Origin of the sequence: Streptomyces cyanogenus (genome assembly GCF_017526105.1) — a bacterium.
GTDB lineage: Bacteria > Actinomycetota > Actinomycetes > Streptomycetales > Streptomycetaceae > Streptomyces > Streptomyces cyanogenus.
The window spans coordinates 5,088,359-5,145,501 of the sequence record NZ_CP071839.1 but is presented as its reverse complement, the minus strand read 5'-3'; the positions used below and the strand labels follow the sequence as shown (position 1 = coordinate 5,145,501).

General features: G+C 71.4%; 52 protein-coding genes, 1 pseudogene and 1 riboswitch (2 of these 54 running past the window's edge). Of the genes and pseudogenes, 22 read left to right on the top strand and 31 right to left on the bottom strand.

The window, feature by feature from the left end; all coding sequences use genetic code 11:
* The 9 genes in view from S1361_RS23210 to S1361_RS23170 are tightly spaced (at most 6 nt apart) and all read right to left on the bottom strand, a layout consistent with a single transcriptional unit that may run on beyond the window.
* Positions 1-230, bottom strand: the start of a protein-coding gene (locus tag S1361_RS23210) for an NADH-quinone oxidoreductase subunit M (RefSeq protein ID WP_208033726.1). Its footprint begins 1,345 nt before the window's first position; 230 of the gene's 1,575 nt are visible here — the first part of the coding sequence; the start codon lies at positions 228-230; its stop codon lies beyond the left edge, outside the window.
* A gap of 6 nt (positions 231-236) precedes the next feature.
* Entirely contained in the window at positions 237-2,231 is a 1,995-nt protein-coding gene (locus tag S1361_RS23205) for an NADH-quinone oxidoreductase subunit 5 family protein (RefSeq protein ID WP_208033725.1), read from the bottom strand.
* Entirely contained in the window at positions 2,228-2,602 is a 375-nt protein-coding gene (gene nuoK / locus S1361_RS23200; RefSeq protein ID WP_208033724.1) for an NADH-quinone oxidoreductase subunit NuoK, read from the bottom strand. Before nuoK (S1361_RS23200) ends, S1361_RS23205 begins: the two co-directional genes overlap by 4 nt.
* Positions 2,602-3,204, bottom strand: a complete 603-nt coding sequence (locus tag S1361_RS23195; RefSeq protein WP_208033723.1) for an NADH-quinone oxidoreductase subunit J family protein — start codon at positions 3,202-3,204, stop codon at positions 2,602-2,604. The genes nuoK (S1361_RS23200) and S1361_RS23195 overlap by 1 nt, the downstream gene beginning before the upstream one ends.
* On the bottom strand, positions 3,201-3,785 hold the full coding sequence (locus S1361_RS23190; RefSeq protein WP_208033722.1) for a NuoI/complex I 23 kDa subunit family protein: 585 nt from the start codon (positions 3,783-3,785) through the stop codon (positions 3,201-3,203). The genes S1361_RS23195 and S1361_RS23190 overlap by 4 nt, the downstream gene beginning before the upstream one ends.
* Positions 3,786-3,787: 2 nt before the next feature.
* On the bottom strand, positions 3,788-4,756 hold the full coding sequence (locus tag S1361_RS23185; protein ID WP_208033721.1) for a complex I subunit 1/NuoH family protein: 969 nt from the start codon (positions 4,754-4,756) through the stop codon (positions 3,788-3,790).
* Positions 4,753-6,210, bottom strand: coding sequence for an NADH-quinone oxidoreductase subunit C (locus tag S1361_RS23180; RefSeq protein ID WP_208033720.1), 1,458 nt, complete (start codon positions 6,208-6,210; stop codon positions 4,753-4,755). The genes S1361_RS23185 and S1361_RS23180 overlap by 4 nt, the downstream gene beginning before the upstream one ends.
* On the bottom strand, positions 6,207-6,830 hold the full coding sequence (locus tag S1361_RS23175) for an NADH-quinone oxidoreductase subunit B (RefSeq protein ID WP_208033719.1): 624 nt from the start codon (positions 6,828-6,830) through the stop codon (positions 6,207-6,209). Before S1361_RS23175 ends, S1361_RS23180 begins: the two co-directional genes overlap by 4 nt.
* Positions 6,821-7,240 (bottom strand): NADH-quinone oxidoreductase subunit A, encoded by a 420-nt coding sequence (locus S1361_RS23170; RefSeq protein WP_208033718.1) that lies wholly within the window; start codon positions 7,238-7,240, stop codon positions 6,821-6,823. Before S1361_RS23170 ends, S1361_RS23175 begins: the two co-directional genes overlap by 10 nt.
* Positions 7,241-7,470: 230 nt before the next feature.
* Between S1361_RS23170 and S1361_RS23165 the strand changes: the two genes are divergently transcribed.
* From S1361_RS23165 to S1361_RS23145, 5 genes are all read left to right on the top strand, one after another.
* Positions 7,471-8,679, top strand: a complete 1,209-nt coding sequence (locus tag S1361_RS23165; protein ID WP_208033717.1) for a sensor histidine kinase — start codon at positions 7,471-7,473, stop codon at positions 8,677-8,679.
* Between the two features lie 178 nt (positions 8,680-8,857).
* Positions 8,858-10,183, top strand: coding sequence for a sensor histidine kinase (locus S1361_RS23160; RefSeq protein WP_208033716.1), 1,326 nt, complete (start codon positions 8,858-8,860; stop codon positions 10,181-10,183).
* A gap of 134 nt (positions 10,184-10,317) precedes the next feature.
* Positions 10,318-10,989, top strand: coding sequence for a response regulator transcription factor (locus S1361_RS23155; protein WP_208033715.1), 672 nt, complete (start codon positions 10,318-10,320; stop codon positions 10,987-10,989).
* Between the two features lie 276 nt (positions 10,990-11,265).
* Entirely contained in the window at positions 11,266-13,194 is a 1,929-nt protein-coding gene (locus S1361_RS23150; protein ID WP_208033714.1) for a 2-oxoacid:acceptor oxidoreductase subunit alpha, read from the top strand.
* On the top strand, positions 13,187-14,248 hold the full coding sequence (locus S1361_RS23145; protein WP_208033713.1) for a 2-oxoacid:ferredoxin oxidoreductase subunit beta: 1,062 nt from the start codon (positions 13,187-13,189) through the stop codon (positions 14,246-14,248). Before S1361_RS23150 ends, S1361_RS23145 begins: the two co-directional genes overlap by 8 nt.
* A gap of 139 nt (positions 14,249-14,387) precedes the next feature.
* Here the strand turns inward: S1361_RS23145 and S1361_RS23140 are convergent.
* Positions 14,388-14,768, bottom strand: a pseudogene (locus tag S1361_RS23140) (winged helix-turn-helix transcriptional regulator); the annotation flags it as partial.
* Between the two features lie 90 nt (positions 14,769-14,858).
* On the opposite strand from S1361_RS23140, the gene S1361_RS23135 reads away from it, so the two are divergent.
* The 3 genes from S1361_RS23135 to S1361_RS23125 all read left to right on the top strand — a co-directional run bounded on the left by S1361_RS23135 (position 14,859) and on the right by S1361_RS23125 (position 17,403).
* Positions 14,859-15,713, top strand: coding sequence for an SDR family oxidoreductase (locus S1361_RS23135; RefSeq protein ID WP_208033711.1), 855 nt, complete (start codon positions 14,859-14,861; stop codon positions 15,711-15,713).
* Positions 15,714-15,832: 119 nt separating this feature from the next.
* Positions 15,833-16,789: an EamA family transporter RarD gene (gene rarD / locus S1361_RS23130; protein ID WP_208033710.1), complete on the top strand. Its 957-nt coding sequence runs from the start codon at positions 15,833-15,835 to the stop codon at positions 16,787-16,789.
* A 146-nt stretch (positions 16,790-16,935) separates the two neighbouring features.
* Positions 16,936-17,403, top strand: a complete 468-nt coding sequence (locus S1361_RS23125) for a VOC family protein (protein WP_208033709.1) — start codon at positions 16,936-16,938, stop codon at positions 17,401-17,403.
* Between the two features lie 24 nt (positions 17,404-17,427).
* Here S1361_RS23125 and S1361_RS23120 read toward each other — a convergent pair whose 3' ends face one another.
* On the bottom strand, positions 17,428-18,534 hold the full coding sequence (locus S1361_RS23120; RefSeq protein ID WP_243769270.1) for a hypothetical protein: 1,107 nt from the start codon (positions 18,532-18,534) through the stop codon (positions 17,428-17,430).
* Between the two features lie 200 nt (positions 18,535-18,734).
* Here S1361_RS23120 and S1361_RS23115 point away from each other — a divergent pair, with 200 nt between their 5' ends.
* Entirely contained in the window at positions 18,735-19,322 is a 588-nt protein-coding gene (locus S1361_RS23115; protein WP_208033708.1) for a flavodoxin family protein, read from the top strand.
* A gap of 7 nt (positions 19,323-19,329) precedes the next feature.
* On the opposite strand, the gene S1361_RS23110 is transcribed toward S1361_RS23115, so the two are convergent.
* The 4 genes from S1361_RS23110 to S1361_RS23095 form a co-directional block, all read right to left on the bottom strand.
* Positions 19,330-20,214 carry an ABC transporter permease gene (locus S1361_RS23110; protein ID WP_208033707.1) on the bottom strand — a complete coding sequence of 295 codons (885 nt, stop codon included), beginning with the start codon at positions 20,212-20,214 and terminating at the stop codon, positions 19,330-19,332.
* Positions 20,201-21,199, bottom strand: a complete 999-nt coding sequence (locus tag S1361_RS23105) for an ABC transporter ATP-binding protein (protein WP_208033706.1) — start codon at positions 21,197-21,199, stop codon at positions 20,201-20,203. Before S1361_RS23105 ends, S1361_RS23110 begins: the two co-directional genes overlap by 14 nt.
* Positions 21,200-21,239: 40 nt before the next feature.
* On the bottom strand, positions 21,240-22,451 hold the full coding sequence (locus S1361_RS23100; RefSeq protein WP_208033705.1) for a LolA family protein: 1,212 nt from the start codon (positions 22,449-22,451) through the stop codon (positions 21,240-21,242).
* Positions 22,452-22,705: 254 nt separating this feature from the next.
* Positions 22,706-23,716: a polyprenyl synthetase family protein gene (locus tag S1361_RS23095; protein ID WP_208033704.1), complete on the bottom strand. Its 1,011-nt coding sequence runs from the start codon at positions 23,714-23,716 to the stop codon at positions 22,706-22,708.
* Positions 23,717-24,303: 587 nt separating this feature from the next.
* Positions 24,304-24,482: riboswitch (cyclic di-AMP (ydaO/yuaA leader) on the top strand.
* 5 nt (positions 24,483-24,487) lie between these two features.
* Between S1361_RS23095 and S1361_RS23090 the strand changes: the two genes are divergently transcribed.
* Complete coding sequence (locus S1361_RS23090) at positions 24,488-24,976, top strand: transglycosylase SLT domain-containing protein (RefSeq protein ID WP_208033703.1); 489 nt, start codon at positions 24,488-24,490, stop codon at positions 24,974-24,976.
* A gap of 44 nt (positions 24,977-25,020) precedes the next feature.
* Here S1361_RS23090 and S1361_RS23085 read toward each other — a convergent pair whose 3' ends face one another.
* Positions 25,021-25,833, bottom strand: coding sequence for an HAD family hydrolase (locus S1361_RS23085; RefSeq protein WP_208033702.1), 813 nt, complete (start codon positions 25,831-25,833; stop codon positions 25,021-25,023).
* Positions 25,834-26,262: 429 nt separating this feature from the next.
* Between S1361_RS23085 and fahA the strand changes: the two genes are divergently transcribed.
* From fahA to S1361_RS23035, 10 genes are all read left to right on the top strand, one after another.
* Positions 26,263-27,480 (top strand): fumarylacetoacetase, encoded by a 1,218-nt coding sequence (gene fahA / locus S1361_RS23080; protein ID WP_208033701.1) that lies wholly within the window; start codon positions 26,263-26,265, stop codon positions 27,478-27,480.
* Between the two features lie 140 nt (positions 27,481-27,620).
* On the top strand, positions 27,621-28,463 hold the full coding sequence (locus tag S1361_RS23075) for a hypothetical protein (RefSeq protein ID WP_208033700.1): 843 nt from the start codon (positions 27,621-27,623) through the stop codon (positions 28,461-28,463).
* Positions 28,460-28,837: a GntR family transcriptional regulator gene (locus S1361_RS23070; RefSeq protein ID WP_208033699.1), complete on the top strand. Its 378-nt coding sequence runs from the start codon at positions 28,460-28,462 to the stop codon at positions 28,835-28,837. Before S1361_RS23075 ends, S1361_RS23070 begins: the two co-directional genes overlap by 4 nt.
* Before the next feature lie 294 nt (positions 28,838-29,131).
* On the top strand, positions 29,132-30,070 hold the full coding sequence (locus S1361_RS23065; protein WP_208033698.1) for a M56 family metallopeptidase: 939 nt from the start codon (positions 29,132-29,134) through the stop codon (positions 30,068-30,070).
* A gap of 133 nt (positions 30,071-30,203) precedes the next feature.
* Positions 30,204-30,992, top strand: coding sequence for a GntR family transcriptional regulator (locus S1361_RS23060; RefSeq protein ID WP_208033697.1), 789 nt, complete (start codon positions 30,204-30,206; stop codon positions 30,990-30,992).
* A gap of 33 nt (positions 30,993-31,025) precedes the next feature.
* Positions 31,026-31,253 carry a 4Fe-4S dicluster domain-containing protein gene (locus tag S1361_RS23055; RefSeq protein WP_030347217.1) on the top strand — a complete coding sequence of 76 codons (228 nt, stop codon included), beginning with the start codon at positions 31,026-31,028 and terminating at the stop codon, positions 31,251-31,253.
* A gap of 14 nt (positions 31,254-31,267) precedes the next feature.
* Positions 31,268-32,611, top strand: a complete 1,344-nt coding sequence (locus S1361_RS23050) for an ABC transporter substrate-binding protein (protein WP_208033696.1) — start codon at positions 31,268-31,270, stop codon at positions 32,609-32,611.
* Positions 32,608-33,522, top strand: a complete 915-nt coding sequence (locus S1361_RS23045; protein ID WP_243769269.1) for an ABC transporter permease — start codon at positions 32,608-32,610, stop codon at positions 33,520-33,522. Before S1361_RS23050 ends, S1361_RS23045 begins: the two co-directional genes overlap by 4 nt.
* Complete coding sequence (locus S1361_RS23040) at positions 33,506-34,294, top strand: ABC transporter ATP-binding protein (protein ID WP_208033695.1); 789 nt, start codon at positions 33,506-33,508, stop codon at positions 34,292-34,294. The genes S1361_RS23045 and S1361_RS23040 overlap by 17 nt, the downstream gene beginning before the upstream one ends.
* A 35-nt stretch (positions 34,295-34,329) precedes the next feature.
* Entirely contained in the window at positions 34,330-37,077 is a 2,748-nt protein-coding gene (locus S1361_RS23035; RefSeq protein WP_208036728.1) for a fumarate reductase/succinate dehydrogenase flavoprotein subunit, read from the top strand.
* A 28-nt stretch (positions 37,078-37,105) separates the two neighbouring features.
* Here the strand turns inward: S1361_RS23035 and recQ are convergent, their stop codons facing one another.
* Entirely contained in the window at positions 37,106-39,106 is a 2,001-nt protein-coding gene (gene recQ, locus S1361_RS23030; RefSeq protein WP_208033694.1) for a DNA helicase RecQ, read from the bottom strand.
* A gap of 214 nt (positions 39,107-39,320) precedes the next feature.
* Between recQ and S1361_RS23025 the strand changes: the two genes are divergently transcribed.
* Positions 39,321-39,923 carry a Uma2 family endonuclease gene (locus tag S1361_RS23025; RefSeq protein ID WP_208033693.1) on the top strand — a complete coding sequence of 201 codons (603 nt, stop codon included), beginning with the start codon at positions 39,321-39,323 and terminating at the stop codon, positions 39,921-39,923.
* A gap of 72 nt (positions 39,924-39,995) precedes the next feature.
* On the opposite strand, the gene nuoN is transcribed toward S1361_RS23025, so the two are convergent.
* From nuoN to S1361_RS22955, 14 genes are read right to left on the bottom strand one after another with little or no spacing between them, the layout of a single operon-like run.
* Positions 39,996-41,645, bottom strand: a complete 1,650-nt coding sequence (gene nuoN / locus S1361_RS23020; protein WP_208033692.1) for an NADH-quinone oxidoreductase subunit NuoN — start codon at positions 41,643-41,645, stop codon at positions 39,996-39,998.
* Positions 41,642-43,213 (bottom strand): NADH-quinone oxidoreductase subunit M, encoded by a 1,572-nt coding sequence (locus S1361_RS23015; protein ID WP_208033691.1) that lies wholly within the window; start codon positions 43,211-43,213, stop codon positions 41,642-41,644. Before S1361_RS23015 ends, nuoN begins: the two co-directional genes overlap by 4 nt.
* 5 nt (positions 43,214-43,218) lie before the next feature.
* Positions 43,219-45,165: an NADH-quinone oxidoreductase subunit L gene (gene nuoL, locus S1361_RS23010; protein ID WP_208033690.1), complete on the bottom strand. Its 1,947-nt coding sequence runs from the start codon at positions 45,163-45,165 to the stop codon at positions 43,219-43,221.
* A 15-nt stretch (positions 45,166-45,180) separates the two neighbouring features.
* Complete coding sequence (gene nuoK / locus S1361_RS23005; RefSeq protein WP_023547474.1) at positions 45,181-45,480, bottom strand: NADH-quinone oxidoreductase subunit NuoK; 300 nt, start codon at positions 45,478-45,480, stop codon at positions 45,181-45,183.
* Positions 45,477-46,322 (bottom strand): NADH-quinone oxidoreductase subunit J, encoded by an 846-nt coding sequence (locus S1361_RS23000; RefSeq protein ID WP_208033689.1) that lies wholly within the window; start codon positions 46,320-46,322, stop codon positions 45,477-45,479. The genes nuoK (S1361_RS23005) and S1361_RS23000 overlap by 4 nt, the downstream gene beginning before the upstream one ends.
* Positions 46,319-46,969 (bottom strand): NADH-quinone oxidoreductase subunit NuoI, encoded by a 651-nt coding sequence (gene nuoI / locus S1361_RS22995; RefSeq protein WP_208033688.1) that lies wholly within the window; start codon positions 46,967-46,969, stop codon positions 46,319-46,321. Before nuoI ends, S1361_RS23000 begins: the two co-directional genes overlap by 4 nt.
* The gene (gene nuoH, locus S1361_RS22990; protein ID WP_208033687.1) at positions 46,962-48,326 is read right to left on the bottom strand and encodes an NADH-quinone oxidoreductase subunit NuoH; all 1,365 of its coding nucleotides are present in this window, start codon (positions 48,324-48,326) and stop codon (positions 46,962-46,964) included. Before nuoH ends, nuoI begins: the two co-directional genes overlap by 8 nt.
* A complete protein-coding gene (locus S1361_RS22985) occupies positions 48,323-50,827 on the bottom strand; it encodes an NADH-quinone oxidoreductase subunit G (RefSeq protein ID WP_208033686.1) in 2,505 nt (834 codons plus the stop codon). Before S1361_RS22985 ends, nuoH begins: the two co-directional genes overlap by 4 nt.
* Positions 50,824-52,170 (bottom strand): NADH-quinone oxidoreductase subunit NuoF, encoded by a 1,347-nt coding sequence (nuoF, locus tag S1361_RS22980; RefSeq protein ID WP_425087098.1) that lies wholly within the window; start codon positions 52,168-52,170, stop codon positions 50,824-50,826. Before nuoF ends, S1361_RS22985 begins: the two co-directional genes overlap by 4 nt.
* A complete protein-coding gene (nuoE, locus tag S1361_RS22975) occupies positions 52,170-53,036 on the bottom strand; it encodes an NADH-quinone oxidoreductase subunit NuoE (RefSeq protein ID WP_208033684.1) in 867 nt (288 codons plus the stop codon). The genes nuoF and nuoE overlap by 1 nt, the downstream gene beginning before the upstream one ends.
* A complete protein-coding gene (locus tag S1361_RS22970; RefSeq protein ID WP_208033683.1) occupies positions 53,033-54,373 on the bottom strand; it encodes an NADH-quinone oxidoreductase subunit D in 1,341 nt (446 codons plus the stop codon). Before S1361_RS22970 ends, nuoE begins: the two co-directional genes overlap by 4 nt.
* Entirely contained in the window at positions 54,370-55,143 is a 774-nt protein-coding gene (locus S1361_RS22965) for an NADH-quinone oxidoreductase subunit C (protein WP_208033682.1), read from the bottom strand. The genes S1361_RS22970 and S1361_RS22965 overlap by 4 nt, the downstream gene beginning before the upstream one ends.
* Complete coding sequence (locus tag S1361_RS22960) at positions 55,140-55,694, bottom strand: NuoB/complex I 20 kDa subunit family protein (protein ID WP_007383964.1); 555 nt, start codon at positions 55,692-55,694, stop codon at positions 55,140-55,142. The genes S1361_RS22965 and S1361_RS22960 overlap by 4 nt, the downstream gene beginning before the upstream one ends.
* Before the next feature lie 15 nt (positions 55,695-55,709).
* A complete protein-coding gene (locus S1361_RS22955; RefSeq protein ID WP_003992243.1) occupies positions 55,710-56,069 on the bottom strand; it encodes an NADH-quinone oxidoreductase subunit A in 360 nt (119 codons plus the stop codon).
* A 745-nt stretch (positions 56,070-56,814) separates the two neighbouring features.
* Between S1361_RS22955 and S1361_RS22950 the strand changes: the two genes are divergently transcribed.
* Positions 56,815-57,143 carry the 5' portion of a C40 family peptidase gene (locus S1361_RS22950; protein ID WP_208033681.1) on the top strand. The gene runs 490 nt beyond the window's last position, so only the first 329 of its 819 coding nucleotides appear in the window; the start codon lies at positions 56,815-56,817; the stop codon falls past the right edge of the window.

The window sequence follows — 57,143 nt, the reverse complement described above, 5'->3', positions numbered from 1 at the left end:
GTGGCCTGCATCTTCGACGGATGGTCGTGGTCGAAGCCGAGCGCGAGGACGATCGCGGCGACGAGGACCACGCCGGTGACGGTCACGCCGTGCCGGAGGACGGCCAGCTCGGGTGACTTCCCCTTCAGTCCGGGCGGGGCGGGCAGGAGAGCGGCGGCGGCGCCGAGGAGCGGGCCGACGACGACGAACGCCAGAAGGAACTGCATCACGGACTCGTTGATATCGATCACGCCTGCTCACGCTCCCGTGGCGACGAGGAGGACGGCGACCGCCAGGACGACGGTGCCGGCGAGCAGCGCGCTCACATAGGTCTGGACATTGCCGGTCTGGGCGCGCCGTACGGCGGCCCCGAGCAGCCGGGGCAGGGCGGCGGCACCGTGGACGTAGGTGTCGACGACCTCGCGGTCGAGGAACCGGACGAGACTCGCTCCGGCCTGGACCGGGCGGACGAACAGCGCCGAGTACACGGCGTCCAGGTGGAAGCCGGCGGCCGCGTGCCGGTGCAGCGGGCCGAGCAGCAGCCGTCCGGGGTCGGCCGGGTCGGGGGCGTAGGCGATGTCGCCGTAGGCCGGCTCGTGGGTGGCGATGGCCTCGGCCTCGACCAGGCCGGCGTCCCCCTCGGGGTGGGCGGCGACCGCACCGAGCGGGACCCGGGCGGCGAGCGCGGCGGTGCGCTGCCAGGCGCCGTAGGTGAGCAGTCCGCCGACCAGGGCGAGGCCCGTGCCGAGGATCGAGGTGAGCAGGGTCGGGGTCAGGTCGCGGCCGTCGAACCAGCCGGGCAGCGAGCGGTAGGCGAGCCCGCCGAAGGCGAGGGAGGGGACGGCCAGGACCCAGAGCACCACCGTCATGGTCAGCGGCTGGCGGCCGTGGTCGGGGGCCTCGGCGCCCCGGCCGCGGAAGGCCAGCAGCCACAGCCGGGCGGCGTACGCGGCGGTGAGCAGGGCGGTGACCAGGCCGGCGACGAGGACGATCCAGCCGGCCGCGCCGGGGGCGTGCTCGGTGTGGCCGGAGGTCACGTGCTCGGCGGCGCCGAGGACGGACTCCTTGGAGAAGAAGCCGCTGAAGGGCGGGATCGCGGCGAGCGCAAGCAGCGCCACGGTCATCGTCCAGTACGCGTCCGGGACCCGGTCGCGCAGGCCGTGCATGCGGGACATGGCGGCCAGCGAGTTGGTGCCGGCGGCGTGGATGACCGCGCCGGCCGCGAGGAACAGCAGCGCCTTGAAGGCGCCGTGGGACAGGAGGTGGAAGACGGCGGCACCGCGGTCGCCGACGGCGAGGGCGCCGGTCATGTAACCGAGCTGGCCGATCGTCGAGTAGGCGAGGACGCGCTTGATGTCGTCCTGGGCGAGCGCGGCCAGACCCGAGCCGGTCATGGTCACGGCGGCCATGACGGCGAGGACCACCATCGCGGCCTGGGAGGCCTCGAAGAGCGGGAGGAGACGGGCGATGAAGTAGACACCGGCGGCGACCATCGTCGCGGCGTGGATCAGCGCCGAGACGGGTGTCGGGCCCGCCATCGCGTCCGGGAGCCAGGTGTGCAGCGGGAACTGCGCCGACTTGCCCGCGACGCCCGCGAGCAGCAGCAGGGCGATCACGGTGGGGTGGGTGATGCCGCCGCTCGCGACGGTACCGAGGACGCGGGTGATGCGGAACGACCCGGCGTCGGCGGCCAGCGCGAACAGGCCGATGAGGAACGGCACGTCGCCGAGCTTGGTGACCAGGAAGGCCTTCAGGGAGGCGGCGCGGGCCTCGGGGGTCTCCCAGTAGTGGCCGACCAGGAAGTAGGAGCAGATGCCCATGACTTCCCAGCCGACCAGCAGCACGATCAGGTCGCCGGAGTAGACGACCAGGAGCATCGCGGAGGTGAACAGGGAGACGAGAGCGGCGTACGACGGGTAGCGGGGGTCGTCCCGCAGGTAGCCGGTGGAGTAGATCTGCACGCAGGTCGCGACGAAGGCGACCAGGACGGCGACGAGCGCGGCGAAGCCGTCGATGTGCAGGGCCAGCTCGATCGGCACCGAGCCGGTGGGCGTCAGCTCGGTGTGGGCGTCGACGGCCGTGCCGCCGCCCTGCCGTACGGCGACCAGCGCGGCCAGCACCAGCGAGGCCAGCGGCGGCAGCACGGCGAGCGGTCGGACGAACCCGGGCGCGGTGCGGCCGAGGAGCAGCCCGGCCGCGGCGCCGAGGAACGGCAGGAGGGGGACGAGGACGGCGAGGGTGGTCGTGGTCACGCGGTGGCCTCAGCCTTCTCGGCCGCGGGGGTGTCGGGGCCCTCGGTCTCGGGGCCCTCGGCGGTGTCGCGGAGCTTGTCGATGTCGGAGGTGCCGCGGTTGCGGTAGACGGCGAGCACGATCGCCAGGCCGATGCCGATCTCGGCGGCGGCGATGGCGATGGTGAACAGGGTCAGCGCCTGGCCGGAGTGCAGGGTCTCCTTGGCGGTCCGGCTGAGCCAGACGTCGAAGGCGACCAGGTTGAGGTTGACGGCGTTGAGCATCAGCTCGACCGACATCAGGACCAGGATGGCGTTGCGGCGGGCGAGGACGCCGTACAGGCCGGTGCAGAACAGGAGGGCGGAGAGTACGGCGGGGTAGGCGAGGTGCATCAGCGGGCGCCTTCCTTCCCGGGAACCGCGCCGGCGGCGTCGGCCTTGGCCTTGCGGGACAGGACGATCGCGCCGACCAGGGCGGCGAGGAGCAGCACGGACAGCGCCTCGAAGGGCAGTACCCAGTGCCGGAACAGGCTGGCACCGGTGACCTCGGTGGTGCCGGCGGCCGGGCCGTCCAGGTCGATCCAGGTGGTCCGGAAGGCGTCGACGACCACCCACACCAGGGCGACCGCGGCGGCGACGGCGACGGCCAGGGCGGCCCAGCGGTTGCCGGAGTCGGCGTCCGGGGAGCGGCCGATGGGGGCCCTGGTGAGCATGAGGCCGAACAGGAGGAGGACGACGACGGAACCGACGTAGATAAGGACCTGCACCCAGGCGATGAACTCGGCCGTGAGCAGCAGGTACTCCACGGCGAGACCGCCGAGCGCGACCACCAGCCACAGGGCGGCGTGCACCAGCTGCCGGGTGGTGACGGTGACGAGCGCAGCGCCGAGGGTGACCAGGCCGACCAGCAGGAACGCGATCTCGACGCCGGTCGGTGAGAGGAAGCCGTGCGGGTCGGCGGCGCCCACGGTGGCCGTTGCTGCGGCGAGCGTCACGACGCACCCTCCTGCGGATCGGCCGGCTCGGCCTGGGCCGCGGCCAGCTTCTCGGCGGTCTTGCGGGCGGCGGCGATCTCCTTGGGCTCCTCCGCGCCGGGGTCCAGGGCGGGCGGGGCCGGGACGGTCCACATCCACTCGCGGAGCTTGTCCCGCTCGTGGGTGAGGTCGCGGATGTCGGTCTCGGCGTACTCGAACTCCGGGGACCAGAACAGGGCGTCGAAAGGACAGACCTCGATGCAGATACCGCAGTACATGCACAGCGAGAAGTCGATCGCGAACCGGTCGAGCACGTTGCGGCTGCGCTCGCGGCCGCCGGGGGTGGCGGGCGGGACCGTCTCCTTGTGGGAGTCGATGTAGATGCACCAGTCGGGGCACTCGCGGGCGCACAGCATGCAGACCGTGCAGTTCTCCTCGAACAGGCCGATCACGCCACGGGTGCGGGGCGGCAGTTCGGGCAGGGCGTCGGGGTACTGCTCGGTGACGTGCTTCCGCGTCATCGTGCGCAGGGTGACGGCCAGCCCCTTGGCGAGGCCACTGCCAGGAATGCGGGGACGGGAGGGTGGGGACGGCACAGCCATGGTTAGCTGATCACCACCTTGACGATGCCGGTGAGGGCGATCTGGGCGAGGGACAGGGGGACGAGGAGCGTCCAGGAGAGCTTCTGGAGCTGGTCCTCACGCAGCCGCGGGTAGGTCACGCGGAGCCAGATGACCAGGAACGCGAGGATCGCGGTCTTCAGCAGGGTCCACACCCAGCCGAGGCCGTCGGCGCCCCACGGACCGTGCCAGCCGCCCAGGAAGAGGACGGTGGTCAGGCCGCACAGGACGACGATGCCGGCGTACTCGGCGAGCAGGAACAGGGCGAAGCGCAGGCCGGTGTACTCGGTGTACGCGCCGAAGATGATCTCCGAGTCGGCGACCGGCATGTCGAACGGCGGGCGTTGCAGCTCGGCGAGTCCGGCGACGAAGAAGACGACCGCGCCGACGATCTGCCACGGCACCCACCACCAGTGGAAGGCGTGCAGGATGCCGGGCAAGGAGACCGTGCCGGCCGCCATCGCGACCGAGGCCGCCGCCAGCAGCATCGGCAGTTCGTAGGCGAGCAGCTGGGCGGCCGTGCGCAGGCCGCCGAGCAGGGAGAACTTGTTGGCGCTGGCCCAGCCGGCCATCAGCGAGCCGAGCACGCCCACGCCCATCACCGCGAGTACGAAGAACACGCCGGCGTCGAGCACCTGGCCGACGGCGCCCTCGCTCGGGCCGATGGGGATGGCCAGGAGGACGAGGAGGTACGGCAGCAGGGCCACGGCGGGGGCGAGCTGGAAGACGCGGCGGTCGGCGCCCGCCGGAACCACGTCCTCCTTCTGCGCGAACTTGACGCCGTCCGCGATCAGCTGGGCCCAGCCGTGGAAGCCGCCGGCGTACATCGGGCCGAGGCGGCCCTGCATGTGGGCCATCACCTTGTGCTCGGTCTGGCCCACGATCAGGGGGAAGGTGAGGAAGACGACGAACACGACCAGGAGTCGCAGGGCGACGTCCAGCGCGCCGTTCACTGCGGGCCTCCTGAGGGGTCGTCGGGGGGTTCGGGACTGTTGCGGGTGTCGGGACTCTTGGGCGTTTCCGGGGCTTGCGACGCCTCGGAGCCTGAGGGTTCCTCGGGGGCGCCGGGGCGCGACTCGGAGGCGGGTGCTTGTTCCGGCTCGGGCACCTGCTCCTGGTCCGGCTGCGGTTCCGGCTGCTGCTTCGGTTGCGGCTCCGGCTCGGGCTCGGGCTCCGGCTCGGTGAACGCCGGGCGGGCGTGGTGCCACGGGGCGTCGGAGCTGCGCGGGGCGGTGCTCCGCCGGGCAGGCCGGGTGGCGCCGGCCGTTCCCGTCGGCTCCGTCGGCTCCACCCGCTTTGCCGGTCCTGCCGGTTGGGCGGATTCCGTCGGCTCCGCAGGCTCCGTCGGTTCCACGGTTCCCGCAGGCTCCGTCGGCTCCGGCGAGGTCGGCCCCGGCGTCGCCTGCGTCCGCTGGGTGGCCGAGCCCTCCGAGGCGCTGCGTGCGCGGCGCGGCCGGGCGGGTGCGGGCGCCGGGGCGGGCTCGTGCGCCACCGAGGCCTCGGCGGACGGCCCTTCCGTCGGACCCTCCGCTGCCGCACGGGTGGCGTCCCCCTCCGTCGCGGCCTGCTTGCGGGTCGCCGCGTCCTCCCGCGCCGCCGCCTGGCTCACCGAGCCCTCGCTCGCGCTCCGCGCCCGACGGAGGCGGCCGGGAACACCGGCACCGGCACCAGCAGCCGCGCCGGCACCGGCATCAGTACCGGCACCGGCACCGGCCTTCGCCGCCTGCTGAGCCGCCTGGCCGGCCGAGCCCTCCGAGGCCGTGCGGGTGCGCCGTACCGGGCGGTCCCCCGCCGGGCGGGCCGCCGCCCTGGCCGGGCGGGCCGGGGCAGGCGGGAGCTGGCCCTTGAGGGGGCCCCACTCGTTGGGGTCCGGTACGCCCGGCGGCAGCATCTGGCGGCGCTTGGGGCCGCCGTGCTCGGACTCGCCGGGTTCCTTGGCGCCCGGCCAGGCCTTGGCGACGCGGGCGGCGAGGACGAAGTCCTTGCGGAGCGGGTGGCCCTCGAAGTTCTCGGGGAGGAGGAGGTGCTCCAGGCCCGGGTGGCCCTCGAAGACGACGCCGAACATCTCGTGGGTCTCGCGCTCGTGCCAGGCGGCGCCCGCGTAGACGCCGACGGCGGACGGCAGGGCGGGGGCGTCGTGCGGGACCGTCGTACGGACGAGGAGGCGGCGGACCGGGTTCAGGGCGACGACGTGCGCGGCGACCCGGAAGCCGGTGCCCGGTTCGTCGACCGCGCTCAGCCAGTCGAAGTAGGTGCAGGACAGGGTCGTTCGGGCCGTCTCCAGGGCGGTGAGCCAGGCGGACGGCGGTACGTCCACGGTCAGCACCTCGTACGACTCCTCGGCCACCGCCTGCGGGCCGAAGAGGTCCTCCGCGGGGGCGGGCAGCCAGCCGGCGGGCGTGCTCATCGCGTGCCTCCCTCACCGGCCGGGGCCGGCGGCTGCACCAGTCCGCTCTGCAGCGCGGCGGCGGACGGCCGGGCGGCCTCGTTGCCGTACCGCTCCCCCAGCGACTCGCGGGCGATCTTCTCCTGGAGCTTGAGGATGCCCTGGAGCAGCGCCTCGGGGCGGGGCGGGCAGCCGGGGACGTAGACGTCCACCGGGATGATCTGGTCGACGCCCTTGGTGACGGAGTAGGAGTCCCAGTAGGGGCCGCCGCAGTTGGAGCAGGCGCCGAAGGAGATGACGTACTTCGGCTCTGGCATCTGCTCGTACAGGCGCTTGACGGCCGGGGCCATCTTGTCCGTGACCGTGCCCGACACCACCATCAGGTCGGCCTGGCGGGGGCCCGGTGCGAACGGGATCACGCCGAGCCGGATGAAGTCGTGGCGGGCCATCGACGCGGCGATGAACTCGATCGCGCAGCACGCGAGGCCGAAGTTGAACACCCAGAGCGAGTAGCGGCGGCCCCAGTTCAGGACCACCTTCATCGGCTCGGGCGCCAGCCGGGCGAGGGCGCCCAGCCGCTTCGGCTCCGGCAGGAGGACGGGCTCGGGCACCGACTCGGGCACTGAGGGGTTCACGTCCATGCCAGGACGCCCTTCTTGTATGCGTACAGCAGGCCTACGGCGAGGAAGCCGAGGAAGATGAACATCTCCACGAGGGTCGTCGCGCCGTAGCCGGGGGCGGCGAAGACCGTCGCCCAGGGGAACAGGAAGATCGAGTCGACCGCGAAGATCACGTACAGGAAGGCGTAGACGTAGTAGCGGACCTGGGTGTGCGCCCAGCCCTCGCCGACGGGGTCCACACCGCACTCGTAGGTCAGCAGTTTCTCGGGGGTCGGCACGACCGGGCGCAGCAGGCGGCCCGCGCCGAAGGCGACCGCGACGAACAGCACGCCGATGAGGGCGAGCAGCCCGACCACCGAGTAGGACCGGAAATATCCGGCCGCGACGACGCTCGCCGCGGCGAACGACGGGTCCCCCAACGTCTCCCGCACGGTCCGTTCCTCGCTCCCTGACCTCGTGACCTCAGTGAATAAGTGAACTCTGTGTCGCTACGCGATTCGAGGATCTGTACGCACGGGAGTCTAGGCCCTGATAAAGAACGGGTAAGCAGCCCGTCGGGCAGTGAGACGGCCGGGCCCGGTCGGGGTGGGGTTTTCCCCCGGCACCGGAGGCAGGCGTACCGCATGGCGTGAGGGGTGTCCCGCACGGCACGCTGATCAGCATGACCGCTCCCCGCCCCGCCGCCGGCCCGTCCGACGGCACCGACGAACACGACGGATCCGACGACCTGCACCGGCTGCCCCCGCCCCGGCCCGCCTACGACGCGCACACCTGGAAGGAGATCGCGTACCTCCTGCTGAACCTGCCGGTGGCGGTGTTCGGGTTCACGTACGCGCTGACCGTGGTGGTGACCGGCGGCGCCCTCACCTTCACCGTGATCGGTCTCCCGCTGCTCGCACTCGGCCTGCTGGGCGCCCGGCAGCTGGGCAAGCTGGAGCGGGCCCGGGCCCGGAAGCTGCTCGGGGTGCGGGTGGCGGAGCCGTCGCCGCTGCCGATCGCCAAGGGCGGCGGGGCGGTGCAGCGGCTGTGGATGGCGCTGAAGGACCCGGTGGGCTGGCGGACCCTGCTGTACGACGCGATCCGGCTGCCCTGGGGCATCCTCACCTTCTGCACCGTGCTGACCTCGCTGTTCGTGCTGTGGCCGGTGCTGCCGTACCTCGCGCGGGTCATGGCGAACCTGGACCGGGCGATGGTGCGGGGGCTGCTGTCGCCCTCGGACGAGCTGGAGCGCCGTATCGCCGAACTGGAGTCCGACCGCGGGATCGTGGTCGACACCGCGGCCGCCGACCTGCGCCGCATCGAACGGGACCTGCACGACGGCGCCCAGGCACGGCTGGTCAACCTGGCCATGGGGCTCGGCCTGGCCAAGGAGAAGCTGCTGGAGGACCCGGACACGGCCGCGGCGATGGTCGAGGAGGCCCACGGCGAGGTGAAGCTGGCCCTCCAGGAGCTGCGCGACCTCGCCCGCGGCATCCACCCGGCCGTGCTCACCGACCGCGGCCTGGACGCGGCCCTGTCGGCCGTCGCCTCCCGCTGCACGGTGCCGGTGAAGGTGACCGTGGACCTGCCGGCCCGGCCCGCGGAGGCCATCGAGGGCATCGCCTACTTCACCGTCTCCGAACTGCTCCAGAACATCAGCAAGCACAGCGGGGCCCGGACGGCCGCCGTCGACGTGTGGCGGACCGCGGACCGGCTGATCCTCCAGGTCCGTGACGACGGGCGGGGCGGCGCCCGGCTGGACGGGGGCAGCGGGATGCGGGGCCTGGCGGACCGGCTGGGCGCGGTGGACGGCCTGTTCGTGGTCGACTCCCCGGCCGGCGGCCCGACGGTGGTCACGGCGGAACTGCCGTGGCGGGACCGTACGGCCTGAACCGCTCCAGGACGCCCGGGGGACCGTACGACCCGCACCCCTCACCTCCCGAACGCCCGGGGTGGGGAAAACCCCCCGCTCAAGACGCCGACGGACTCCATGTCGCGCGGACGCGGGGCGGACGACCCTGGACGCACGGCTGAACCGCCGCCAGGACGACGAGAACGGGACGACAGCGATGGCCACGGAGTACGGACAGGGGTACGCCCACCGCAGTGAGCCGCACCACCGGCTGCCCGCCGCGTTGCGGGCCCCCGTCGAGGGGCGCAGCCTGCGCGAGTTCGGGTACGTGCTGCTGGGCCTGCCGATCGCGACCGTGCTGTTCTCGTGGACGGTGACGATGCTCGCGCTCGGTGCGGGCCTGCTGGTGACCTTCCTCGGCATCCCGGTGCTGGCGGCGGCGCTGGCCGGCTGCCGGGGCTTCGGCGTGCTGGAGCGGGCGCGGGCGCGCCGGCTGCTCGGCCTGGAGGTGGCCGACCCGGAGCCGCTGCGGCCGCGCAGGCCGGGCGTGGCGGCGTGGACGGTCGCGCTGCTCAAGAGCGGCGCCTCCTGGCGGCACGCGCTGTACGCGCTGGTGCTGTTCCCGTGGGCGGTGTTCGCCTTCTCGGTCGCGCTGACCTTCTGGACCTGCGGCTGGGCGCTGCTGACCTATCCGCTGTGGTTCTGGGTGTTCCCGGCGTACGCCGGCGAGGGCGGTCTGCAGCTGTACGGCGACGCCCACCACAGCGTCTACCTCGACAACCCGTTCGAGATCAGCGTGACCGCGCTGGTCGGGCTGGTGTTCACGCTGGTCACGCCCTGGCTCGTCCGGGCCCTGACCACCGTGGACGGGCTGCTGGTGCGCGGGCTGCTCGGGCGGTCGCCGCTGTCGGCGCGGGTGGAGGAGCTGGAGTCGGACCGCGGGACCGTGGTCGACACGGCCGCCGCCGACCTGCGGCGCATCGAGCGGGACCTGCACGACGGGGCGCAGGCCCGGCTGGTCGGCCTGGCGATGGACCTGGGGCTGGCCAAGGAGAAGCTGCGGGAGGACCCGGACACGGCCGCGGCGATGGTCGAGGAGGCCCACGGCGAGGTGAAGCTGGCCCTCCAGGAGCTGCGCGACCTCGCCCGCGGCATCCACCCGGCCGTACTGACCGACCGCGGCCTGGACGCGGCCCTGTCGGCCGTCGCCTCCCGCTGCACGGTGCCGGTGAAGGTGACCGTGGACCTGCCGGCCCGGCCCGCGGAGGCCATCGAGGGCATCGCCTACTTCACCGTCTCCGAACTGCTCCAGAACATCAGCAAGCACAGCGGGGCCCGGACGGCCGCCGTCGACGTGTGGCGGACCGCGGACCGGCTGATGCTCCAGGTGACCGACGACGGCGTGGGCGGCGCCGACGCCTCCCGGGGCTCCGGGCTGGCCGGGCTCACCGCGCGCCTGGACGCGGTGGACGGCGTCCTGCTGGTGGACTCCCCGGCGGGCGGCCCCACCCGGGTGATCGCGGAACTGCCCTGGCGCGGCTGAGGACACCCGGCGCTCTGCCCCGGTACGGCGGCGGTCCGGCACGAATCCTGGAATGCTGGTCCTCCGCGCGACGGCACGGACGGATGCCGCCGCAGGGACACGGGGGGGGCGGGGCTGTGGGGGGCCAGGAGATCGTGGAGGACAGGGTGCGGGTGGTCATCGCCGAGGATTCGGTGCTGCTCAGGGAGGGCCTGACCCGGCTGCTGACCGACCGGGGGCACGAGGTCGTGGCTGGCGTCGGCGACGCGGACGCGCTGGTGAAGACCATCTCCGAGCTGGCCGATCAGGACGAGCTGCCCGACGTGGTGGTGGCGGACGTGCGGATGCCGCCGACGCACACCGACGAGGGGGTCCGGGCGGCCGTACTGCTGCGCCGGCTGCACCCGGGGCTCGGGGTGCTGGTGCTGTCGCAGTACGTGGAGGAGCGTTACGCCACCGAGCTGCTGGCCGGATCCAGCCGGGGCGTCGGCTATCTGCTCAAGGACCGGGTCGCGGACGTACGGGAGTTCGTGGACGCGGTGGTGCGGGTCGCCGAGGGCGGTACGGCGCTGGACCCGGAGGTGGTCGCGCAGTTGCTCGGCCGCAGCCGCAAGCAGGACGTGCTGACGGGGCTGACCCCCCGGGAGCGCGAGGTGCTCGGGCTGATGGCGGAGGGCCGGACCAACTCGGCGATCGCGCGGCAGCTGGTGGTCAGCGACGGTGCCGTGGAGAAGCACGTCAGCAACATCTTCCTGAAGCTCGGCCTGGCCCCGAGCGACGGTGACCACCGGCGGGTTCTGGCCGTCCTCACCTATCTGAACTCGTGAGGACCGGGATCGGTCCGGGAGAGCGGAGGGGGCCGCAGGGGGTGTCAGTGCCCGGATGGCGGCCGGAGGAGAGAACCTGCGAACGCGCGGGGAGCGCCTTGACCGGCGCCCCGGCGATGCGGGACATCATGTGAACGCAGCGCGACAGGCCGTCTCGAATTCGTCCAATCCACGGATGACCTCGGGAAGGCGACCCTAACCGACGTAGGGTTGATCCTGGGATGGTCCGTGGGACGACCAGGCCCCGGACAGCCGCCTCGAAGGAGGTCCAGTTCAGTGACCAGCCAGGTCAGCAGCCCAGCGGAGCAGACCGACGGAACCGTCGTGGGAGAGCAGCGCAAACCGGGCGGCACGAAGGACGTGCGCCGCCTGGACCGGGTGATCATCCGGTTCGCGGGGGACTCGGGTGACGGCATGCAGCTCACCGGTGACCGGTTCACCTCGGAGACCGCTTCGTTCGGCAACGACCTCTCCACCCTGCCGAACTTCCCTGCCGAGATCCGCGCCCCCGCCGGCACCCTGCCGGGTGTCTCGTCCTTCCAGCTCCACTTCGCCGACCACGACATCCTCACCCCGGGTGACGCGCCGAACGTCCTGGTCGCGATGAACCCGGCCGCCCTGAAGGCCAACATCGGCGACCTCCCGCGCGGCGCCGAGATCATCGTCAACACCGACGAGTTCACCAAGCGCGCCCTGCAGAAGGTCGGCTACGCCGGCGATCCGCTCCAGGACGGCTCGCTCGACGGCTACAACCTCCACCCGGTGCCGCTGACCACGCTCACCGTGGAGGCGCTGAAGGAGTTCGACCTCTCCCGCAAGGAGGCCGAGCGCAGCAAGAACATGTTCGCGCTGGGCCTGCTGAGCTGGATGTACCACCGGCCCACCGAGGGCACCGAGAAGTTCCTGAAGTCGAAGTTCGCCAAGAAGCCGGAGATCGCCGAGGCCAACATCGCCGCGTTCCGGGCGGGCTGGAACTTCGGCGAGACGACGGAGGACTTCGCGGTCTCCTACGAGGTCGCGCCGGCCGCCAAGGCCTTCCCGGTCGGCACCTACCGCAACATCTCCGGCAACCTGGCCCTGGCCTACGGCCTGATCGCGGCGTCCCGGCAGGCGGATCTGCCGCTGTTCCTGGGGTCCTACCCGATCACGCCGGCCTCGGACATCCTGCACGAGCTGAGCAAGCACAAGAACTTCGGCGTACGCACCTTCCAGGCCGAGGACGAGATCGCGGGCATCGGCGCGGCGCTGGGCGCGGCGTTCGGCGGCTCGCTGGCGGTGACGACGACCTCGGGGCCGGGCGTGGCGCTGAAGTCGGAGACGATCGGTCTCGCGGTGTCGCTGGAGCTGCCCCTGCTGGTGGTGGACATCCAGCGCGGCGGACCGTCGACGGGGCTGCCGACCAAGACCGAGCAGGCCGACCTGCTCCAGGCGATGTACGGCCGCAACGGCGAGGCGCCGGTGCCGGTGGTCGCCCCGCGCACCCCGGGCGACTGTTTCGACGCCGCTCTGGAGGCGGCCCGGATCGCGCTGACGTACCGCACGCCGGTGATGCTGCTGTCGGACGGCTACCTGGCCAACGGCTCGGAGCCGTGGCGCATCCCGGACCTGGACGAGCTGCCCGACCTGCGGGTGCAGTTCGCCTCCGGCCCGAACCACACGCTGGAGGACGGCACCGAGGTCTTCTGGCCGTACAAGCGGGACCCGCAGACGCTGGCCCGGCCGTGGGCGATCCCGGGCACCCCGGGCCTGGAGCACCGCGTCGGCGGCATCGAGAAGCAGGACGGCACGGGCAACATCTCCTACGACCCGGCCAACCACGACTTCATGGTCCGCACCCGGCAGGCCAAGGTCGACGGCATCGACGTCCCCGACGCCGAGGTCGACGACCCGGACGGCGCGCGGACGCTGGTCCTCGGCTGGGGTTCGACCTACGGCCCGATCACGGCGGCGGTACGGCGGCTGCGCGCGGCCGGCGAGTCGATCGCCCAGGTCCACCTGCGCCACCTCAACCCCTTCCCGCGCAACCTCGGCACGGTGCTGAAGGGCTACGACAAGGTGGTGATCCCCGAGATGAACCTCGGGCAGCTCGCCACCCTCGTCCGGGCGAGGTACCTGGTCGACGCCCACTCCTACAACCAGGTCAACGGCATGCCGTTCAAGGCGGAGCAGCTCGCCGCGGCGCTGAAGGAGGCCATCGATGACTGACGCAACCAACGGGCTGCTGCAGCTGGTCCCCAAGGCCGAGGCCAAGCAGTCGATGAAGGACTTCAAGTCGGACCAGGAGGTGCGCTGGTGCCCGGGCTGCGGTGACTACGCGATCCTCGCGGCCGTGCAGGGCTTCATGCCGGAACTGGGCCTGGCGCGGGAGAACATCGTCTTCGTCTCCGGCATCGGCTGTTCCTCCCGCTTCCCGTACTACATGAACACCTACGGGATGCACTCCATCCACGGCCGCGCCCCCGCCATCGCGACGGGCCTGGCCTCCTCCCGCCGGGACCTGAGCGTGTGGGTCGTCACCGGCGACGGCGACGCGCTGTCCATCGGCGGCAACCATCTGATCCACGCCCTGCGGCGCAACGTCAACCTGAAGATCCTGCTGTTCAACAACCGGATCTACGGCCTGACCAAGGGCCAGTACTCGCCGACCTCCGAGGTCGGCAAGATCACCAAGTCGACGCCGATGGGCTCGCTGGACGCGCCGTTCAACCCGGTGTCGCTGGCGATCGGCGCGGAGGCGTCCTTCGTGGCGCGCACGATCGACTCCGACCGCAAGCACCTGACCGAGGTGCTGCGGGCCGCCGCCGACCACCCGGGCACGGCGCTGATCGAGATCTACCAGAACTGCAACATCTTCAACGACGGCGCGTTCGACGCCCTGAAGGACAAGCAGCGGTCCGAGGAGGCGCTGATCCGGCTGGAGCACGGGCAGCCGATCCGCTTCGGACCGGACGGGGCGAGAGGCGTCGTCCGCGACCGGCAGACCGGCGATCTGATGGTGGTGACCGTGACCCCGGAGAACGAGGCGGACGTCCTGGTGCACGACGCCCACGCCGCGTCCCCGACCACCGCCTTCGCGCTGTCCCGGCTGGCGGACCCGGACACCCTGCACCACACCCCGATCGGAGTGTTCCGCTCCGTCGAACGGCCGGTGTACGACACCCAGATGGCCGAGCAGCTCGACACCGCGATCGAGCAGAAGGGCAAGGGCGACCTGGCCGCGCTGCTGGCCGGCGGGGACACCTGGACGGTCGTCGGCTAGCCCGTCCGTCCGCCTGTGATCACGAGGCCCGGGACCGGATGTCCCGGGCCTCGTCGTCCGCCCGGGGCCTGTCGTCCGCCTGGAGGCCGCCGTCCATCTGGGGGCCGCCGTCCGCGCGACGACTCTCGTCGTGGGGCCGGCGGCTCTCGTCGTAGACCCGGCGGGCCTTCTCGACCTCGCCCATGCGGTCGTGGGTCCACTGGGCGAGGGACCTGACCTGCTGCGCCGCCTCGCGGCCGAGTCCGGTGAGCGAGTAGTCGACGCGGGGCGGGATGACCGGCTTGGCGTCCCGGTGGACCAGGCCGTCGCGCTCCAGGGTCTGGAGGGTCTGGGTGAGCATCTTCTCGCTGACGCCCCGGCCGCCGTAGGCGCTGATCGCCCGGCGCAGCTCGCTGAACCGGTACGGGCGTTCCAGCAGCTCGATGAGGACGAGGACACCCCAGCGGCTGGTGACGTGCTCCAGGACGAGGCGATAGGGGCACAGGGCCTCGGCGTCCGCCACGTTCTTGCTTACCGACATGACAGTACCTTACTTCAAAGTGGGTACTTTCGCTTGGTTAGTGCCGCTCCTAGGGTGAGCGACATACCCACCGACAAGGAGTTGAGCACCATGAGCATCGTCGTCACCGGAGCCACCGGGCACCTCGGCAGCCACGTCGTCGAGCAGTTGCTGGAGAAGGTCCCCGCGGAGCAGGTCACCGCCGTCGTGCGCGACGAGGCGAAGGCCGCCGGCCTCGCCGCCCGCGGGGTGAAGCTTGCCGTCGCCGACTACAACGCCCCCGAGACCTTCGACGGCCTGTTCGCCGCCGGCGACAAGGTGCTGCTGATCTCCGGCAACGAGTTCGACAAGGGGCGGGTGGGGCAGCACACCGTCGTCATCGAGGCGGCCAGGGCGGCCGGCGTGGCGCTGCTCGCCTACACCAGCGCCCCGGGCGGCCTGACGGCCGCGCTGGCGGACGACCACCGGGCGACCGAGGAGGTGCTGCTCGCCTCCGGCCTGCCCTACAGCCTGCTGCGCAACGGCTGGTACCACGAGAACTACACGGAGAACCTGGCGCCGGTGCTGGAGCACGGCGCGGTCGTCCAGGCCGCCGGCGACGGCCGGGTCTCCTCGGCCTCCCGCGGCGACTACGCCGCCGCCGCGGTCGCGGTGCTGACCGGCGAGGGTCACGAGAACACCACGTACGAGCTGGGCGGCGACGAGGCGTGGAGCTTCGCCGAGTACGCGGCCGAGCTGAGCCGGCAGACCGGCAGGGAGATCGTCTACAACGCGGTCTCGGTGGAGGCCCTCACCGGCATCCTGACCGGCGCCGGGCTGCCCGCGCCGCTGGCCGGGATGCTGGCGGGCGTGGACGCCTCGATCGAGAAGGGCGAGCTGGTCGTCTCCTCCGGAGACCTGTCCCGGCTCATCGGCCGCCCTACCACACCGCTGGCCCAGGCCGTCACGGCCGCGCTGAAGGGCTGACACCCGCCGGTACCCCGACTGTCATGACCGTATGGCGATACGGGCATGACAGCCGGTGGCCTGCGGCGCTACCGTCGTCCTCGTGCGTCCAGGGCGGGCGCGCGCGAGAAGGAGGGGCCGTGGCCGGTACGTCCGATGGTGAGCACCGCATAGGCCTGCTGAACGGTTTCGCCGCCTACGGGATGTGGGGGCTGGTCCCCCTGTTCTGGCCGCTGCTCAAGCCGGCCGGTGCCGCGGAGATCCTGGCCCACCGCATGATGTGGTCCCTGGTGTTCGTCGCCGCCGCGCTGCTCTTCGTACGGCGCTGGGCCTGGGCCGGGGAGCTGCTGCGCCAGCCGCGAAGGCTCGGCCTCGTCGCCGTGGCGGCCGGCGTCATCACCGTGAACTGGGGCGTCTACATCTGGGCGGTGAACGCCGGGCACGTCGTCGAGGCCTCGCTCGGCTACTTCATCAACCCGCTGGTCACCATCGCGATGGGCGTGCTGATCCTGAAGGAACGGCTGCGGCCCGTGCAGTGGGCGGCGGTCGGGATCGGCCTCGCCGCCGTCCTCGTGCTGACGATCGGCTACGGCCGCCCGCCGTGGATCTCCCTCTGTCTCGCCTTCTCCTTCGCCGTCTACGGGCTGGTCAAGAAGAAGGTCGACCTCGGCGGCGTCGAGTCGCTGGCCGCCGAGACCGCGATCCAGTTCCTGCCGGCGCTCGGCTATCTGCTGTGGCTGACCGCGCACGGCGAGGCCAGCTTCGTGAACGGCGGCACCGGACACGCCGCCCTGCTCGCCTCCACCGGCATCGTCACCGCCCTCCCCCTGGTCTGCTTCGGCGCGGCGGCGATCCGCGTGCCGCTGTCCACCCTGGGCCTGCTGCAGTACCTGGCCCCGCTCTTCCAGTTCCTGCTCGGCATCCTCTACTTCCACGAGGCCATGCCGCCCGAGCGGTGGGCCGGGTTCGCGCTGGTCTGGCTCGCGCTGATCCTGCTCACGGGCGACGCGCTGCGCGCCGCGCGGCGGCCGGCACGGATCGCCGTACCGGTGGCCCGCACCGTCGAGACGCCCGCTTCGGCTCGGGCGGATGTCTGAGGTCTGACGTCTGGCGTCTGGCGTCTGGCGTCCGACGGGGCCGAGCGAGCTGAGCGGGCAGCGGCGGGCCGACATGGCGAGCAGGGGAGCGGGGCGAGCAGACCGAGCGGGCCCTTCCGCCGCCGGCTCCGGCTATAAGTGGACCCATGACCACACCGGCACCCGCCCCGCTGCACTGGAAGCTCGTCATCGACGCCGCCGACCCGCACACACAGGCCGACTTCTGGGCCGCCGCGCTGCACTACACGGCCGAGGACAACAGCGCCCTCGTCGAACGGCTGCTGTCCGCCGGCGCGCTGTCCGGGGAGGCCACCGTCGAGTACCACGGGCGGGCGGCCTTCCGTGACCTGATCGCCGTACGGCACCCCGACGACCCGTACGACCCCGAGACCGGCACCGGACTCGGACGGCGGCTGCTGTTCCAGCGGGTGCCGGAGCCGAAGACCGGGAAGAACCGGCTCCACCTCGACCTCCACGCCGGCCCCGAGCGGCGCGCGGACGAGGTGAAACGCCTTCAGGCGCTGGGCGCGCGGGTGCTGCGGGAGGTGCAGGAGCCCGCGGGCCGGTGGGTGCTGATGGCCGACCCGGAGGACAACGAGTTCTGCGTGCAGTAGGCGCGTCTCACGCGCGCGTGCCGGTCACGCCTGCGCCGCCGCCCTGGCCGCGCGGTCGGTCAGCCGGACCATGCGGGCACGGGCGGACTCCAGCGGGCGCGGGTCGTCCGCGGCGGGACCCGGCTCGGCGCTGAGGTCCGTCCACAGGTCGATCAGGTCGCGGCCGAGCCGCAGCCCCTCCTCCGGGTCGCGCACCGCACGCCACGCGGTGGCCGCGCTCTGCACGTTGCCGTAGGCGGCCTCCCCGTCCCGGGCCTGGCGCCGCAGCCGGGCGAGGTCCAGGGAGAGCCGGAAGGCGCGGACCGGGTCACCGGCCAGGTAGGCGATGTAGGCGGACAGTTCGCGCAGGTGCAGCACCTCGGCGTGGCCCGGGCCGAACACGGCGGACGCCTCGGCGAGGGTCCGGTCGGCCAGTTCCGCCGCCGCGTCGATCCGGCCCGCCCGCACGGCCTCGTTGATACGGCCCATCGGCTCGCTCAGCAGTTCCGCGCCCTCGGCGGTCTCGGTCAGCGGCCCGTCCCCGAGCACCTCCTCGGCGACCGCGTCGAACCCACGGGCCGGGGTCGGGGCTGCGGTGGTGACGGGGGCGACAGGGTCCGACGGCACGGCGGTGAGGGGTGCCGACGGTACGGCCGCAGCCGGGGCCGGGGCCGTGGGGAGCGGGACGGCTGGGGGCGGGACGGCAGGAGTCGGAGCGACGGCCGGGGCAGCAGAGGTCGGAGCGGCGGGGGTGTGCGTGTCCGCGGTGGCCTCGGTCATCACGGGCGCCGGCCCGAACTGCCCGGTCGGGGCCTGCACGGTGCCCGGCGGCACGGCGCCCGGTCGCCGGGCCGGGGCGGCCAGCCGCACCGGCTCCCCCGTCATCCGGCTGGAGCCGTCCGCCGCGACCTCCAGGGGGACGACACAGCCCGCGCGGTCGTCGTGGATGGTCGCTCGTATGGGCGTACCGAGGCTGATGGCCAGGCGCTGGAGGTGGTTCAGGACGGCCTGCTGGATCTCCTCGCCCGGCGCCGCCACGACCGGCGTCCCGCCCACCGAAGCGGAGTCCGCGCCGAGCACCCGGACGGGCACCGCCGCCGGGTGCTCCACGGGCCGCGGTGCCCGCTTCTTCTCGAAGCTGAGTCCAGCCATCGGTGTCCCTCACTCCCCTGGCGCCGCGATCCGGTCGTACGCGTCCTGCCACCAGTGTGTCGCCTCCGCCCCGGCCTCCGCGTCACCGCGACGTCACAGCCTCGCACCAGCCGTACCCTGGACCCACTGGCGCGATTTACTTGCATATGCATAAAATGCAGGTGCCTTTAGTGGTACGACAGCACACACCTGGGGGACCCATGAACCGCCGCTTCCTCTTCGTCCTGGGCAGCGCCCGCCGGGACGGCAACACCGAGTTGCTGGCCCGCTCGGCCGCCGAGCAGCTGCCCCCGGCGGCCGAGCAGCAGTGGATCCGCCTCGCCGACCACCCGCTGCCCGATTTCGCGGACCTGCGCCACGACAGCGACCACACACGGCCGCCGTCGGACACCGCCACCGGCCTGCTGCTGGACGCCACGCTCGCGGCGACGGACATCGTGATCGCCTCGCCGCTGTACTGGTACTCGGTGTCCAGCCTCACCAAGCGCTACCTGGACTACTGGTCGGCCTGGCTGCGCACCCCGGGCATCGACTTCAAGGCCACGATGGCCGGCCGCACCCTCTGGGGCGTCGCCGCCCTGGCGGACCGCGAGCCGTCCGTCGCCGATCCGTACACGGGCACGCTCAACAACTCGGCCGCCTACCTGAAGATGCGCTTCGGCGGGGTGCTGCTGGGCAACGGCAGCGGGCCCGGCGACGTCCTGGAGGACACAGAGGCGCTGACCCGCGCGAAGACGTTCTTCACCCAGGAGGCGCCCCTCGCCCGCTTCCCGTACGAGACCGCGTAACAGGCGGCTAGGCGCTGATGTCCTTCGCCGTGAACCGCGCCCAGGCCGCCGAGCCGAACACGGCCGCGTACAGCGCCTGGAGGCCGAGGTTCTTCACCAGGTCGTCCCAGTAGACGGGGTCGCGCATCAGGTCGGCGAAGGACAGCCAGTAGTGCGGGAACAGGTAGGGCTGCAGCGCGTGCAGCTGGGGTATCTGGTCGACGATCTGCACGGTGATGAGCAGCCCGACCGTGGTCGCCATCGCCGCGATACCGCTGTTGGTGAGGGTCGACACGAACAGGCCGAGGGCCGCCACACCGACCAGTGAGCCCGCGACGACCAGGGCGATCAGCAGAGCGCGGCCCAGCCCCTCGGCGAAGCCGATCCGGGTGCCGGAGATCGTCGTCAGCTCGCCCATGGGGAAGAGCAGCGCGCCGACGAGCAGCGCCGAGACGGTGACGACCAGGGTGGCCAGCAGACAGAACGCCAGCACGGTCGCGTACTTGGTGAGCAGCAGCCGGGTGCGGCCGGCCGGGGCGACCAGCAGGTAGCGCAGGGTGCCCGCGCCCGCCTCCCCGGCGAGCGCGTCGCCCGCGACGACGCCGACCGCCATCGGCAGGAAGAACGGCAGGGTCGCGGCGAGCGCGGTGAACACCAGGAACAGCCCGTTGTTGGTGATCTGCGTGATGAACGCCGGTCCCTCGCCGTTCCCCCCGCCCACCGTCCCGCCGCCCCGCGTCTCGATCCGCACCGCGATCCCGACCAGCACCGGCACCGCGGCGAGCACCCCGAGCAGGGCGAGCGTGCGCCAGCGGCGGACGGTGGTGACCAGCTCGCTGCGCAGCAGTCCGAGGGTCCACAGGGGGTTCGGCCGGCGCGCGGCGCCCGCCTGGAGCACGTCAGCCCGCGACATCGAAACCCTCCCCCGTCAGTGCCACGAACGCGTCCTCCAGCGACGCCCTTTCGAGCGTCAGGCCCCGGACGCGGACGCCCGCGGTGACCAGGGCCACGGTCACCTCGGCGAGGTCCCGTTCGGGTGGTTCGCCGGTGATCCGGTCACCGTCGGCGGTCACGTCCCCGACCCTCAGTTCCTTCAGCACGCGGGCCGCCTCCGCCCCGTCCGGGGTGGTCACCACCAGCCGGCCGCGCGCCCCGGCCGCCAGCTCGGCCACCGAGCCCTGGGTGACGAGCCGGCCCTGCGCCATGACCGCCGCATGGGTGCACACCTGCTCGATCTCGTCCAGGAGGTGGGAGGAGAGGAAGACCGTCGTACCGTCGGCGGCCAGCTCCCTGATCAGGGTGCGGATCTCCCGCATGCCCTGCGGGTCGAGGCCGTTCGTGGGCTCGTCCAGGACGAGCAGTCTGCGGGGCTGGAGCAGCGCGGCGGCCAGCCCCAGGCGCTGCTTCATGCCGAGCGAGTACGCCTTCGCCTTCTTGCCCGCGGCGGCCGCGAGGCCCACCCGGTCCAGTGCCGCGGCGACGCGGGCGCGCCGGGTGCGCGGATCGGCGGTCGGGTCGGCGGCGTCGTAGCGCAGCAGGTTGTCCCGGCCGGAGAGGAAGCCGTACAGGGCGGGGCCCTCGATGAGCGCGCCGACCTGCGGAAGGACCGTACGGGCCGCCCGGGGCATGGGCCGGCCGAGCACCCGGGCGGTGCCCGCGGTCGGCTCGATCAGGCCCATCAGCATGCGGATCGTGGTGGTCTTGCCCGAGCCGTTCGGGCCGAGGAAGCCGAAGACGCTGCCCGCCGGGACGGTCAGGTCGAGACCGTCCACGGCGAGCTGTCCGCCGCGGTAGCGCTTGGTGAGACCGCGCGTGGCGATCACGCCGTCCCGCGCGTCCCCGGGGTCACGCTCCGGCGCGTCCCCCGGGTCCGGCTGCGTGGCGGACGGTTCGGCCATCGGCTCCCCCTCGGTTCATCCGATTCGTCGTGCCGGAGGGTCACTTCCCGGCGTCGGCCGCCTTCACCAGGGCCTCCTTGGTCACCGCGCCGGCGTACACCTTGCCGTCGTCGGTGATCAGTGCGTTGACCAGGCGGGTGGAGAAGACCATGCCCTTGCCGAACTTCCCGGAGGCCTTCTCACCGAGCGAGCCGACGAAGCCGCCGAGGTCGCCGCCCCGGGAACCGGTGGGCAGGCCGCCCTTGGCGCCGGTGTCGAAGGTGGCGACCGACGTCCAGCCCTTGCCGAGCACCTTCAGCCCGTCCCTGCCCTCCAGACCTCCGGGGAGGCCTGCGCCGTGCCTCGGGGCGTGCTCGGGTGCCTCGGCCCCGTCCTTCTCCTCGGTGACCTTCGCGCCCTTGGGCGGGGTGAAGTCGAAGGTGGAGGCGGCCGGTTGGGCGAAGGAGACCTGGGTGAAGCCGGCGTCGAGCACGGCGGCGCCGCCGCTCTTCGGGGTCAGCGTGAACTTCAGCGGCAGGCCCGTCTTCGCGTCGACGGCGATGCTGATCGCGCCGACCGTGGTGCCGGACTGCCTGGGCTGGATGAGCAGCTTGTAGGCGTCGCGCCCGGCGACCTGCGCGGTGCCGTCGACGGTGACGGACGTGGTGTCGTCCACCGCCTTCAGGGCCTCGTCGGCGAAGTCCTTCGGGGTGGCCGGCGGCTCGGCCCGGCGGTGCTTGCCGGGGCCGGCCACGGTGGAGTGGTGAACCTGGTTGCTCTTGCTGTCGTAGCCCCAGACGTCCTTGCCGTCGTGGATCAGGCTGTACTCGGCGCCGCGCTCCAGGAGGGACAGTTTCTGCCGGTCGGGGCCGTCGGCGGCGACGCGCAGGGTGTGCGTGCCGGAGACCAGTTCGGTGAGCTTGGCCTGCGGGTCGGCGGCGGAGTCGTCGCCGGAGCCGCCCCGGCCCGCCCCGGAGAGCAGGCCGTCCTCCAGGCCGCCGAGGTCGGGCAGGCCGAGGTCGGTGCTGACCTTCACGGTGCCGGACAGCTGCTGCACGTCCGACTTGGCGATCTTCTCGATGAGCTGCTGTGCGGTGATCTTCGGCAGGTCGGGGTCGCCGGAGTTCGCGAGCGCCGGGACCAGCCCGATCGTGGCCGCCGCCACCCCCACCACCGCGACCGGCACGGCGTACCGGGCGGCCTTGCGCCGGCCGGAGCGCGGGTTCTCGTCCCGCGCGGCGCCCACTGCGTCGTCGGATTCGTACGGTGCCATGTGTGCCTTACCTCCGTCGTCGGCGGCGGCTGTCCTCACGCTGGTCCGCTGGTCCACCTGAGCCGCCATTCTCACCCGAATCGGTGAGGAGTGGTGATTTCCGTGGTGTCCATCTGACCAAATCGGCCGTGAGGAAGCGTCAGACCTCGGAGCCAACTCCGTGTACGCCTGCGGTATGACACACGACGGCGGCATCTCCACCCGACCCGTAGGGGTCGTGCCGGGCGCCGCCGCCCGGACGGGGTCCGGCCGGGTCAGCCGGCGCGGTGCACGACCGCGTCACACAGCTCGATCAGCGCCGCCTTGGCGTCGCACTCGCGCAGCGGGGCGAGCGCGGCCCGCGCCTCCTCCGCGTACCGCACGGTGTCCCGGCGGGCCTGCTCCAGCGCGGGGTGCGCGCGCAGCGCGGCCAGCGCCTCGGCGTGCCGGGCGTCGTCACTGAGGTCGGAGTCGAGCAGCTCGCACAGCGCGACGTCCTCGGGCAGGCCCAGCCGGGCGGCCCGCTCCCGCAGCCGGAGCACCGGCAGGGTGGGGATGCCCTCGCGCAGGTCGGTGCCCGGGGTCTTGCCGGACTCGTGGGAGTCGGAGGCGATGTCCAGGACGTCGTCCGCGAGCTGGAAGGCGACCCCGAGCCGTTCGCCGTACTGGGTGAGCACGTCGACGACCCTCTCGTCCGCACCGGACATCATCGCGCCGAACCGGCACGACACCGCCACCAGGGAGCCCGTCTTGCCGCCGAGCACGTCCAGGTAGTGCTCGACCGGGTCGCGGCCGTCCGAGGGACCCGCGGTCTCCAGGATCTGGCCGGTGACCAGCCGCTCGAACGCCAGGGCCTGCACCCGGACCGCCTCGGGGCCGAGGTCGGCGAGGATCTGGGAGGCGCGGGCGAACAGGAAGTCGCCGGTGAGGACCGCGACGGAGTTGCCCCAGCGCGTGTTGGCGCTGTCCACGCCCCGCCGTACGGCCGCCTCGTCCATGACGTCGTCGTGGTACAGCGTGGCCAGGTGGGTCAGCTCCACGACGACGGCCGACGGCACGACGCCGGGCGCGTAAGGGTCGCCGAACTGGGCCGCGAGCATGACGAGGAGTGGCCGGAAACGCTTCCCTCCGGCCCGTACGAGGTGCTGCGCGGCCTCCGTGATGAACGGGACCTCGCTCTTGGTGGCTTCGAGCAAGCCTTCCTCGACAGCCGCCAATCCGGCCTGGACATCGGCTTCCAGAGCCTGGTCCCGCACGCTCAGCCCGAACGGCCCGACGACGGTCACGAGGGGTCTCCTGTCTGCTGGTGTCTGCTGGCGATTACACGGTTTGTCGATAGGTCGCTGCCCTCACTCAAGTCAGCGTATCCGGTCCCTGTTCGATCACCGATAGCGCCCACCGGTCCAGCCTGGGCGGTACCGGACCACAACCGACATACAGGTGATCACATGTTAATGATGGACATTTATCGACTTAACGGAAATCCGGACATTCCGTCGTGTCCCCTCCGCACCTTTCTCGCCACCCCCGTTCCGTGCCGGCCATTACGACAACGACGGACACCGCACCCCAGGTTCCACCATCACTCCGACTTCCCGCCTTAATCGCCCTAATCCCTCATGTCTGATTTGAAATAGTTTGCCATTTCGTGAGTTGGCTCACGCTCCCCGTCTGCCCGCTCCCCCCTCAACAAGCCCTGGGAGCCCTTGTCCTGTCGGCGAGTTGAGGATTGGCAACCGCAAAGGATCAAGCACCTCATACAGCATCGATCAAGGTCAAATCGCATGTTGTGTGAATCCAGTACTTGTTCCCGACATGTGCTCTCGCATACGTTCCGGGCCGTCGGGCGGACGCCGAATCCTGCCGCCGCCCGCGTAACCCATCGACGAACTCATTCGTACGGCAGGAGCGGGGGACCCAGGTAAGTCGCCGGGCCGGACGGCACACGCCGCACCGGGACGGCTCGGGGTTAAGCCGTGCCTCCTCCAGGGCACGGCCGGGCACCTCCCGCCCGAACCCGACAGCTCACCCCGCAGGCGCCGGAGAGGAACACCCCCATGTCTGCTGCCGCTCAGCCCCGCCGCACCCGCAACAGCCGCCTCGTCCGTACCCTCGTCGCCGCCGGCACCGGCGCCGCCGTCCTCGCCCTGCCGCTCATCGGCGCGACCAGCGCCTCCGCGGCCACCGGCACCACCACGACGGCCGCCACCACCACCGCCGGATACCCCAACAACCTGGACGGCTGGATCCGCGAGTCGCTCGCGATCATGGCCGAGAAGCACATCCCGGGCACCTACAACGGCATCTACCGCAACATCATCCGCGAGTCCTCGGGCAACCCGAACGCCATCAACCTCTGGGACTCCAACGCCGCCAAGGGCATCCCGTCCAAGGGCCTGCTCCAGGTGATCGACCCGACGTTCAACGCGTACCACGTCGCCGGAACGTCGTTCAACATCTACGACCCGGTCGCGAACATCACCGCCGCCTGCAACTACGCGGCCGCGCGGTACGGGTCGATCGACAACGTGTTCGGCGCGTACTGACCGGTTCCGGACCGGGTCCGCGGCCGGCGCCACTGACGTCCCGGTCAGTCGGTCGGGAAGAGTCTTTCGAGGACGACGGCGATGCCGTCGTCCTCGTTCGACAAGGTGACCTCGTCGGCCACCGCCTTCAGTTCGGGGTGCGCGTCGGCCATGGCGACACCACGCGCCGCCCAGTCGAACATCGGGATGTCGTTGGGCATGTCGCCGAAGGCGATGGCCCGGTCGGCGCCGATCCCCAGCCTCTCGGCGGCCAGCGCCAGTCCGGTCGCCTTCGTCACCCCGCCGGGCTGGAGCTCCACGGTGCCCGGCCCGGACATGGTGACCGTCGCCAGCGAGCCCACCGCCGCGCGCGCCACCGCCGCCAACTCGTCGTCGGACAGGGTGGCGTGCCGCAGCAGCACCTTGCTGATGGGCTTCGCCCACAGGTCGTCGCGCCGGCCGACGCGCACCGCGGGCAGCGTCGGATGAGGCATCCGGTAGCCGGGCTCGATGAGCGTGAGCCCGTCGACGCCGTCCTGGTCGACCGCCGCGTAGACCTGCCCCACCTCCGCCTCGATCTTGCCGAGCGCGGTCTCGGCCAGCTCCCGGTCCAGCCGGACCGACCACAGCAGGCGGTCGGTGCCGGCGTCGTAGACCTGTGCTCCCTGCCCGCACACCGCGAGCCCCGTGCAGCCGAGGTCCGCGAGCAGCGGCCGTACCCGCGGGGCCGGGCGGCCCGTCACCACCAGATGCCGGGCGCCGGCCCGTGCCACCCGCGCGAGCGCGGCGAGCGACCGGTCGGAGACGGTGTCGTCGCCGCGCAGCAGCGTGCCGTCCAGGTCGGTGGCGATGAGTGCATATGCCGGGGTGGGTGCCATGATCAGAGAATACGGACACCGCGCCCCGCCGACTCACGGGCCGATCCACGCACTTGCGTACTGGTGCGCCCCAAGTCGCCTGCGCAGACGCCCCGATGGCGCTGCCGCCGCGGGACCCGGGCCAACCCTGGGCCGCGGCCGGGTGCTTCGCCAGGTGGGACGGTGAGCACGGGACTGCCGTCCTGCACCTCGGCTCCGGCCGAGGTGCAGGACGCACCTCGGCTCCGGCCGCCCGAAGGGGCGCCAAGCCATAATCAACCGCTCAAACATGTCTTGTCAGGACATCAACGACTCTTTAGGCGCTGAGCGAGCGACCTTTCGATCACCACGTGAGGCACTGCCCAAGACACGCGAGTGGGTCGTAACGTGTGGCCCGACCACATGGAACGCAGTGCCATGCATGGCCCGATGAGAGTGAGGCAGCACCCCATGCCCCCCTTCGACGTCCCCGAGGGCGACCCCTTCGGTCCGCACAACCTCCCCTATGGCGTGTTCTCGCCCTCCGGCAGCACGGAGCGGCGGATCGGCGTCCGGCTCGGGAACCACGTCCTCGACGCGGGCGCCGCGGCCGCCGCGCTCGGCTCGCCCCACCAGGCGCTGCTCGCCCGGCCCACCCTCAACCCGCTGCTGGCCGCCGGCCGTGCCACCTGGTCCGACGTACGGCGTGCCGTCACCGCCTGGGTCACGGACCCGGCCCACCGCGAGGCCGTGGAGCCGCTGTTCCACCCGCTGTCCGAGGTGACGCTGCACCTGCCCTTCGAGGTCGCGGACTACGTCGACTTCTACGCCTCGGAGAACCACGCCCGCAACGTCGGCCAGATCTTCCGCCCGGACGCCGAGGACTCCCTCACCCCCAACTGGAAGCACCTGCCGATCGGGTACCACGGCCGCTCCGGCACGGTCGTGGTCTCCGGCACGGACGTCGTACGGCCGTCCGGGCAGCGCAAGGGCCCGGGCGACCCCGCGCCCGTCTTCGGTCCGTCGGTGCGGCTGGACATCGAGGCCGAGGTCGGCTTCGTCGTGGGCGTGCCGTCACGGCTGGGCAGCCCGGTCGCGCTCGGCGACTTCCGGGAGCACGTCTTCGGGCTGTGCCTGCTGAACGACTGGTCCGCGCGGGACATCCAGGCCTGGGAGTACGTCCCGCTCGGCCCGTTCCTCGGCAAGTCCTTCGCGACCTCGGTGTCGGCGTGGATCACCCCGCTGGAAGCGCTGGAGCACGCGCGCGTGGCGCCCCCCGAGCGCACGCACCCGCTGCTGCCCTACCTGGACGACTCGGCGCCCGGCGCGGAGCCCGGCGGCTACGACCTGCGCATCTCCGTCGCGATCAACGGTCACGTGGTCTCCGAGCCGCCGTTCTCCACCATGTACTGGACCGCCGCCCAGCAGCTCGCCCACATGACGGTGAACGGCGCCTCGCTGCGCACGGGCGACCTGTACGGCTCGGGCACGGTCAGCGGCCCGGCCGAAGGCCAGCGCGGCTCGCTGCTGGAGCTGACCTGGAACGGCCGCGACGCCCTCGAACTTCCCGACGGGAAGCGGACGTTCCTGGAGGACGGGGACGTGGTGACGCTGTCGGCGTGGGCCCCCGGCGCGGACGGGCGCCGGGTGGGGCTGGGCGAGGTGAGCGGGCGGGTCGTCGCGGGGTGACCCGAGGTCCGTCCCGTGGCGACTGGACCTCCGGACCGCTTGTAGCAAGCAGTTGACACAATTCGTCTGTGACCGCCATCTTGTACTCGCCGCTTGATACAAGCGGTGAGTACAAGAGTGTGCTGTCAGAGGGGTTTGTCATGAGTGAGACCGAACTGAGCGCCACCGTTCCGGCGTCCCGCGCACCGGTCGACCGGTACGCCCGCTGGACCGGTCTGCTCGTCGGCGCACTGGCCGAGCGATGGCTGACCCTGCGGGCGGGCGGCGACGGAGTCCTGTACGCCATCCCCGCCTTCGGGCTGTGCACGGTGGCCGGCGTCCTGGCGGGCGACGCCCTGACCCCGCAGGCCCGCGGCGCCGTCCGCACGGCCGGCCTCGCCCCGCGCCGCGTCCGCGACCACGTCCCGCCCCGGATGACCGCGCTGCTCCTCGCCCTGGCGGGCGCGCTCGTCCTGCTGCTCGCGGTCGCGAGCGCGGTCGCCTCGCCGGACGACCTGGGGCGCGCGGGCCGGTCCCTGACCGTGCACTGCGCGCGGGCCGCCGACGCGACGGGCTCCCGCCTGCTGTCCCAGTCCGCAGGCCCCTGGCCGGGCTCGCACTACGCCCTGCCGATGCTGGGCTCCCTCGCCGTCGCCACGGCCGCCTGCGGCTGGTCCCTGCGGCGGATCGCCACCCGCCCAGGCGACGAACAGTCCCGCCGCGACCGCAGCCTGGCCGTCGTCGCGGCCTGGGGCCTCGTCGTGTCCGCCTCCCTGCTGGGGGCCGCCTCCACGGCGTCCGGCGCGCTGATGAGCGTCACGTGCGACGGAGCGGTGGGGACCGTGGCCAACTGGGTGCTGTGGCCGCTGGCCGCGGTGGCCCTGGTGACCGTGCCGTGGATGCTGGTCACCGTGTGCTCGCCGCGGGCCTCCTGGCCCCGGCGCGCCGCCGGCGCGGGGCACGGCGGGCGGACGCGGCGGCCGGCCCCCGGGGACCGCCGGTGAGCAGCGCCGCCGTACGGGTCGACACCACCAGTCCCGTACCACCCTACGAACAGATCCGCGCCCAGCTCGCCGCGCTCATCAGCACCGGCCGGCTGCGGGAGGGCGAACGCCTGCCGCCGGTGCGGCAGCTGGCCGCCGACCTCGGTCTGGCGGCGGGCACGGTCGCCCGCGCCTACCGCGAACTGGAGGCGGCCTCGCTGATCCGGACCCGGCGCGGCGCGGGAACGCGCGTGGCGGTCCCGCCGACCGGCACGCACCGCCCCGACCCCGCCGAACTCGCGGCGCTGGCCAGGACCTTCGTCACCCAGGCACGGGCCCTGGGAGCGACCGAGGACGAGACGCTCGGGGCGGTGCGCGGGGCGCTGCGGCAGTGACCGCGCGGCAAGGGCCCTGGGTGCCGGTGGCCGCCCTGGCACGCGCGCGTGGTGCTGCGGGAATCGGCCACACGCGCGTGCCGGTGCGACGCCGGCACTGTCGGCACCCGGTCTCCGCGGCTTCGCCCGCGCGCGTGCCGCGGTGTGGCGGGATCGTCGCCGACACCTGACTCGGGGCGCCGGTCTTCGTCATACTGACGGGGACACGCACCACGCGCGAGCCGCCGTCGTGTGACGCGTGCCCGGCACCACCGACACCCGCACACCTCTCCGATCAGGAACCGGAGCCCCGGCATGACCGTCTGCCTGCTCCTGCTGAGCGTCGTCGCCCTGACGGCCGCCGTACCGGCGCCGCGCGCGCTGACCCGTGCCGCCTGGCCCGAGCGGGAACCCGTGGTGGCGCTGTGGGTGTGGCAGTGCCTGGTCGCCACCGTCCTGCTGTGCTGCCTGACCGCACTGGTCCTGGGCGCGGCGGCCGTTTTCCACACCGTCCGCGACCACGTGTTCGCACCCGCCCCGCCCGCCGTCACCGCCGCGTACGACCTGTCCACCGCGCCCGTGTGGGCCGCCGTGCTCACCATGCTGCTGGCCTGCGGGGCGGCCTGGACGACGGCGATGCTGGCCCGGGAACTCGTCGAGGCCCGCCGCAGCCGCGGCCAGGCCCGGGCGCACCTGCGCGAGCGCGCCCCCGAGCTGCCGGCCGGGCTGCCCGCGGCACGCGGGCCGATGCTGGTGCTGGAGGACGAGTACCCGGACGCCTGGTGGATGCCGGGCCACCCGCCGCAACTGGTCGTCACCACAGGGGCGCTGCACCGCCTCACCGACCTCCAGCTGGACGCCGTCCTCACCCACGAGCGCGGACACGCGCGCGCCCACCACGACTGGCTGCTGCACCTGTCCACCGCACTCGCCACCGGCTTCCCGCGCGTGCCGCTCTTCGCCCACTTCTGCGACCAGACGCACCGCCTGGTCGAGCTGGCCGCCGACGACACGGCGTCCCGGCGCTGCGGGCACCTCACCACGGCCCTCGCGCTGATCGAGCTGAACCAGCACCGGGGCGTCCTCTCCTGCGACTCCAGCCGCCGCCTCCTGGGCGAGCGCGTCGACCGCCTGCTGGAACCGCCGCCGCGGCTGCTGCTCCGGCACCGGGCCCTGACGACGACGGTGGCCGCGCTGGTGCCGTTGCTGCCGCTGCTGATCACCTTCGCCCCGGGGCTGACGGCACTGTCCTGACCGCCCCCGCCGGGTGGCAGATCTTGCCCCGCCGGACGGAAAAGCCCAGCTCAGCGACTTTCCCCCGGTGGCCGCACCTGGCGCAACACTCCAGCAACACACCATTCCCTACCACCTAGGTATGGTTCCAGCCATGCCACCCACCGACCGCCCCCGAGACCATGCCGGGCAGGGCGCCGCGAGCACCGTCGCCGCCCACCGCGCACGGCGCCGGCTGCGTGCGGACCGGGCCCGGCAGCTCGCCGACCTGCTACGCCGCCAGATCCTCACCGGCGCCTTCCAGGACGGCACCCTTCCCCACGAGTCCACCCTCGCCACCGACTACCGCGCCTCCCGCAACACCGTCCGCCAAGCCCTGGACCTGCTCCGGGCCGAGGGCCTGGTGGACCGGCTGCCCGGAGTCGGCACCGTCGTCGTCGCCCGGAAATACCCGCACGGGCTCGACCGTCTGATGGGCCTCGCGGAAACCCTCCGCGAACACGGCCGCGTCACCAACGAGGTCCGCACCATGGGCCCCGCTCCCGCACCCGCCCCCGTGGCCGAACGCCTCCGCGTTCCGGCCGGCGCCGACGTCCTGTACATCGAACGCCTGCGCCGCCTGAACGGCCTCCCGCTCTCCCTCGACCTCACCTACATCCCGCTCGACATCGGTACCGCCCTGCTCGGCGCCGACCTGGAGAACACCGATGTCTTCCGCCTCCTGGAAGCCATCACAGGCCTGCGTCTCGGCCACGCCGAGATCACCCTGGAGGCGGTGAACGCGGACGCCCACTCCGCGGCCGTACTCCAGGCCCCGCGCGGCGCCGCCGTACTGATGCTGGAGCGCCTCACGCACCTCGCCGACGGCCGTCCCGTCGACCTGGAGTTCATCCGCTTCCGCGGCGACCGCATCACGATGAGCGGCCTGCTGCACCGGTCGTAACCGCCCCCGCCTGCACATTCCCTGGAGACAGCCATGCCCTTGGCGCCCCAGCGGGCCGACGTGCCCGTGACCATCGACGAGTCGAAGTGCATCGACGGCTGCACCCTCTGCGTGGACATGTGCCCGCTGGACTCCCTCGCCATCGACGAGAGCAGCGGCAAGGCGTACATGCACGTCGACGAGTGCTGGTACTGCGGCCCCTGCGCGGCCCGCTGCCCCACCGGAGCCGTCACGGTCAACATGCCCTACCTGCTGCGGTGAGAGGTACACCCATCATGAAACGCACGACAGTCGCCCTGTCCGCCGCCACACTCCTGCTCCCTCTGTCCGCGTGCGGCGGCAGCGCCGAGGCGGGCAGCGGCTCCACGGTCACCGTGACCGTCGGCTACCAGTCCAAGACCATCAACACCGTCACCGCCGGCACCCTGCTGCGCTCTCTCGGATACTTCGAGAAGCAGCTCAACTCCCTGCACGACGGCCACACCTACAAGGTCGACTGGCAGGACTACGCCACCGGCGCCCCGATCACCGCCCAGATGACCGCCGGGAAGATCGACATCGGCTCGATGGGCGACTTCCCGCTGCTGCTCAACGCGGCCCGCGGCAAGCAACTGGGCCGACCGACCCACCTGGTCTCCGCCACCGGCTACAACCTGCGCGGCGGACTCAACACCATCGTCACCGCGCCGGACTCCACGCTCACGTCCCTGAAGGACCTCAAGGGCAAGAAGGTCTCCACGAGCGTCGGCTCGGCCGCCGACGGCACCCTCGTACGGGCCCTGCAGCGAGCCGGCATCGACCCGGACAAGGGTGCCTCCAAGCTCAACCAGCAGCCCGCGGTGGGCGCTTCGGCGCTGTCGGCCGGCAGCGTGGACGCGCTGTCCCAGTTCGTCGCCTGGCCGGGTCTGCTCGCCTTCCAGGGCAAGGCCAAGGCCCTGTACGACGGCGCCCAGCTGAATCTGCCCACGTTCCACGGCGTGACCGCCCGCGAGGACTTCGCCCGCCGGCACCCGGCCGTCCTGGAAGCCTTCCTCAAGGCGCAGGCCCAGGCGACGGACTACCTCAACGGCCATCCCGTCACCGCGGCCGAGAAGGTCGCCGAGGCCACCGGCCTGCCCGCCGAGGTCGTCTACCTGTACAACGGCGCCCACGGCATCGCCACGTTCAACCCGGCGCTCAGCCCCCAGCTCGTCTCCGCCCTCGAACAGGACGTGTCCGTGCTGAAGTCCGCCAAGCTGACCGGCGACATCGACGTGGACTCCTTCGTCGACGACCAGTACGTGAAGAAGGCCCTCGGCACGTCATACACCAAGCGGCTCACCACACCGCCCCCGCCGGCCGCGAGCGAGGTGTGGCCCAAGGGCGGCGAGAAGACCCTCTCCTACAAGTCGCCGAAGCAACTGCTGGCCTACCTGGCCGCACACCAGGACGGCGTCCGCGCCGCCTACGTGCCCGACGCGACCACGGGCACCCTCTGGTTCGCCGACAAGGCGGTCTGGGTGGCCGACGGCGACCGGCTGCTGCCCTTCGTCACCCCGGCCGCCGCGCAGGACTACCTCACCGCGCACGGCGGCGCTCGCACGGTGTCGTACCGCGAGGCCCTGGAGCGGGCCTCATGACCCGCCGGCCCCTGACCCGGTATGCGCTGCGGGCGGCGTCCCTGGCCGCCGCCCTCGGCGCGTGGCAGCTGCTGACCAGCCTCAAGGTTGACCTGTGGCTGCGGTTCTCGCAGTTCCCGACGGTCACCGACGTGGCCCGCGCCTTCGCCGACCGGCTCTCCGGCGACGACTACTGGACCGACCTCACCGACAGCCTCACCCGCATCCTGACCGGCTTCGCGCTGGCGGCCGTCCTCGGCGTCGCGACCGGCGTGCTCGTGGCCCGCTCCCCCCTGGCCGAGGACCTGCTCGGGCCGGTGCTGGAGGTCGTCCGGCCGATCCCGGCCATCGCCCTCGTCCCGGTCGCGATCCTGCTGTTCCCCTCGAACGAGCAAGGCATCGTCTTCATCACCTGCACCGCCGCCTTCTTCCCGGTGCTGGTCTCCACCCGGCACGCGGTCCGCGCGCTGACTCCCGTCTGGGAGGAGGCGGTGCGCACCATGGGCGGCAGCCGGCTCCGGATCCTTCGCTCGGTCGTGCTGCCGGGCGCCCTGCCCGGCATCTTCGGCGGGCTGTCGGTGGGCATCGGTGTGTCGTGGATCTGCGTGATCTCCGCCGAGATGATCTCCGGCCAGTACGGGGTCGGCTACCGCACGTGGCAGGACTACACGGTGGTGAACTACCCCGGTGTCTTCGTCGGCATGGTCACGATCGGCGTGCTCGGCTGGATCACCTCCACGGCCGTGGAACTCCTCGGCCGCCGGCTGACCCGCTGGCTGCCCCGCACCTCGTACGTCCCCGGAGGGCGTACCCGCGCGCGCCGGCCGCTCGCCGTCCCCGCCCGTCCCGGCGGCGAGCCCGAGCAGCAGGCCCAGTCCGAACAGCAGGGCCAGAAGCACACCGAGGAGGCCCGTGATGAGCACCTCGTCTGAGACCGTCACCGCTCCCGTCGCGCCGGCGCCGGAAGGCGTGCGCGGCACCCGGCTCGCCTTCCGCTCCGCCGTCCTCGGCCGCCCGGACGCGCCGGTCCTGTCAGGCGTCGACCTGGAGGTCGCTCCCGGCGAGATCCTCACCGTCGTCGGCCCGTCCGGCTGCGGCAAGTCGACACTGCTGCGGACGCTCGCCGGGCTGCTGCCGCCGTTGGGCGGCACGGCCGAGGTGGACGGCGGCCCGCTGACCGGGCCGTCGGCGGACCGTGCGCTGGTCTTCCAGGAAGACGCGCTGCTGCCCTGGCGCAGCTTGCGCGGAAACGTCGAACTCCCGCTGGCCATCAGGGGCGCTGCGCGCGCGGAGCGTCGTTCCCGCGCCGAGGCGTGGCTCGCGCGGGTCGGACTGAGCGAGCAGGCCGGGCAGTTGCCGCACCGGGTGTCCGGTGGGCAGCGCCAGCGCGCCCAGTTGGCCCGGGCCTTGGCGGACAGTCCGCGCGCGGTCCTCATGGACGAGCCCTTCGGTGCCCTCGACGCGCAGACCCGGTCCGGCATGCAGGACCTGCTGGTGGAGGTGTTGCGGGGCACGGGCGCGACCGTCGTGTTCGTCACGCACGACGTGGACGAGGCCCTCTTCCTCGGTGACCGTGTGGCCCTGCTCGGTTCGGGGCGGGTTTCCGCCGTGCGCGAGGTGCCGCGCCCCCGTGACCGTGCGGCCTTCGACGATCCGGCCCGTGTGGCGCTGCGCCGCGCCGTCCTCAGTTCGCTCGGCTCCTGAAAGGCATCCCGGTGACCACCCTCGCGCCCACCCCCATGAAGATTCCCGCCGTCACCGATGCCGAGGAGCTGACCTGCGATGTCCTCGTCGTCGGCGGTGGCACCGCCGGCACCATGGCCGCCCTGACCGCCGCCGAGCGCGGCGCGAACGTCCTGCTGCTGGAGAAGGCCCACGTCCGGCACTCCGGCGCGCTCGCGATGGGCATGGACGGCGTCAACAACGCGGTCGTCCCCGGCCGTGCCGAGCCCGACGACTACGTCGCCGAGATCACCCGCGCCAACGACGGGATCGTCGACCAGTCCACCGTCCGCCAGACCGCCACGCGCGGCTTCGCGATGGTGCAGCGGCTGGAGTCGTACGGGGTCAAGTTCGAGAAGGACGAGCACGGTGAGTACGCGGTCCGCCAGGTCCATCGCTCCGGCTCGTACGTACTGCCGATGCCAGAGGGCAAGGACGTCAAAAAGGTCCTGTACCGGCAGTTGCGGCGGCGCGAGATGCGGGAGCGGATCCGGATCGAGAACCGGGTGATGCCGGTCCGGGTCCTCACCGCCGACGGGCGGGCCGTGGGGGCCGTCGGGTTCCACACCCGTACCGGCGCGTTCGTCACCATCCGCGCGGGCGCGGTGATCCTCGCGACCGGTGCCTGCGGCCGCCTCGGCCTGCCCGCCTCCGGTTACCTCTACGGCACCTACGAGAACCCCACCAACGCCGGTGACGGCTACGCCATGGCCTACCACGCGGGCGCCGAGCTGACCGGTATCGAGTGCTTCCAGATCAACCCGTTGATCAAGGACTACAACGGTCCGGCCTGCGCCTACGTCGCCAACCCGTTCGGCGGTTACCAGGTCAACCGGCACGGCGAGCGCTTCGTCGACTCCGACTACTGGTCGGGGCAGATGATGGCCGAGTTCGCCGCCGAGGTCGCCGGCGACCGGGGCCCGGTCTACCTCAAGCTCAGCCATCTGCCCGAGGAGTCGATCTCCGCCCTGGAGACGATCCTGCACTCCACCGAGCGGCCCACCCGCGGCACCTTCCACGCCGGCCGCGGGCACGACTACCGCACTCACGACGTCGAGATGCACATCTCCGAGATCGGCCTGTGCGGCGGCCACTCCGCTTCGGGTGTCCGCGTCGACGACCACGCGCGGACGACCGTTCCCCGGCTGTACGCCGCCGGCGACCTCGCCTGCGTCCCGCACAACTACATGATCGGTGCCTTCGTCTTCGGCGACCTCGCGGGCGCGGACGCCGCCCGGTACCGGGCGTACGACGGTGAGCTTCCCGCGGACCAGGTGCGCGAGGCCCACGAGTTGATCTACCGCCCGCTGCGCAACCCGGACGGCCCGCCGCAGCCCCAGGTCGAGTACAAGCTGCGCCGCTTCGTGAACGACTACGTGGCACCGCCGAAGTCCGGTGCACGGCTCTCCCTCGCGCTGGAGGCGTTCGAGCGGATGCGCGCCGACATCGCCTCGATGGGGGCCCGCACCCCGCACGAGCTGATGCGCTGTGCCGAGGTCACCTTCATACGCGACTGCGCGGAGATGGCCGCCCGCGCCTCTCTGGCCCGGACCGAGTCCCGCTGGGGCCTCTACCATGATCGTCTCGACCATCCCGGGCGCGACGACGTCTCCTGGTTCCACCATCTCGATCTGCACAAGTCCCCCTCTGGTGCGATGGAGTTCACGGCCCGTCCCGTGGCTCCCTATCTGGTGCCGGTGGAGGAGTTCACGCCTGTCGGCGGTCCCTCCCGGCATCTGGGCGAGGTCCGTCCCGAGCACGTGGCCACGGCCGGGCCCCGCGAGCTGGCACCGGTGGCCGCGCGGCCCGCTGCCGCGCGCGCCGCCGATGCCGGTGCCGTGGACCGGGCGAACGCGCGGGACGCCGCCTCACCCCGGCTGCTGGAGCTGCTGGGCCTGGCCGAGGCCGAGCCGGAACTCGCGGCGGTCGAGCCGTACTTGGCCGACCCGGATCCCGCTGTGCGCCGTACGGCCGTCGCGGTGCTCACGGAGACCGTGCCGCCCGGCACCGGTCGGGCCCTCGCCGGTGCGCTCGCCGACCCCGATGCCGAGGTCCGCGCGGCCGCCGCGGCCTCGCTGCGGGAGCTCGTCGAGACGCTGCCGCCCGAACCCGCCTTGGGCGCCGCCCTCGCCGGTGGGCTCGCCCAGCCCGACCCCGTGGTCCGGGCCGCTGCCCTCGATGTGCTGCGGGCCCTGCGGCTCGGCGAGGCCGGGGTGTTCGCTGCGGCGCTGGACGACCCCGACATCACCGTCCGGACGGAGGCCGTACGGGCCCTCGTCTCGGTGGACGCGGTCCGGCCGCTGGCCGGCGCGGCGGACGATCCTTCCCGGGAGGTCCGGGTCACCGTGGCGAAGGCCCTGGCCACCGTCGGCTCGGCTGCCCTCGCCGCGGCCGACCGGGACCTGCTGACCGCCGCTCTGGACCGGCTCACCGAGGACGGCGACCCGCTGGTGCGCGGCGCCGCGCTCGGTGCGCTGGCCGCCACCGGCTGCCCGCCGCCGCTGGCGGCACGTGCCGTGGCCGCGCTGTCGGACCCGGCCTGGCAGGTGCGGTCCGGCGCCGCGACCGCGCTGTCGGCCGCGTCCGCCGACCCGGCCGTCCCGGCTCTCGCCAAGGCTCTCGCCGACCCGAACGCCGACGTCCGCAAGGCGGCGGTCCTGGCCCTGAGCCGGCACCGGACCTCGGCGGAGGCCCGCGCGGCTCTCGCCACGGCCACGGCCGACTCGGACGCGGACGTCCGGGCCTACGCGGCGCGGGGGCTCTGAGCCGCGCACCGCGCGGGGTCCCGGCGGGCTATATCCAGTCGTCCGGCTCGGGCTCGTCCGCCGGCTCGGGCCATTCGTCGTCCGGCCCGTCGTCGGCGGCCGGGGCTTCGCCGGCGGTCGTGGCCGACCCGTTCAGGGAGGCCAGCACCGCGAGCACCCCTTCGCCGTACGTCGCCAGCTTCTTCTCGCCGACGCCGCCCACCGTGCCCAGTTCCCGCACCGAACCGGGCCACCGGGTCACGATCTCCCGGAGGGTGGCGTCGTGGAAGATGACGTACGCCGGGACACCCTGCTCGCGGGCCTGCTCGGCGCGCCAGGCCCGCAGGGCCTCGAAGGCGGGGACCAGCGCGTCGGGCAGCTCCGCCGCGGCGGCCTTGGCCTTGCGGTCGCCCCCGGAGGCGCCGGCGGACCGGGACCGGGAGGCGGCCGGTTTCTTCGGCTCCTTGCGCAGCGGAACCTCGCGCTCCCGCCGCAGCACCGAGCCGCTCGCCTCGGTGAGGACCAGCGTGCCGTACTCCCCTTCGACCGCGAGGAGCCCCTGGGCCAGCAGCTGCCGGATGACGCCGCGCCACTCGCCCTCGGTGAGGTCCTGGCCGATGCCGAAGACGGACAGCTGGTCGTGGTCGAACTGGATCACCTTGCCGGTGCGCTTGCCGAGCAGGATGTCGACGATCTGCAGGGCACCGAACTTCTGGCCGCGCTCCCGCTGCAGCCGTACCACCGTGGACAGCACCTTCTGCGCGGCGACCGTGCCGTCCCAGGTCTCGGGCGGGGTGAGGCACGTGTCGCAGTTGCCGCAGCCGGCCGCGTCGGGGTCCTGGCCGAAGTAGGCGAGCAGCTGGCCGCGGCGGCACTGGGCGGTCTCGCACAGCGCGAGCATGGCGTCCAGGTGGGCGGCGGCCCGGCGCCGGAACGCCTCGTCGCCCTCGCCGGACTGGATCAGCTTGCGCTGCTGTATGACGTCGTTCAGGCCGTAGGCCATCCAGGCCGTGGACGGCAGGCCGTCGCGGCCCGCCCGGCCGGTCTCCTGGTAGTAGCCCTCGATCGACTTGGGCAGGTCCAGGTGGGCGACGAAACGCACGTCCGGTTTGTCGATGCCCATGCCGAAGGCGATGGTCGCCACCACGACCAGGCCGTCCTCGCGCAGGAACCGGGCCTGGTGCGCCGCGCGCGTGGCCGCGTCCAGGCCCGCGTGGTACGGCACCGCCTGGATGCCGTTGGCGGTCAGGAACTCCGCCGTACGCTCCACCGAGTTCCGCGAGAGGCAGTACACGATGCCGGCGTCGCCCGCGTGCTCCTCCCGCAGGAAGGCGAGCAGCTGCTTCCTGGGATCGGCCTTCGGCACGATCCGGTACTGGATGTTGGGCCGGTCGAAGCTGGCGACGAAGTGCCGGGCCGTGGGCAGGTTCAGCCGCTGGGTGATCTCCTGGTGGGTGGCGTGGGTGGCCGTGGCGGTGAGGGCGATCCGGGGGACGTCCGGCCAGCGCTCGCCGAGCAGGGACAGGGAGAGATAGTCGGGGCGGAAGTCGTGGCCCCACTGGGACACGCAGTGGGCCTCGTCGATCGCGAAGACGGAGATCTTGCCGCGGGAGAGCAGGTCCAGAGTGGTGTCCAGGCGCAGCCGCTCCGGCGCCAGGTACAGCAGGTCCAGCTCGCCGGCCAGGAACTCGGCCTCGACCGTGCGCCGCTCGTCGAAGTCCTGCGTGGAGTTCATGAAGCCGGCACGGACACCGAGGGCCCGCAGGGCGTCCACCTGGTCCTGCATGAGGGCGATCAGCGGTGAGATCACCACGCCGGTGCCGGGCCGGACCAGAGCCGGGATCTGGTAGCAGAGCGATTTTCCGCCGCCGGTCGGCATGAGGACGACGGCGTCGCCGCCCGCGACCACATGCTCGATGACCGCCTGCTGCTCGCCCCGGAAGGCGTCGTATCCGAACACCCGGTGCAGCGTGGCCAGCGCCTCGCTGTCGACCGCGCCCGGCCCCTCGGCCACCTGTGTCATCTCGCTGATCCCGCCCGTCACGCCCATCGTCCTGTCCCCCGTCGGTCCCCCGTGTGTCGTCTCTCGACCGCTGCATCCACGATAGGGGTCCGCACCGACAGCCCCGGAGTTATCCACAGGTTTCCCCGACGGCACCGCATGTCAAGGACACGATCGTCGTTCACACGTTCGTGGGAGACTTGTCCCCTTTCCGCCCGATAGCCTGAACGCACTGGCGAGACTCCGTCGCATGGGAGCACTGATGAGCGTCGCACCGAAGGCGTCCGCGTCCAGCTGGCCGATCCCGCCGAAGGGCGGCTGGACCGCCGACGACCTGGACCGCCTCCCGAATCTTCCTCCGCATACGGAATTGATCGACGGGAGCCTGGTCTTCGCGAGTCCGCAGACGATGTTTCACGTACGGGCCGTTGACTTCTTCAATTGGCAGCTCCAGTCGTTGGCACCGGAGGAATTCGAGGTCATTCGCGAGTTCACGATCGACATCGACCGCCAGAACAGGCCCGAGCCGGACGTCGTGGTGGTAAGCGCAGACGTGGTGGAGGACCCGAGCCAGACCCGCTTCCCAGCGGAGTCCGTCGTCCTGGCCATCGAGGTCTTCTCCGAGGACTCCGTCTCCCGCGACCGCGAGACCAAGCCCCTGAAGTACGCCCGCGCGAAGATCGCCCACTACTGGCGGGTCGAGAACGAGGACGGCCGGGCCGCGGTGCACGTCTTCGAACTGGAGCCGACGACCGGCACCTACACGAGCACCGGCATCTTCCGCGAGCGCATGAAGCTGGACGTGCCGTTCCCCGTGGATCTCGACTTCACCCAGATCAAGACGCGCCGCGACAGGAGTCGGTGAGCCCCGGAACGGACCGCTGCCCGGCACCCGGGTGAACGCGGGTGCCGGGCAGCGGCATGTCAGGGGTGAACGTCAGCGCACGAACACTCCCGCCTGGTTCGCCAGGTCCAGGAAGTACTGCGGTGCCACACCGAGAACCAGCGTCACGGCCACGCCCAGGCCGATCGCGACCATGGTCAGCGGTGACGGGACGGCCACGGTCGGGCCTTCCGGCCTCGGCTCGCTGAAGAACATCAGCACGATCACCCGGATGTAGAAGAACGCGGCGATGGCCGAGGAGATCACACCGATCACGACCAGCGGGGCCGCGCCGCCGTCCGCCGCCGCCTTGAACACGGCGAACTTTCCGGCGAAACCGGAGGTCAGCGGGATACCGGCGAAGGCCAGCAGGAACACCGCGAACACGGCCGCGACCAACGGCGAGCGGCGGCCCAGGCCCGCCCACTTGGACAGGTGGGTGGCCTCGCCGCCCGCGTCGCGGACCAGCGTGACCACGGCGAAGGCGCCGATCGTGACGAAGGAGTAGCCCGCCAGGTAGAAGAGGACGGACGACACACCGTCCTTCGACGTGGCGATGACACCCGCGAGGATGAAGCCGGCGTGCGCGATGGACGAGTACGCCAGCAGCCGCTTGATGTCGGTCTGGGTGATGGCGACGATCGCACCGCCCAGCATGGTGATGATCGCCACGGCCCACATGACCGGCCGCCAGTCCCAGCGCAGCCCGGGCAGGACGACGTACAGCAGGCGCAGCAGCGCGCCGAACGCGGCCACCTTGGTCGCCGCCGCCATGAAGCCGGTCACCGGGGTGGGCGCGCCCTGGTAGACGTCGGGCGTCCACATGTGGAAGGGCACCGCGCCGACCTTGAACAGCAGGCCCATCACCAGCATGGCGCCGCCGATCAGCAGCAGCGCGTCGTTGCCCATGGTGTTGGCGAGTGCCGGGTCGACGTCGGTGGCCGTGCCGTCGACTACCTGGGCGATGCGCGCGTAGGACACCGAGCCCGCGTAGCCGTACAGCAGGGCGATGCCGAACAGGGTGAACGCGGAGGCGAAGGCCCCGAGCAGGAAGTACTTGACCGCTGCCTCCTGTGACATCAGGCGCTTGCGGCGGGCCAGCGCGCACAGCAGGTACAGCGGGAGGGAGAACACCTCCAGGGCCACGAACAGGGTCAGCAGGTCGTTCGCCGAGGGGAAGATCAGCATGCCGCCGACGGCGAAGAGGAGCAGTGGGAAGACCTCTGTGGTGGTGAAGCCGGCCTTCACGGCGGCCTTCTCGCTGTCGCTGCCGGGTACGGAGGCGGCCTGCGCGGCGAAGGAGTCGACCCGGTTGCCGTGGGCCACCGGGTCCAGGCGCCGCTCGGCGAAGGTGAACAGGCCGACCAGGCCGGCCAGCAGGATGGTGCCCTGAAGGAAGAGGGCCGGACCGTCGACCGCGAGGGCGCCCATGGCCGCGATGTGCGCCTTGGTGGTGCCGTACCCGCCGGCCGCCAGGGCGACGACCGCGGCGAACGCGGCGCACAGGGCCACGACGGACATGAACACCTGCGCGTAGTACCGGGACCTGCGCGGCAGGAAGGCCTCGATGAGCACGCCGACCAGCGCCGCACCGATGACGATCAGGGTGGGCGACAATTGTGCGTATTCGATCTTCGGTGCGTCGATCTTCGCGATCGGATCGGCTGCGGTTGTCCACAGGCTGTGGACGGCTGGTGCGCTCACTTGGCCGCCTCCACTGCGGGCTTGGGGTCCTTCTTGTGTACGTCGGACATGGTCTGCTTGACCGCCGGGTTGACGATGTCCGTGACGGGCTTCGGGTAGACGCCCAGGAAGATCAGCAGCACGATCAGCGGGGCCACGACGACCAGCTCACGCGCGCGGAGGTCGGGCATCGCCGAGACCTCCGGCTTCACCGGGCCCGTCATCGTCCGCTGGTACAGCACGAGGGTGTACAGCGCGGCGAGGACGATGCCGAAGGTGGCGATGATGCCGATCACCGGGTAGCGCGTGAAGGTGCCGACCAGGACCAGGAACTCACTGACGAACGGCGCCAGTCCGGGAAGCGACAGGGTGGCCAGGCCGCCGATCAGGAAGGTGCCGGCGAGCACCGGAGCGACCTTCTGCACGCCGCCGTAGTCGGCGATGAGCCGCGAGCCGCGCCGGGAGATGAGGAAGCCGGCGACCAGCATCAGCGCGGCGGTGGAGATGCCGTGGTTGACCATGTAGAGCGTGGCGCCGGACTGGCCCTGGCTGGTCATCGCGAAGACGCCCATGATGATGAAGCCGAAGTGGGAGATCGACGCGTACGCCACCAGGCGTTTGATGTCCCGCTGGCCGACGGCGAGCAGTGCGCCGTAGACGATGCTGATGAGCGCCAGGACGAGGATCACGGGTGTCGCCCACTTGCTGGCCTCCGGGAACAGCTGGAGGCAGAAGCGGAGCATCGCGAACGTGCCCACCTTGTCGACGACCGCGGTGATGAGCACGGCGACCGGGGCGGTGGCCTCCTGCATGGCGTTGGGCAGCCAGGTGTGCAGCGGCCACAGCGGCGCCTTGACCGCGAAGGCGAAGAAGAAGCCGAGGAACAGCCAGCGTTCGGTGCTGGCCGCCATGTGCAGCGAGCCGCCGGCGCGGGCCTCGGCGATCTCGGTGAGCGAGAAGTTCCCGGCGACCACGTAGAGGCCGATGACCGCGGCCAGCATGATGAGGCCGCCGACCAGGTTGTAGAGCAGGAACTTCACCGCTGCGTACGACCGCTGGGTGGCGGCCGTCTCCTCGCCGTGCTCGTGGGCACGGTCCCCGAAGCCGCCGATGAGGAAGTACATCGGGATGAGCATGGCTTCGAAGAAGATGTAGAAGAGGAAGACGTCGGTGGCCTCGAACGAGATGACCACCATCGCCTCGACCGCCAGGATCAGCGCGAAGAAGCCCTGGGTGGGCCGCCAGCGGCGACTGCCGGTCTCCAGCGGGTCGGCGTCGTGCCAGCCCGCGAGGATGATGAACGGGATCAGTACGGCGGTCAGCGCGATCAGGGCGACCGCGATGCCGTCGACCCCCAGCTCGTACCTGACCCCGAAGTCCTTGATCCAGGCGTGGGACTCGGTGAGCTGGTAGCGGGAGCCGCCCGGGTCGAAGCGGACCAGGACGGTGATCGCCAGGGCGAGCGTGGCGAGCGAGACGACCAGCGCCAGCCATTTAGCGGCCGTGCGCCGGGCGGCCGGTACGGCGGCCGTGGCGACGGCCCCGAGGGCCGGGAGCGCCGCCGTCGCTGTCAGCAGAGGAAAGGACATCGGTATCAGACCGCCCTCATCAGCAGGGTTGCGGCGACCAGGAGTGCCGCACCGCCGAACATCGAGACCGCGTAGGAGCGGGCGAAGCCGTTCTGGAGCCGGCGCAGGCGTCCGGACAGGCCGCCGAAGCCGGCCGCCGTGCCGTTGACGACGCCGTCGACCAGGGTGTGGTCGACGTACACCAGGGAGCGCGTCAGGTGCTCGCCGCCGCGCACCAGGACCACGTGGTTGAAGTCGTCCTGGAGCAGGTCGCGGCGGGCCGCGCGGGTGAGCAGCGAGCCGCGCGGGGCGACCGCCGGGACGGGCTTGCGGCCGTACTGGGCCCAGGCGATGGCGACGCCGATGACCAGGCACACCATGGTGGCGCCGGTGACCGTGGCCGCGCTGAGCGGGGAGTCGCCCTCGCTGTGACCGGTGACGGGCTCCAGCCAGTGCAGGAAGCGGTCGCCGATGCTGAAGAACCCGCCGCCGAAGACCGAGCCGACGGCCAGCACGATCATCGGGATGGTCATGACCTTCGGGGACTCGTGCGGGTGCGGCTCGGCGTGCTCGCCGCGGGTTTCGGCGGCGGGCTCCACGCTGGGCTCGGCCGGGGACGGGGTCGGGGCGTTGCGCCACCGTTCTTCTCCGAAGAACGTCATCAGCATCACGCGCGTCATGTAGAAGGCGGTGATGGCCGCGCCGAGCAGGGCCGCGCCGCCGAGGATCCAGCCCTCGGTGCCGCCCTTGGCGAAGGCCGCCTCGATGATCTTGTCCTTGGAGAAGAAGCCGGACAGGCCGGGGAAGCCGATGATGGCGAGGTAGCCGAGGCCGAAGGTGATGAACGTGATCGGCATGTACTTCCTGAGGCCGCCGTAGCGACGCATGTCGACCTCGTCGTTCATGCCGTGCATCACGGAACCGGCGCCGAGGAAGAGGCCGGCCTTGAAGAAGCCGTGTGTCACCAGGTGCATGATCGCGAAGACGTAGCCGATGGGCCCGAGGCCGGCGGCCAGGACCATGTAGCCGATCTGCGACATGGTCGAGCCGGCCAGTGCCTTCTTGATGTCGTCCTTGGCGCAACCGACGATCGCACCGAACAGGAGCGTGACCGCGCCGACGACGGTGACGGCCAGCTGGGCGTCGGGAGCGGCGTTGAAGACGGCGCCGGAGCGGACGATCAGGTAGACGCCCGCGGTCACCATCGTCGCCGCGTGGATGAGGGCGGAGACCGGGGTCGGGCCCTCCATGGCGTCCCCGAGCCAGGACTGCAGCGGGACCTGGGCGGACTTGCCGCACGCGGCGAGCAGCAGCATCAGGCCGATCGCGGTGAGCCTGCCCTCGGAGGTGTCACCGGTGTGACCGAGGACCGGGCCGAAGGCGAAGCTGCCGAAGGTGGTGAACATCAGCATGATCGCGATCGACAGGCCCATGTCGCCGACGCGGTTGACCAGGAAGGCCTTCTTCGCCGCCGTGGCGGCACTGGGCTTGTGCTGCCAGAAGCCGATCAGCAGGTACGAGGCGAGGCCGACGCCCTCCCAGCCGACGTACAGCAGCAGGTAGTTGTCGGCGAGGACGAGCAGCAGCATCGCCGCGAGGAACAGGTTCAGGTAGCCGAAGAAGCGGCGGCGCCGCTCGTCGTGCTCCATGTACCCGACCGAGTACAGGTGGATCAGCGAGCCGACGCCCGTGATGAGCAGCACGAACGTCATGGACAGCTGGTCCAGGCGGAAGGTGACGTCCGCCTGGAAGCCCGCCACCGGGACCCAGCTGAACAGGTGCTGCGTCAGGGTGCGGTGCTCCGCGCCCTTGCCGAGGAGGTCGGCGAAGAGGATGAGGCCGAACACGAAGGAGACGGCCGACAGGAACGTGCCGATCCAGTGGCCGACACGGTCGAGGCGCCGGCCGCCGGTCAACAGGACGGCCGCTCCGAGCAGGGGAGCCGCGATGAGCAGCGCGATCAGGTTCTCCACGATTCTTCCGACCCCTTACAGCTTCATCAGGCTGGCGTCGTCGACCGAGGCCGAGTGGCGGGTACGGAACAGCGACACGATGATCGCGAGGCCCACCACGACCTCCGCGGCGGCGACGACCATCGTGAAGAAGGCGATGATCTGGCCGTCGAGGTTGCCGTGCATCCGGGAGAAGGTGACGAACGCGAGGTTGCAGGCGTTCAGCATCAGCTCGATGCACATGAAGACGACGATGGCGTTGCGCCGGATCAGGACGCCGGTCGCGCCGATCGTGAACAACAGGGCGGCGAGGTAGAGGTAGTTGACCGGGTTCACTTCGACGCCTCCTCGGGCCGCTTGAACGTCTCCGGCTCGATCGCCCTGCGCTCCAAGCGCTCCTCCGCGCGCTGCTCCAGCGCCCGCAGGTCGTTGAGCGCCTCCGCGGACACGTCACGGATCTGGCCGCGTTCGCGCAGCGTCTTGTTGACGGTCAGCTCGGACGGGGTGCCGTCGGGCAGCATGCCCGCGATGTCCACGGCGTTGTGCCGGGCGTAGACACCGGGGGCGGGCAGCGGCGGGATGTGCGCGCCCTCGCGGATGCGCTGTTCGGACAGCTCGCGCTGGGTCCGGGCGCGCTCGGTGCGCTCGCGGTGGGTGAGCACCATGGCGCCGACGGCGGCCGTGATGAGCAACGCGCCGGTGATTTCGAAGGCGAAGACGTACTTGGTGAAGATGAGGGTGGCGAGGCCCTCCACGTTGCCGTTCGCGTTCGCCTGGCCGGTGCCGTTGAACTCCTTCAGGGAGGCGTTGCCGATCCCGGCGAACAGCAGGAGGCCGAAGCCGACGCCACACAGAAGGGCCAGCCAGCGCTGGCCCTTGATGGTCTCCTTCAGGGAGTCCGCTGCGGTGACGCCGACGAGCATCACCACGAACAGGAACAGCATCATGATCGCGCCGGTGTAGACGACGATCTGCACGATCCCGAGGAAGTAGGCGCCGTTGGCGAGGTAGAACACCGCCAGGACGATCATGGTGCCGGCGAGGCAGAGCGCGCTGTGCACGGCCTTCTTCATCAAGACGGTGCCCAGGGCGCCGAGCACCGCGACCGTGCCGAGGACCCAGAACTGGAAGGCCTCACCGGTGGAGGTGGTGTAGGCGGCGAGGTGGTGCGCGCTCATCGGCCGATCACCTTCTCCGAGGCCGGCTCGTCCTCGCCGAACGTGGACGCGGCCTCCTGCGGGACCTCGCCCTTGGAGACGGCGACCTGGCGGACGGTGCCGGGCGCGGCCTGCGTGACCAGGCCGCGGTAGTAGTCCTGTTCGTCCGTCCCGGGGAAGATCGCGTGCGGCGTGTCGACCATGCCCTCTTCGAGGCCGGCGAGCAGCTGCTCCTTGGTGTAGATGAGGTTGGCGCGGCTGGAGTCGGCCAGCTCGAACTCGTTGGTCATCGTCAACGCGCGCGTGGGGCACGCTTCGATGCACAGGCCGCACAGGATGCAGCGGGCGTAGTTGATCTGGTAGACGCGGCCGTACCGCTCGCCCGGCGAGTAGCGTTCCTCGTCGGTGTTGTCGGCGCCCTCCACGTAGATGGCGTCGGCGGGGCAGGCCCAGGCGCACAGCTCGCAGCCGACGCACTTCTCCAGGCCGTCCGGATGGCGGTTGAGCTGGTGCCGTCCGTGGAACCGCGGAGCCGTGGTCTTCTTCTGCTCCGGGTACTGCTCGGTCAGCCGCTTCTTGAACATGGCCTTGAAGGTCACGCCGAAGCCGGCCACGGGGTTCTGGAAGCCGGGCTTGGTCTGCTCGGTCTCCTGAGGCTCCTCAGCCATCGGACGCCTCCTTTCCATCCGAAGATCCGTCACTGACAGTGTCCGACCCGCCACTGACAATCAGCTCCCGCTCCCGGCGCGAGCGGCGCCTGGGCACCGGCGGGAGCTGCTGTCCGGGCAGCGGCGGTACCGGGAACCCGCCCGCCAACGGGTCGAAGGCCGGCTGCTCGGCGGCGGGCTGCTCGGCGGTCTTCGCCTTCTCGCGGAACATGTCGGCGACGAAGGAGATCAGCAGCAGGCCGAGGACACCGCCGCCGACGTAGAGCGCGATGTCGGCGAAGTCGTAGTTCTCGTTGCGCAGGGCGCGGACGGTCGCGACCAGCATCAGCCAGGTCACCGAGACCGGGATGAGGACCTTCCAGCCGAGCTTCATCAGCTGGTCGTAGCGGACCCGCGGGAGCGTGCCGCGCAGCCAGATGAAGAAGAACAACAGCAGCTGCACCTTGACGACGAACCAGAGCAACGGCCACCAGCCGTGGTTCGCGCCCTCCCAGAAGCTGCTGACCGGCCAGGGGGCACGCCAGCCGCCGAGGAACAGGGTGGTCGAGACGGCCGAGACGGTCACCATGTTCACGTACTCGGCGAGCATGAACATCGCGAACTTGATCGAGGAGTACTCGGTGTTGAAACCGCCGACCAGGTCGCCCTCGGACTCCGGCATGTCGAAGGGGGCGCGGTTGGTCTCGCCGACCATCGTGACGATGTACAGGATGAAGGAGACCGGCAGCAGCAGGATGTACCAGCGGTCGTGCTGCTGCTCGACGATCGTGGACGTGGACATCGACCCCGAGTAGAGGAACACCGAGGCGAACGCGGCACCCATGGCGATCTCGTACGAGATCATCTGCGCGCAGGAACGCAGGCCGCCCAGGAGCGGATAGGTGGATCCGGAACTCCAGCCCGCGAGCACGATGCCGTAGATGCCGACCGAGGCGACCGCGAGGATGTAGAGCATCGCGATCGGCAGGTCGGTGAGCTGCATCGTGGTGCGGTGGCCGAAGATCGAGATCTCGTTGCCGGCCGGCCCGAAGGGGATCACCGCGATCGCCATGAAGGCCGGGATGGCCGCGACGATCGGCGCGAGGACGTAGACCACCTTGTCCGCGCGTTTGACGATGACGTCTTCTTTGAGCATCAGTTTCACGCCGTCGGCGAGCGACTGGAGCATGCCCCAGGGGCCGTGCCGGTTGGGGCCGATGCGCAGCTGCATCCAGGCGACGACCTTGCGCTCCCAGACGATGGAGAACAGCACGGTCACCATCAGGAAGGCGAAGCAGAACACCGCCTTGACGACGACCAGCCACCAGGGGTCGCGGCCGAACATCGAGAGGTCTTCAGCGGCGAGGTACGGGCTCATGCCTCCACCTCCTTGGGGGCCTCTCCGGCGACTGCCGCCGGGCCGATACGGACGAGGGAGCCGGGCCGTGCCCCGGTGTCTGAGGCGACGCCGGAACCGACGGAGTTCAGCGGGAGCCAGACCACCCGGTCGGGCATGTCGGTGATCTGGAGGGGCAGTTCGACCGTGCCGGCGGGACCGGTGACGGCCAGGGGCGCGCCGTCCGCGACGCCCGCTTCGGCGGCGGTCGCGGCGGACACGCGCGCGCGTGCGGCGTGACGGGTGCCGGCGAGCGCTTCGTCGCCCTCCTGGAGGACGCCCTGGTCGAGCAGCAGCCGGTGCCCGGCGAGTACGGCCTCGCCGACGGCCGGGCGGGGCAGGACACCCGCGGACTCCGTGGGTTCGCCGGCGCGGGGGCCGTCCCAGGAGCCGAGCCGGTCGATCTCCGCGCGCGTGGTGCGCAGATCCGGCAGGCCCAGGTGGACGTCCATGGCGTCGGCGAGCATCTGCAGCACGCGCGTGTCGGTCGGCGCGAGCCGGCGGGTCATCTGGTCGGGCTTGAGCGCGGCCTCGAAGAAGCGCACGCGGCCCTCCCAGTTGAGGAAGGTGCCCGCCTTCTCGGCGACCGCGGCGACGGGCAGGACGACGTCGGCGTGCTCGGTGACCTCGCTGGGCCGCAGCTCCAGCGAGACCAGGAACCCCACGCCGTGCAGCGCCTCACGCGCGCGTGCCGGGTCGGGCAGGTCGGCGACCTCCACTCCGGCGACGACCAGCGCGGACAGTTCACCGTTGGCGGCGGCCTCGATGATCTGGTGGGTGTCGCGGCCGTAGCGCAGCGGAAGTTCGGCGAGTCCCCAGACGGCGGCGACCTCCTCCCGCGCGCGCGGGTCGGTCGCCGGGCGGCCGCCCGGCAGCAGGGAGGGCAGGGCGCCCGCCTCGACGGCGCCGCGCTCGCCGGCCCGGCGCGGGATCCACACCAGTTCCGCACCGGTGGCGGTGGCGGCGCGCAGGGCGGCGGTGAGGCCGCCCGCGACCCCGGCCAGCCGCTCTCCCACGACGATGACGGCGCCCTCGGCGCGCAGGGCCTCGGCGGCACGTGCGCCGGGCTCCTCCAGGCCGACGCCGTCGGCGAGGGCGTCCAGCCACTCCGTCTCGGTGCCCGGTGCGGCCGGCAGCAGCGTGCCGCCGGCCTTCTCCAGGCCCCGGGTGGCGTGCGTGGCCAGCGCGAACACCTGCTGCTTGTGCTTGCGCCAGGCCTTGCGCAGCCGCAGGAAGACGCCGGGTGCCTCCTCCTCCGACTCGAAGCCGGCCAGCAGCACGGCGGGCGCCTTCTCCAGGGAGGTGTACGTGACGCCCGTACCGTCGAGGTCGCGGCCGCGGCCGGCGACCTGTGCGGCCAGGAAGTCGGCCTCCTCGCCGCTGTGCACGCGCGCGCGGAAGTCGATGTCGTTGGTGTCGAGTGCCACGCGCGCGAACTTGCTGTACGCGTAGGCGTCCTCGACGGTCAGCCGGCCGCCGGTGAGGACGCCGGCCCGGGAGCGGGCGGCGGTCAGCCCGCGCGCCGCCGCTTCCAGCGCCTCGGGCCAGGAGGCGGGCTCCAGGACACCGTCGGCGTTCCGGACGAGCGGGGTGTCGAGGCGGTCCTTCTGCTGCGCGTACCGGAACGCGAAGCGTCCCTTGTCACAGATCCACTCCTCGTTGACCTCGGGATCGTTGGCGGCGAGCCGCCGCATCACCTTGCCGCGCCGGTGGTCGGTGCGGGTGGCGCAGCCGCCGGCGCAGTGCTCGCAGACCGACGGCGAGGAGACGAGGTCGAAGGGGCGGGAGCGGAACCGGTAGGCGGCCGAGGTGAGCGCGCCGACCGGGCAGATCTGGATGGTGTTGCCGGAGAAGTACGACTCGAACGGGTCGCCCTCGCCGGTGCCGACCTGCTGGAGCGCGCCCCGCTCGACCAGTTCGATCATGGGGTCGCCCGCGATCTGGTTGGAGAAGCGGGTGCAGCGGGCGCACAGCACGCACCGCTCGCGGTCGAGCAGCACCTGGGTGGAGATCGGCACGGGCTTCTCGTAGGTCCGCTTCTTGCCGTCGAAGCGGGACTCGGCGTTTCCGTGCGACATCGCCTGGTTCTGCAGCGGGCACTCGCCGCCCTTGTCGCAGACCGGGCAGTCCAGCGGGTGGTTGATGAGCAGCAGCTCCATCACGCCGTGCTGGGCCTTCTCGGCGACGGGGGAGGTCAGGTGGGTCTTCACCACCATCCCGTCGGTGCAGGTGATGGTGCAGGACGCCATCGGCTTGCGCTGGCCCTCGACCTCGACGATGCACTGGCGGCAGGCACCGGCCGGGTCCAGGAGGGGGTGGTCGCAGAACCGCGGGATCTCGATGCCGAGCTGCTCGGCGGCCCGGATGACCAGGGTGCCCTTGGGCACGCTGATCTCGATGCCGTCGATCGTCAGCGTGACGAGGTCCTCCGGTGGGACCGCCGCCTCTCCGCCACCGGCGGGAGCGTTGGTGGTCACGGTCATGCGTTCACCTCCGGGCGGTCCGCCCAGGCCGTCGACTTGGCCGGGTCGAAGGGGCAGCCCCGGCCGGTGATGTGCTGCTCGTACTCCTCACGGAAGTACTTCAGCGAGGAGAAGATCGGTGATGCGGCACCGTCACCGAGGGCACAGAAGGACTTGCCGTTGATGTTGTCGGCGATGTCGGCGAGCTTGTCGAGGTCGGACGTGACGCCCTTGCCGGCCTCGATGTCCCGCAGCAGCTGCACCAGCCAGTACGTTCCTTCGCGGCAGGGCGTGCACTTGCCGCAGGACTCGTGGGCGTAGAACTCGGTCCAGCGGGTCACGGCCCGCACCACGCAGGTCGTCTCGTCGAAGCACTGCAGCGCCTTGGTGCCGAGCATGGAGCCGGCGGCGCCGACGCCCTCGTAGTCGAGGGGGACGTCGAGGTGCTCGTCGGTGAACATCGGCGTCGAGGAACCGCCCGGTGTCCAGAACTTCAGGCGGTGGCCCGGCCGCATGCCACCGCTCATGTCGAGGAGCTGGCGCAGGGTGATGCCGAGCGGGGCCTCGTACTGGCCGGGGCTCGCGACGTGGCCGCTGAGCGAGTAGAGCGTGAAGCCCGGGGACTTCTCGCTGCCCATCGACCTGAACCAGTCCTTGCCGTTTTTCAGGATGGCGGGAACCGACGCGATCGACTCGACGTTGTTCACCACAGTCGGACAGGCGTAGAGGCCTTCCACCGCAGGGAAGGGGGGACGGAGCCGCGGTTGACCACGGCGGCCTTCGAGCGAGTCGAGCAGTGCGGTCTCCTCACCGCAGATGTACGCGCCCGCACCCGCGTGCACGGTGAGCTGGAGGTCGAGTCCGCTGCCCAGGATGTTCTCGCCGAGGTAGCCCTCCGCGTAGGCCTCGCGCACGGCCTCGTGCAGCCGCCGCAGAACAGGGACGACCTCACCACGCAGATAGATGAAGGCATGCGAAGACCTGATGGCATAGCACGCGATCACAATGCCCTCGATGAGGCTGTGCGGGTTCGCGAAGAGGAGCGGGATGTCCTTGCAGGTGCCCGGCTCCGACTCGTCGGCGTTGACAACTAGATAGTGCGGTTTTCCATCACCCTGGGGAATGAACTGCCACTTCATTCCGGTCGGGAATCCCGCGCCGCCGCGGCCTCGCAGCCCGGACTCCTTGACGTACGCGATCAGGTCGTCCGGCGACATGGCGAGGGCCTTGCGGAGCCCCTCGTACCCCTCGTGCCTCCGGTAGACGTCCATGGTCCAGGACCGGTCCTCGTCCCAGAAGGCCGACAGCACGGGTGCGAGCAGCTTCTCCGGGCTCGTGTCCTTGACCTCGGGTACCACGGTCATCACTCCCCCTCCTCGGCGGTAGGCCCTGACGGATGGGACGGGTCGGAGGCCGATGTCTCCTGCGGCGCGTCATGGGAGCTGAGGTGCTCGGCCGGCGAGGGCTCGTGCACCCTGTCCTGGGGTTCCTCGTGCGGACCTCCGCGCGGATGGACCACGCGTGCCGATGCGGCCTCTCCCCTTGCCAGGCGAAGGCCCACCAGCGACGCGGGTCCCGCACTGCCGCCCTCCTCGACGGCCCCGGGCCGCTCGTCGGGGAAGCCGGCCAGAATCCGCGCGGTCTCCTTGAAGGTGCACAGGCGCGCCCCGCGGGTGGGCTGTACGGAGCGCCCCGCACGCAGGTCGTCGACCAGGCGCTTGGCGCTCGCCGGGGTCTGGTTGTCGAAGAACTCCCAGTTGACCATCACGACCGGCGCGTAGTCGCAGGCCGCGTTGCACTCGATGTGCTCCAGGGTGACCTTGCCGTCGTCGGTGGTCTCGCCGTTGCCGAGGCCCAGGTGTTCCTGGAGGGTCTCGAAGATCGCGTCGCCGCCCATCACCGCGCACAGCGTGTTGGTGCACACGCCGACCTGGTAGTCACCGGAGGGCCGGCGCCGGTACATGGTGTAGAAGGTGGCGACGGCGGTGACCTCGGCCGTGGTCAGGCCGAGCACGTCCGCGCAGAACTGCATTCCGGTGCGCGTGACGTGGCCTTCCTCCGCCTGCACGAGGTGGAGCAGCGGCAGCAGGGCGGACCGGGAGTCCGGGTAGCGCGCGATGATCTCGTGCGCGTCCGCCTCCAGCCGGGCACGGACGTCGTCCGGGTAGGCGGGCGCGGGCAGTTGGGGCATGCCCAGGCTGACGCCCCGCTCCGAAGAAGAGGTGGTCACCGGTCGACGCCTCCCATCACGGGGTCGATGGACGCGACGGCGACGATGACGTCGGCGACCTGGCCGCCCTCGCACATCGCCGCCATGGCCTGCAGGTTGGTGAAGGACGGGTCACGGAAGTGGACCCGGTAGGGGCGGGTGCCGCCGTCGGAGACGGCGTGCACCCCGAGTTCGCCCTTGGGCGACTCGACGGCCGTGTACGCCTGTCCCGGCGGGACGCGGAAGCCCTCGGTGACCAGCTTGAAGTGGTGGATCAGGGCCTCCATGGAGGTGCCCATGATCTTCTTGATGTGGTCGAGGGAGTTGCCGAGTCCGTCGGGTCCCAGGGCGAGCTGGGCGGGCCAGGCGATCTTCTTGTCGGCGACCATGACCGGGCCGGGCTGGAGCCGGTCCAGGCACTGCTCGATGATCCTGAGCGACTGGCGCATCTCCTCCAGGCGGATGAGGAAGCGCCCGTAGGCGTCGCACGAGTCGGCGGTCGGGACGTCGAAGTCGTACGTCTCGTAGTCGCAGTACGGCTGCGCCTTGCGCAGGTCGTGCGGGAGGCCGGTGGCGCGCAGGATCGGGCCGGTCGCGCCGAGGGCCATGCAGCCGGCCAGGTCGAGGTAGCCGATGTTCTGCATGCGGGCCTTGAAGATGGGGTTCCCGGTGGCGAGCTTGTCGTACTCCGGGAGGTTCTTCTGCATCTTCTTCACGAACTCGCGGATCTGGTCCACCGCGCCGGGCGGCAGGTCCTGGGCGAGTCCGCCGGGCCGGATGTACGCGTGGTTCATGCGCAGGCCCGTGATGAGCTCGTAGATGTCGAGAATCATTTCACGATCACGGAATCCGTAGATCATGATCGTGGTGGCGCCCAGCTCCATGCCGCCGGTGGCGATGCACACCAGGTGCGAGGAGAGCCGGTTCAGCTCCATCAGGAGCACCCGGATGATCTTGGCGCGCTCGGTGATCTGGTCCTCGATGCCGAGGAGCTTCTCGACGGCGAGGCAGTAGGCGGTCTCGTTGAAGAAGGACGTCAGGTAGTCCATGCGCGTGACGAAGGTGGTGCCCTGCGTCCACGTGCGGTACTCGAGGTTCTTCTCGATGCCGGTGTGGAGGTAGCCGATGCCGCAGCGGGCCTCGGTGACCGTCTCGCCCTCGATCTCCAGGATGAGGCGGAGCACTCCATGGGTGGACGGGTGCTGGGGACCCATGTTGACGACGATGCGCTCGTCGTCGGCGCGGGCCGCGGACTGGACGACCTCGTCCCAGTCGCCACCGGTGACCGTGTATACGGTGCCCTCGGTGGTCTCGCGTGCGGACGCGGCCGACGCGGCGGATGCTGACTGCGTGCTCACGAGTACGACCTCCGCTGGTCCGGAGCCGGGATCTGGGCGCCCTTGTACTCGACGGGGATGCCGCCGAGGGGGTAGTCCTTGCGCTGCGGGTGGCCCTGCCAGTCGTCGGGCATCATGATCCGTGTCAGGGCCGGGTGACCGTCGAAGACGATCCCGAAGAAGTCGTAGGTCTCGCGCTCGTGCCAGTCGTTGGTGGGGTAGACGGAGACCAGCGACGGGATGTGCGGGTCGCTGTCGGGGGCGCTGACCTCCAGGCGGATCAGCCGGTTGTGGGTGATCGAGCGCAGGTGGTAGACGGCGTGCAGCTCGCGGCCCTTGTCGTTCGGGTAGTGGACGCCGCTGACGCCGGTGCACAGCTCGAAGCGCAGGGCCGGGTCGTCGCGCAGGGTGCGGGCGACGCGGACCAGGTGCTCGCGTTCGATGTGGAAGGTCAGCTCGCCGCGGTCGACGACCGTCTTCTCGATGGCGTTGTCGGGCAGGAGGCCCTGCTCCTCCAGGGCGCCCTCCAGCTCGTCGGCGACCTCGTCGAACCAGCCGCCGTAGGGCCGGGTCGCCGGTCCCGGGAGTCGGACCGATCGGACCAGGCCGCCGTAGCCGGAGGTGTCGCCGCCGTTGTCGGCGCCGAACATGCCGCGCTGGACACGGATCTCCTCGCCGCCCTGGCCGCGCCGGCCGGGGAGGTTGGAGGCGGAGAGGTCCTTGTCGGGGTTGACCCCGTTCGCGGACCCGTTCGCCCCGTTGACTCCGTGGGTGCCGTTCGCGTCGCTCACCGCAGCAGCCCCTTCATCTCGATCGTGGGCAGGGCCTTGAGCGCCGCCTCCTCCGCCTCGCGGGCCGCTTCCTCGGCGTTCACGCCGAGCTTGGAGGACTGGATCTTCTGGTGGAGCTTGAGGATCGCGTCCATCAGCATCTCGGGGCGGGGCGGGCAGCCCGGCAGGTAGATGTCGACCGGGACGATGTGGTCGACGCCCTGGACGATCGCGTAGTTGTTGAACATGCCGCCGGAGGAGGCGCACACCCCCATGGAGATCACCCACTTGGGGTTGGGCATCTGGTCGTAGACCTGCCTCAGGACGGGCGCCATCTTCTGGCTGACCCGGCCGGCGACGATCATCAGGTCCGCCTGGCGCGGCGAGCCGCGGAAGACCTCCATGCCGAAGCGGGCGAGGTCGTAACGGCCGGCCCCGGTGGTCATCATCTCGATGGCGCAGCAGGCCAGGCCGAAGGTGGCCGGGAAGACGGACGCCTTGCGCACCCAGCCCGCGGCCTGCTCGACGGTGGTCAGCAGGAAGCCGCTCGGCAGCTTTTCTTCGAGTCCCATGTCGTTAAAGGCCCCTCAGTCCCATTCCAGGCCGCCGCGCCGCCATACGTACGCGTACGCGACGAAGACGGTGAGCACGAAGAGCAGCATCTCCACGAGCCCGAAAATCCCCAGGGCGTCGAAGGTGACGGCCCAGGGGTAGAGGAAGACGATCTCGATGTCGAAGACGATGAAGAGCATCGCCGTCAGGTAGTACTTGATGGGGAAGCGCCCGCCGCCGGCCGGCGTGGGGGTCGGCTCGATGCCGCACTCGTAGGCCTCGAGCTTGGCGCGGTTGTACCGCTTCGGACCGATCAGCGTGGCCATGACCACGGAGAAGATCGCAAAGCCTGCCCCGAGGGCTCCCAGTACGAGGATGGGCGCATACGCGTTCACCGCTCCTCGCTCCTCTCAGTCGGCGCTGACTGCTGGCGGTTGCACTGGGCTCACGTCCGCCTCACGGGTCCCACGAGCCCCGCTCGTCCCGGGCGAAGATCGAGAACATGTGAAGCAGGTCACAAGCCCAACTGCCTCGCATCTTATGCCCGCCGCTCTGTGATCTGCGACACGGGGTATTGCACAAGCTTTGTGATCTCCACCACCTGACGAAGGATCATGAAGTCGGATGATGAGTGATCTTCGTACGCGAAGCGTTCAGTTGATCACCAGAAGTGACAATTTCGCCCGTCACCGCAGGCCGGAGGGGGCGTCTCAATATCAAGAGAGTTCCGTTGCATGCAAATTGGCGTTGGACGCGGAGGACTGCTAGAGGATCGCGTTCACACGTGAGAGGGAGGCGGGATGTGGGGTGTGGACGCGGGTCGGGGTGCGTGCACGCGTTCACGAGCGCGGCACGCGCGAGACGCCACGGTTCCGGTGGCCGTTCCGTGACCTCCGTCACACCCATGAGAGGTCCCTGAGAACCGGGCTTGGCCAACGACCCCAACCGATGGTAAGCGGGGGGCAATTCGGACGTAATGATCAAAGACCGTGATCAAGGGCTTGATCACGGGCGTCCATAATGTCCGTTACGGCGTCAATAAGGAGCGACACGCCCGGCATTCTGGGGCTCGATTGAGTAACTGTGGCGCAGCACACGTTTCTTGAAGATATGAAGGAGCCCCTGGTACCGGTTGTTCCCATGTCCCACACCGCTCACATACGCAGCCACCGGAAGCCCCGCCGCAGCGCGTCGACCCTCGCGATGCGGGCCGGAGTTGCCGGTGGCGTTCTCGGCACCCTGGCAGTCGCCGGGGCGTCCGGCTCGGCGAACGCGGCCGAGCCGGTGACGCAGACCCTTGAACTGCCCACCCTGACGGCCGACCTGGCCGCTCAGGCGGCCCAGTCCGCGGACGCCACCGAACAGGCCGCCGCGAACTACCAGCTGCAGGCCGAGCGTGACGCGGCTGCCGCCAAGGCCGCCAAGGAGGCCAAGGCGGACCTCGCCGAGGCCAAGCAGAAGGCGGCCGA

Bases quoted from the DNA above. Each gene is read 5' to 3' on its own strand.
- S1361_RS22960 (WP_007383964.1), bottom strand. From the start codon at position 55,694: ATGGGACTCGAAGAAAAGCTGCCGAGCGGCTTCCTGCTGACCACCGTC.
- S1361_RS23035 (WP_208036728.1), top strand. From the start codon at position 34,330: ATGAAGATTCCCGCCGTCACCGATGCCGAGGAGCTGACCTGCGATGTC.
- S1361_RS23125 (WP_208033709.1), top strand. From the start codon at position 16,936: ATGACCACACCGGCACCCGCCCCGCTGCACTGGAAGCTCGTCATCGAC.
- S1361_RS23075 (WP_208033700.1), top strand. From the start codon at position 27,621: ATGAGTGAGACCGAACTGAGCGCCACCGTTCCGGCGTCCCGCGCACCG.
- S1361_RS23160 (WP_208033716.1), top strand. From the start codon at position 8,858: ATGGCCACGGAGTACGGACAGGGGTACGCCCACCGCAGTGAGCCGCAC.
- S1361_RS23175 (WP_208033719.1), bottom strand. From the start codon at position 6,830: ATGGACGTGAACCCCTCAGTGCCCGAGTCGGTGCCCGAGCCCGTCCTC.
- S1361_RS23000 (WP_208033689.1), bottom strand. From the start codon at position 46,322: ATGAGCGCGCACCACCTCGCCGCCTACACCACCTCCACCGGTGAGGCC.
- S1361_RS23120 (WP_243769270.1), bottom strand. From the start codon at position 18,534: ATGGCTGGACTCAGCTTCGAGAAGAAGCGGGCACCGCGGCCCGTGGAG.
- S1361_RS23105 (WP_208033706.1), bottom strand. From the start codon at position 21,199: ATGGCCGAACCGTCCGCCACGCAGCCGGACCCGGGGGACGCGCCGGAG.
- nuoF (WP_425087098.1), bottom strand. From the start codon at position 52,170: ATGACCGTGGTACCCGAGGTCAAGGACACGAGCCCGGAGAAGCTGCTC.
- S1361_RS23050 (WP_208033696.1), top strand. From the start codon at position 31,268: ATGAAACGCACGACAGTCGCCCTGTCCGCCGCCACACTCCTGCTCCCT.
- S1361_RS23045 (WP_243769269.1), top strand. From the start codon at position 32,608: ATGACCCGCCGGCCCCTGACCCGGTATGCGCTGCGGGCGGCGTCCCTG.
- S1361_RS23025 (WP_208033693.1), top strand. From the start codon at position 39,321: ATGAGCGTCGCACCGAAGGCGTCCGCGTCCAGCTGGCCGATCCCGCCG.
- recQ (WP_208033694.1), bottom strand. From the start codon at position 39,106: ATGGGCGTGACGGGCGGGATCAGCGAGATGACACAGGTGGCCGAGGGG.
- S1361_RS23085 (WP_208033702.1), bottom strand. From the start codon at position 25,833: ATGGCACCCACCCCGGCATATGCACTCATCGCCACCGACCTGGACGGC.
- S1361_RS23180 (WP_208033720.1), bottom strand. From the start codon at position 6,210: ATGAGCACGCCCGCCGGCTGGCTGCCCGCCCCCGCGGAGGACCTCTTC.
- S1361_RS23190 (WP_208033722.1), bottom strand. From the start codon at position 3,785: ATGGCTGTGCCGTCCCCACCCTCCCGTCCCCGCATTCCTGGCAGTGGC.
- S1361_RS23100 (WP_208033705.1), bottom strand. From the start codon at position 22,451: ATGGCACCGTACGAATCCGACGACGCAGTGGGCGCCGCGCGGGACGAG.
- S1361_RS22985 (WP_208033686.1), bottom strand. From the start codon at position 50,827: ATGACCGTGACCACCAACGCTCCCGCCGGTGGCGGAGAGGCGGCGGTC.
- S1361_RS23090 (WP_208033703.1), top strand. From the start codon at position 24,488: ATGTCTGCTGCCGCTCAGCCCCGCCGCACCCGCAACAGCCGCCTCGTC.
- S1361_RS23065 (WP_208033698.1), top strand. From the start codon at position 29,132: ATGACCGTCTGCCTGCTCCTGCTGAGCGTCGTCGCCCTGACGGCCGCC.
- S1361_RS23145 (WP_208033713.1), top strand. From the start codon at position 13,187: ATGACTGACGCAACCAACGGGCTGCTGCAGCTGGTCCCCAAGGCCGAG.
- nuoI (WP_208033688.1), bottom strand. From the start codon at position 46,969: ATGGCTGAGGAGCCTCAGGAGACCGAGCAGACCAAGCCCGGCTTCCAG.
- nuoK (WP_208033724.1), bottom strand. From the start codon at position 2,602: ATGCACCTCGCCTACCCCGCCGTACTCTCCGCCCTCCTGTTCTGCACC.
- S1361_RS23040 (WP_208033695.1), top strand. From the start codon at position 33,506: ATGAGCACCTCGTCTGAGACCGTCACCGCTCCCGTCGCGCCGGCGCCG.
- S1361_RS23110 (WP_208033707.1), bottom strand. From the start codon at position 20,214: ATGTCGCGGGCTGACGTGCTCCAGGCGGGCGCCGCGCGCCGGCCGAAC.
- S1361_RS23165 (WP_208033717.1), top strand. From the start codon at position 7,471: ATGACCGCTCCCCGCCCCGCCGCCGGCCCGTCCGACGGCACCGACGAA.
- S1361_RS23055 (WP_030347217.1), top strand. From the start codon at position 31,026: ATGCCCTTGGCGCCCCAGCGGGCCGACGTGCCCGTGACCATCGACGAG.
- S1361_RS23135 (WP_208033711.1), top strand. From the start codon at position 14,859: ATGAGCATCGTCGTCACCGGAGCCACCGGGCACCTCGGCAGCCACGTC.
- fahA (WP_208033701.1), top strand. From the start codon at position 26,263: ATGCCCCCCTTCGACGTCCCCGAGGGCGACCCCTTCGGTCCGCACAAC.
- nuoH (WP_208033687.1), bottom strand. From the start codon at position 48,326: ATGAGCCCGTACCTCGCCGCTGAAGACCTCTCGATGTTCGGCCGCGAC.
- S1361_RS23115 (WP_208033708.1), top strand. From the start codon at position 18,735: ATGAACCGCCGCTTCCTCTTCGTCCTGGGCAGCGCCCGCCGGGACGGC.
- S1361_RS23015 (WP_208033691.1), bottom strand. From the start codon at position 43,213: ATGTCCTTTCCTCTGCTGACAGCGACGGCGGCGCTCCCGGCCCTCGGG.
- S1361_RS23060 (WP_208033697.1), top strand. From the start codon at position 30,204: ATGCCACCCACCGACCGCCCCCGAGACCATGCCGGGCAGGGCGCCGCG.